This is a genomic window from Amycolatopsis sp. NPDC049688, assembly GCF_040674975.1.
Taxonomy (GTDB): Bacteria; Actinomycetota; Actinomycetes; order Mycobacteriales; family Pseudonocardiaceae; genus Amycolatopsis.
The window spans coordinates 1-55,430 of sequence record NZ_JBFANY010000007.1 but is presented as its reverse complement, the minus strand read 5'-3'; the positions used below and the strand labels follow the sequence as shown (position 1 = coordinate 55,430).

General features: G+C 71.3%; 57 protein-coding genes (1 of these 57 running past the window's edge). 27 read left to right on the top strand and 30 right to left on the bottom strand.

Annotated elements, in window-relative coordinates; all coding sequences use genetic code 11:
* Both AB0J55_RS23560 and AB0J55_RS23555 read left to right on the top strand, forming a co-directional pair.
* Positions 1-544, top strand: the 3' portion of a protein-coding gene (locus AB0J55_RS23560) for a lipid-transfer protein (protein WP_364252138.1). Its footprint begins 626 nt before the window's first position; 544 of the gene's 1,170 nt are visible here — the last part of the coding sequence; its start codon lies off the left edge, out of view; its stop codon occupies positions 542-544.
* Positions 545-625: 81 nt separating this feature from the next.
* Positions 626-1,162 (top strand): DUF5134 domain-containing protein, encoded by a 537-nt coding sequence (locus tag AB0J55_RS23555; RefSeq protein WP_364252135.1) that lies wholly within the window; start codon positions 626-628, stop codon positions 1,160-1,162.
* A gap of 2 nt (positions 1,163-1,164) precedes the next feature.
* Here AB0J55_RS23555 and AB0J55_RS23550 read toward each other — a convergent pair whose 3' ends face one another.
* Genes AB0J55_RS23550 through kstD form a run of 6 tightly spaced genes read right to left on the bottom strand, consistent with a single transcriptional unit; the run spans position 1,165 to position 6,591 of the window.
* Positions 1,165-1,617, bottom strand: coding sequence for a riboflavin kinase (locus AB0J55_RS23550; protein WP_364253060.1), 453 nt, complete (start codon positions 1,615-1,617; stop codon positions 1,165-1,167).
* Positions 1,618-1,657: 40 nt separating this feature from the next.
* On the bottom strand, positions 1,658-2,506 hold the full coding sequence (locus AB0J55_RS23545; protein ID WP_364252132.1) for a MaoC/PaaZ C-terminal domain-containing protein: 849 nt from the start codon (positions 2,504-2,506) through the stop codon (positions 1,658-1,660).
* Between the two features lie 9 nt (positions 2,507-2,515).
* Positions 2,516-3,547 (bottom strand): ferredoxin--NADP reductase, encoded by a 1,032-nt coding sequence (locus AB0J55_RS23540; protein WP_364252129.1) that lies wholly within the window; start codon positions 3,545-3,547, stop codon positions 2,516-2,518.
* Complete coding sequence (locus AB0J55_RS23535; RefSeq protein WP_310974809.1) at positions 3,540-3,797, bottom strand: hypothetical protein; 258 nt, start codon at positions 3,795-3,797, stop codon at positions 3,540-3,542. The genes AB0J55_RS23540 and AB0J55_RS23535 overlap by 8 nt, the downstream gene beginning before the upstream one ends.
* A complete protein-coding gene (locus tag AB0J55_RS23530; protein ID WP_364252125.1) occupies positions 3,794-4,930 on the bottom strand; it encodes a Rieske 2Fe-2S domain-containing protein in 1,137 nt (378 codons plus the stop codon). The genes AB0J55_RS23535 and AB0J55_RS23530 overlap by 4 nt, the downstream gene beginning before the upstream one ends.
* The gene (gene kstD / locus AB0J55_RS23525) at positions 4,927-6,591 is read right to left on the bottom strand and encodes a 3-oxosteroid 1-dehydrogenase (RefSeq protein ID WP_364252122.1); all 1,665 of its coding nucleotides are present in this window, start codon (positions 6,589-6,591) and stop codon (positions 4,927-4,929) included. Before kstD ends, AB0J55_RS23530 begins: the two co-directional genes overlap by 4 nt.
* 100 nt (positions 6,592-6,691) lie before the next feature.
* Between kstD and AB0J55_RS23520 the strand changes: the two genes are divergently transcribed.
* From AB0J55_RS23520 to AB0J55_RS23490, 7 genes are all read left to right on the top strand, one after another.
* The gene (locus AB0J55_RS23520; RefSeq protein WP_364252119.1) at positions 6,692-8,293 is read left to right on the top strand and encodes an FAD-binding protein; all 1,602 of its coding nucleotides are present in this window, start codon (positions 6,692-6,694) and stop codon (positions 8,291-8,293) included.
* A gap of 36 nt (positions 8,294-8,329) precedes the next feature.
* Complete coding sequence (hsaA, locus tag AB0J55_RS23515) at positions 8,330-9,493, top strand: 3-hydroxy-9,10-secoandrosta-1,3,5(10)-triene-9,17-dione monooxygenase oxygenase subunit (RefSeq protein ID WP_364252116.1); 1,164 nt, start codon at positions 8,330-8,332, stop codon at positions 9,491-9,493.
* A complete protein-coding gene (hsaD, locus tag AB0J55_RS23510) occupies positions 9,493-10,338 on the top strand; it encodes a 4,5:9,10-diseco-3-hydroxy-5,9,17-trioxoandrosta-1(10),2-diene-4-oate hydrolase (protein ID WP_364252113.1) in 846 nt (281 codons plus the stop codon). The genes hsaA and hsaD overlap by 1 nt, the downstream gene beginning before the upstream one ends.
* Positions 10,338-11,249 carry an iron-dependent extradiol dioxygenase HsaC gene (gene hsaC, locus AB0J55_RS23505; RefSeq protein WP_364252110.1) on the top strand — a complete coding sequence of 304 codons (912 nt, stop codon included), beginning with the start codon at positions 10,338-10,340 and terminating at the stop codon, positions 11,247-11,249. The genes hsaD and hsaC overlap by 1 nt, the downstream gene beginning before the upstream one ends.
* Positions 11,246-11,785 (top strand): 3-hydroxy-9,10-secoandrosta-1,3,5(10)-triene-9,17-dione monooxygenase reductase subunit, encoded by a 540-nt coding sequence (gene hsaB, locus AB0J55_RS23500; protein WP_364252107.1) that lies wholly within the window; start codon positions 11,246-11,248, stop codon positions 11,783-11,785. Before hsaC ends, hsaB begins: the two co-directional genes overlap by 4 nt.
* A gap of 130 nt (positions 11,786-11,915) precedes the next feature.
* Complete coding sequence (locus AB0J55_RS23495; RefSeq protein ID WP_364252104.1) at positions 11,916-12,506, top strand: hypothetical protein; 591 nt, start codon at positions 11,916-11,918, stop codon at positions 12,504-12,506.
* A gap of 81 nt (positions 12,507-12,587) precedes the next feature.
* Positions 12,588-13,340, top strand: a complete 753-nt coding sequence (locus AB0J55_RS23490) for a hypothetical protein (RefSeq protein ID WP_364252101.1) — start codon at positions 12,588-12,590, stop codon at positions 13,338-13,340.
* Between the two features lie 4 nt (positions 13,341-13,344).
* Here the strand turns inward: AB0J55_RS23490 and AB0J55_RS23485 are convergent, their stop codons facing one another.
* The 8 genes from AB0J55_RS23485 to AB0J55_RS23450 all read right to left on the bottom strand — a co-directional run bounded on the left by AB0J55_RS23485 (position 13,345) and on the right by AB0J55_RS23450 (position 20,392).
* Entirely contained in the window at positions 13,345-13,611 is a 267-nt protein-coding gene (locus AB0J55_RS23485) for a Smr/MutS family protein (protein ID WP_364252098.1), read from the bottom strand.
* Positions 13,596-14,657, bottom strand: coding sequence for an MBL fold metallo-hydrolase (locus AB0J55_RS23480; RefSeq protein ID WP_364252095.1), 1,062 nt, complete (start codon positions 14,655-14,657; stop codon positions 13,596-13,598). Before AB0J55_RS23480 ends, AB0J55_RS23485 begins: the two co-directional genes overlap by 16 nt.
* Positions 14,658-14,666: 9 nt before the next feature.
* Positions 14,667-15,683, bottom strand: coding sequence for an acyl-CoA desaturase (locus tag AB0J55_RS23475; RefSeq protein ID WP_364252092.1), 1,017 nt, complete (start codon positions 15,681-15,683; stop codon positions 14,667-14,669).
* 105 nt (positions 15,684-15,788) lie between these two features.
* Positions 15,789-18,158 carry an excinuclease ABC subunit UvrA gene (locus tag AB0J55_RS23470; protein ID WP_364252089.1) on the bottom strand — a complete coding sequence of 790 codons (2,370 nt, stop codon included), beginning with the start codon at positions 18,156-18,158 and terminating at the stop codon, positions 15,789-15,791.
* A gap of 34 nt (positions 18,159-18,192) precedes the next feature.
* Positions 18,193-18,450 (bottom strand): AraC family transcriptional regulator, encoded by a 258-nt coding sequence (locus AB0J55_RS23465; RefSeq protein ID WP_364252086.1) that lies wholly within the window; start codon positions 18,448-18,450, stop codon positions 18,193-18,195.
* Positions 18,451-18,484: 34 nt separating this feature from the next.
* The gene (locus tag AB0J55_RS23460) at positions 18,485-18,895 is read right to left on the bottom strand and encodes a VOC family protein (RefSeq protein ID WP_364252083.1); all 411 of its coding nucleotides are present in this window, start codon (positions 18,893-18,895) and stop codon (positions 18,485-18,487) included.
* Between the two features lie 10 nt (positions 18,896-18,905).
* The gene (locus AB0J55_RS23455) at positions 18,906-19,349 is read right to left on the bottom strand and encodes a helix-turn-helix transcriptional regulator (RefSeq protein WP_364252080.1); all 444 of its coding nucleotides are present in this window, start codon (positions 19,347-19,349) and stop codon (positions 18,906-18,908) included.
* A 152-nt stretch (positions 19,350-19,501) separates the two neighbouring features.
* Positions 19,502-20,392, bottom strand: a complete 891-nt coding sequence (locus tag AB0J55_RS23450) for a LysR family transcriptional regulator (protein WP_364252077.1) — start codon at positions 20,390-20,392, stop codon at positions 19,502-19,504.
* 132 nt (positions 20,393-20,524) lie between these two features.
* Between AB0J55_RS23450 and AB0J55_RS23445 the strand changes: the two genes are divergently transcribed.
* Entirely contained in the window at positions 20,525-21,931 is a 1,407-nt protein-coding gene (locus AB0J55_RS23445) for an MFS transporter (RefSeq protein ID WP_364253057.1), read from the top strand.
* 479 nt (positions 21,932-22,410) lie between these two features.
* On the opposite strand, the gene AB0J55_RS23440 is transcribed toward AB0J55_RS23445, so the two are convergent.
* From AB0J55_RS23440 to AB0J55_RS23420, 5 genes are read right to left on the bottom strand one after another with little or no spacing between them, the layout of a single operon-like run.
* Positions 22,411-23,853 carry an FAD-dependent oxidoreductase gene (locus AB0J55_RS23440; protein WP_364252074.1) on the bottom strand — a complete coding sequence of 481 codons (1,443 nt, stop codon included), beginning with the start codon at positions 23,851-23,853 and terminating at the stop codon, positions 22,411-22,413.
* Positions 23,846-24,076, bottom strand: coding sequence for a ferredoxin (locus tag AB0J55_RS23435; protein WP_093953060.1), 231 nt, complete (start codon positions 24,074-24,076; stop codon positions 23,846-23,848). The genes AB0J55_RS23440 and AB0J55_RS23435 overlap by 8 nt, the downstream gene beginning before the upstream one ends.
* A 1-nt stretch (position 24,077) precedes the next feature.
* A complete protein-coding gene (locus tag AB0J55_RS23430; protein WP_003054600.1) occupies positions 24,078-24,695 on the bottom strand; it encodes a ferric reductase-like transmembrane domain-containing protein in 618 nt (205 codons plus the stop codon).
* Positions 24,688-25,488 (bottom strand): DUF4142 domain-containing protein, encoded by an 801-nt coding sequence (locus AB0J55_RS23425; protein WP_364252069.1) that lies wholly within the window; start codon positions 25,486-25,488, stop codon positions 24,688-24,690. Before AB0J55_RS23425 ends, AB0J55_RS23430 begins: the two co-directional genes overlap by 8 nt.
* The gene (locus AB0J55_RS23420) at positions 25,472-26,068 is read right to left on the bottom strand and encodes a hypothetical protein (RefSeq protein ID WP_364252066.1); all 597 of its coding nucleotides are present in this window, start codon (positions 26,066-26,068) and stop codon (positions 25,472-25,474) included. The genes AB0J55_RS23425 and AB0J55_RS23420 overlap by 17 nt, the downstream gene beginning before the upstream one ends.
* A 239-nt stretch (positions 26,069-26,307) precedes the next feature.
* Here AB0J55_RS23420 and AB0J55_RS23415 point away from each other — a divergent pair, with 239 nt between their 5' ends.
* The 4 genes from AB0J55_RS23415 (at position 26,308) to AB0J55_RS23400 (ending at position 30,363) form a co-directional block, all read left to right on the top strand.
* Positions 26,308-26,868, top strand: coding sequence for a sigma-70 family RNA polymerase sigma factor (locus AB0J55_RS23415; RefSeq protein ID WP_364252063.1), 561 nt, complete (start codon positions 26,308-26,310; stop codon positions 26,866-26,868).
* A 7-nt stretch (positions 26,869-26,875) separates the two neighbouring features.
* Positions 26,876-27,664, top strand: a complete 789-nt coding sequence (locus AB0J55_RS23410) for a zf-HC2 domain-containing protein (protein ID WP_364252060.1) — start codon at positions 26,876-26,878, stop codon at positions 27,662-27,664.
* Between the two features lie 271 nt (positions 27,665-27,935).
* Entirely contained in the window at positions 27,936-29,378 is a 1,443-nt protein-coding gene (locus AB0J55_RS23405; RefSeq protein WP_364252057.1) for a DUF1996 domain-containing protein, read from the top strand.
* A gap of 46 nt (positions 29,379-29,424) precedes the next feature.
* Positions 29,425-30,363: a hypothetical protein gene (locus AB0J55_RS23400; protein ID WP_364252054.1), complete on the top strand. Its 939-nt coding sequence runs from the start codon at positions 29,425-29,427 to the stop codon at positions 30,361-30,363.
* Between the two features lie 772 nt (positions 30,364-31,135).
* Here the strand turns inward: AB0J55_RS23400 and AB0J55_RS23395 are convergent.
* Positions 31,136-32,200, bottom strand: a complete 1,065-nt coding sequence (locus AB0J55_RS23395; RefSeq protein WP_364252051.1) for an Lrp/AsnC family transcriptional regulator — start codon at positions 32,198-32,200, stop codon at positions 31,136-31,138.
* 68 nt (positions 32,201-32,268) lie between these two features.
* Between AB0J55_RS23395 and AB0J55_RS23390 the strand changes: the two genes are divergently transcribed.
* The 3 genes from AB0J55_RS23390 (at position 32,269) to AB0J55_RS23380 (ending at position 35,212) form a co-directional block, all read left to right on the top strand.
* Positions 32,269-33,462, top strand: a complete 1,194-nt coding sequence (locus AB0J55_RS23390; RefSeq protein WP_364252048.1) for a M20 family metallopeptidase — start codon at positions 32,269-32,271, stop codon at positions 33,460-33,462.
* A gap of 299 nt (positions 33,463-33,761) precedes the next feature.
* Positions 33,762-34,013, top strand: coding sequence for a hypothetical protein (locus AB0J55_RS23385; protein WP_364252045.1), 252 nt, complete (start codon positions 33,762-33,764; stop codon positions 34,011-34,013).
* Positions 34,010-35,212, top strand: coding sequence for an amidohydrolase family protein (locus AB0J55_RS23380; protein WP_364252042.1), 1,203 nt, complete (start codon positions 34,010-34,012; stop codon positions 35,210-35,212). Before AB0J55_RS23385 ends, AB0J55_RS23380 begins: the two co-directional genes overlap by 4 nt.
* Before the next feature lie 46 nt (positions 35,213-35,258).
* Here AB0J55_RS23380 and AB0J55_RS23375 read toward each other — a convergent pair whose 3' ends face one another.
* A complete protein-coding gene (locus tag AB0J55_RS23375; RefSeq protein ID WP_364252039.1) occupies positions 35,259-36,056 on the bottom strand; it encodes an alpha/beta hydrolase in 798 nt (265 codons plus the stop codon).
* 43 nt (positions 36,057-36,099) lie between these two features.
* Between AB0J55_RS23375 and AB0J55_RS23370 the strand changes: the two genes are divergently transcribed.
* On the top strand, positions 36,100-36,489 hold the full coding sequence (locus AB0J55_RS23370; RefSeq protein ID WP_364252036.1) for a RidA family protein: 390 nt from the start codon (positions 36,100-36,102) through the stop codon (positions 36,487-36,489).
* On the opposite strand, the gene AB0J55_RS23365 is transcribed toward AB0J55_RS23370, so the two are convergent.
* On the bottom strand, positions 36,473-37,630 hold the full coding sequence (locus tag AB0J55_RS23365) for a steroid 3-ketoacyl-CoA thiolase (protein WP_364252033.1): 1,158 nt from the start codon (positions 37,628-37,630) through the stop codon (positions 36,473-36,475). The genes AB0J55_RS23370 and AB0J55_RS23365 overlap by 17 nt on opposite strands.
* Positions 37,631-37,858: 228 nt before the next feature.
* Here AB0J55_RS23365 and AB0J55_RS23360 point away from each other — a divergent pair, with 228 nt between their 5' ends.
* Complete coding sequence (locus tag AB0J55_RS23360) at positions 37,859-39,085, top strand: cytochrome P450 (RefSeq protein WP_364252030.1); 1,227 nt, start codon at positions 37,859-37,861, stop codon at positions 39,083-39,085.
* Here the strand turns inward: AB0J55_RS23360 and AB0J55_RS23355 are convergent.
* Positions 39,057-39,638 carry a dienelactone hydrolase family protein gene (locus AB0J55_RS23355; protein WP_364252027.1) on the bottom strand — a complete coding sequence of 194 codons (582 nt, stop codon included), beginning with the start codon at positions 39,636-39,638 and terminating at the stop codon, positions 39,057-39,059. The genes AB0J55_RS23360 and AB0J55_RS23355 overlap by 29 nt on opposite strands.
* A 35-nt stretch (positions 39,639-39,673) precedes the next feature.
* Here AB0J55_RS23355 and AB0J55_RS23350 point away from each other — a divergent pair, with 35 nt between their 5' ends.
* Positions 39,674-40,465: a transglutaminase family protein gene (locus tag AB0J55_RS23350; protein WP_364252024.1), complete on the top strand. Its 792-nt coding sequence runs from the start codon at positions 39,674-39,676 to the stop codon at positions 40,463-40,465.
* 49 nt (positions 40,466-40,514) lie between these two features.
* The gene (locus AB0J55_RS23345; RefSeq protein ID WP_364252021.1) at positions 40,515-41,537 is read left to right on the top strand and encodes a YhjD/YihY/BrkB family envelope integrity protein; all 1,023 of its coding nucleotides are present in this window, start codon (positions 40,515-40,517) and stop codon (positions 41,535-41,537) included.
* A gap of 28 nt (positions 41,538-41,565) precedes the next feature.
* On the opposite strand, the gene AB0J55_RS23340 is transcribed toward AB0J55_RS23345, so the two are convergent.
* From AB0J55_RS23340 to AB0J55_RS23325, 4 genes are all read right to left on the bottom strand, one after another.
* Entirely contained in the window at positions 41,566-42,732 is a 1,167-nt protein-coding gene (locus AB0J55_RS23340) for a thiolase domain-containing protein (protein WP_364252018.1), read from the bottom strand.
* A complete protein-coding gene (locus tag AB0J55_RS23335) occupies positions 42,729-43,742 on the bottom strand; it encodes a thiolase domain-containing protein (RefSeq protein WP_364252015.1) in 1,014 nt (337 codons plus the stop codon). Before AB0J55_RS23335 ends, AB0J55_RS23340 begins: the two co-directional genes overlap by 4 nt.
* 7 nt (positions 43,743-43,749) lie before the next feature.
* Positions 43,750-44,727, bottom strand: a complete 978-nt coding sequence (locus AB0J55_RS23330; protein ID WP_364252012.1) for an OB-fold domain-containing protein — start codon at positions 44,725-44,727, stop codon at positions 43,750-43,752.
* Positions 44,728-44,810: 83 nt separating this feature from the next.
* Positions 44,811-45,599, bottom strand: a complete 789-nt coding sequence (locus AB0J55_RS23325) for a crotonase/enoyl-CoA hydratase family protein (protein WP_364252009.1) — start codon at positions 45,597-45,599, stop codon at positions 44,811-44,813.
* Between the two features lie 62 nt (positions 45,600-45,661).
* On the opposite strand from AB0J55_RS23325, the gene AB0J55_RS23320 reads away from it, so the two are divergent.
* Entirely contained in the window at positions 45,662-47,281 is a 1,620-nt protein-coding gene (locus tag AB0J55_RS23320) for an acyl-CoA synthetase (RefSeq protein ID WP_364252006.1), read from the top strand.
* A gap of 14 nt (positions 47,282-47,295) precedes the next feature.
* Positions 47,296-48,396, top strand: coding sequence for a nitronate monooxygenase family protein (locus AB0J55_RS23315; RefSeq protein ID WP_364252003.1), 1,101 nt, complete (start codon positions 47,296-47,298; stop codon positions 48,394-48,396).
* Positions 48,397-48,451: 55 nt separating this feature from the next.
* On the opposite strand, the gene AB0J55_RS23310 is transcribed toward AB0J55_RS23315, so the two are convergent.
* Together AB0J55_RS23310 and AB0J55_RS23305 are read right to left on the bottom strand one after the other, a co-directional pair.
* Positions 48,452-49,258 carry a serine protease gene (locus tag AB0J55_RS23310; RefSeq protein ID WP_364252000.1) on the bottom strand — a complete coding sequence of 269 codons (807 nt, stop codon included), beginning with the start codon at positions 49,256-49,258 and terminating at the stop codon, positions 48,452-48,454.
* 125 nt (positions 49,259-49,383) lie between these two features.
* Positions 49,384-50,595, bottom strand: a complete 1,212-nt coding sequence (locus AB0J55_RS23305) for an APC family permease (protein WP_364251997.1) — start codon at positions 50,593-50,595, stop codon at positions 49,384-49,386.
* An 81-nt stretch (positions 50,596-50,676) separates the two neighbouring features.
* Here AB0J55_RS23305 and AB0J55_RS23300 point away from each other — a divergent pair, with 81 nt between their 5' ends.
* The 4 genes from AB0J55_RS23300 to AB0J55_RS23285 all read left to right on the top strand — a co-directional run bounded on the left by AB0J55_RS23300 (position 50,677) and on the right by AB0J55_RS23285 (position 53,445).
* The gene (locus tag AB0J55_RS23300; protein WP_364251994.1) at positions 50,677-51,453 is read left to right on the top strand and encodes a GntR family transcriptional regulator; all 777 of its coding nucleotides are present in this window, start codon (positions 50,677-50,679) and stop codon (positions 51,451-51,453) included.
* 44 nt (positions 51,454-51,497) lie between these two features.
* On the top strand, positions 51,498-52,004 hold the full coding sequence (locus AB0J55_RS23295; protein WP_364251991.1) for a hypothetical protein: 507 nt from the start codon (positions 51,498-51,500) through the stop codon (positions 52,002-52,004).
* Positions 52,005-52,068: 64 nt separating this feature from the next.
* Positions 52,069-52,578, top strand: a complete 510-nt coding sequence (locus tag AB0J55_RS23290; RefSeq protein ID WP_364253054.1) for a hypothetical protein — start codon at positions 52,069-52,071, stop codon at positions 52,576-52,578.
* A gap of 189 nt (positions 52,579-52,767) precedes the next feature.
* The gene (locus AB0J55_RS23285; protein WP_364251988.1) at positions 52,768-53,445 is read left to right on the top strand and encodes a hypothetical protein; all 678 of its coding nucleotides are present in this window, start codon (positions 52,768-52,770) and stop codon (positions 53,443-53,445) included.
* Positions 53,446-53,500: 55 nt separating this feature from the next.
* Here the strand turns inward: AB0J55_RS23285 and AB0J55_RS23280 are convergent, their stop codons facing one another.
* Positions 53,501-55,153 (bottom strand): fumarate hydratase, encoded by a 1,653-nt coding sequence (locus tag AB0J55_RS23280; RefSeq protein ID WP_364251985.1) that lies wholly within the window; start codon positions 55,151-55,153, stop codon positions 53,501-53,503.
* Between the last annotated feature and the right edge of the window lie 277 nt (positions 55,154-55,430).

Genomic DNA, 55,430 nt, shown 5'->3' with positions numbered 1-55,430 from the left:
CCTGCTCGACTGCTGCCAGGAGAGCGACGGCGGGGTCGCGCTGGTCGTCACGAGTGTTTCGCGGGCTCGCGATCTCGCGCGGCCGCCGGCGGTGATCGCGGCGGCGGCGCAGGGCAGCGGGCCGGACCAGTACGTGATGACCAGCTACTACCGCGACGACCTGGCGGCGCTGCCGGAGATGGGCGTCGTCGGGCGGCAGCTGTGGGCGCAGTCGGGCCTCAGGCCGTCCGATGTGGACGTTGCCGTGCTGTATGACCACTTCACGCCATACGTGCTGATGCAGCTGGAGGAGCTGGGGTTCTGCGGCCGGGGAGAGGCGAAGGACTTCATCGCCGACGGGGCGCTGGAGCTGGACGGCGCGCTGCCGCTCAACCCGCACGGCGGCCAGCTGGGCGAGGCGTACATCCACGGCATGAACGGCATCGCGGAAGGGGTCCGCCAGCTCCGCGGCACGGCGGCCAACCAGGTCCCGGGCGCGGCGCGGGTGCTGGTCACGGCCGGTACCGGCGTGCCGACGAGCGGGCTCATCCTGACGGGTGACTGACCCGTCACCTCATTGACGGCTGGTGCGCGGCCGTCGTGGATGTCACGGTGGAGACACCATCCACGACGGAGAGTGAGGCCGATGGCGGTCGACTGGGCGCTCACGGCGGTGTTCGCGGCGCTGGCGCTGCCGTGCGTGCTGCGCCTGGTGCGCCTCGACTACGCACGCCTGGGCCACGGCGTCCGCCACGGCGACCTGGCGGAGCTGCTGCTGGTGGTGGCGATGGTGGCGATGTTCTCCCCGGTGGGCGGCCCGATCCCGGCCGCGGGCTGGCAGGCGGTGCTGGCGTTGACGACGGGCTGGTTCGCGGTGGCCTGGTGGCGCGGCCGCTCCTGCGCCCACCACACCCTGTCGGCGGCGGCGATGCTGTACATGGTGACGGCCATGCCCCACGGCGGAATGGACCACGGCCCGTGGCTGACGATGCCGGCCGTGGAGGCCCGGCTGGCGCTGCCGCTGGTGGCGGTGCTGGCCGCGGGCTACTTCGTGGCGGACGCGGCGTGGTCCGGGGTGCTCGCGGTGCGCGGTTCGCCGGTCGTGGGCCAGGCGTCGCGCGCGGTGTGCCGGATGGTCATGGGCGCCGGGATGGGCTACATGCTGCTGGCCTCGGCTTTGTGACCTCAGCCGGCGACCCGCCGCACCTCGCCCAGCGGGCTGTCTCCAGGCTCCGGAAGCGAAGCCGCCGGGTGCTCCGCCGTCCACTGGGCCGCCGCTGCGATGTCGCTCTTCAACGCCGTGATCAAGTCCTCCGCCGAGGCGTACTTCTCCTGGTCGCGCAGGTGGGAGCCCAGCCACACCACCAGCGTCTCGCCGTACAGATCGCCCGTGAAGTCCAGCACGTGGGCCTCCAGCAGCCGGTACCCGTCCGCGCCGTAGTACGTCGGGCGGCGGCCCACCGAGATCGCCGCGGGCAGCCGGGTGCCGTCCGGGCGGCCGATCCAGCCCGCCCACACCCCGTCGCCCAGTGAGCCGGACTGGTCGCCCAGTGCGATGTTGGCCGTCGGAAAGCCCAGCTCGCGGCCGCGCCGGTCGCCCGGCTCGACCGTTCCGCGCACCACGAAGTATTCCGGCATCGAAGTCACCCCACCACGGTAGCGGCTCGGACAACCCGGCTCAGGAAGTGGACACCAGCACCGTGTCCGCCAGCACCGGCGCGTCGTCCCGCTCCGCCGCCGACGTCGTCACCAGCAGCCGGTCGCCCTGGCGCCACACCCGGATCCGCAGCGTCTCGCCCGGGAACACCACGCCGGCGAACTTCGTCGCGAACGACGCCACCCGGGCCGGGTCGCCGTCGAGGAACTCGTTCACCAGGACCCGCGCGACGATCCCGTACGTGCACAGCCCGTGCAGGATCGGCCGGTCGAAACCCGCCGCGCGGGCGAACTCCGGGTCGGCGTGCAGCGGGTTCCGGTCGCCGCACAGCCGGTACAGCAGCGCCTGCTGCGGCAACGTCGGCGTCTCGAACACGAAATCAGGCGAACGCGTCGGCCAGGAAATCTTGTCCGACGGCCCCCGCGAACCGCCGAAACCACCCTCGCCGCGCGCGAAGATGCTCGACCGGGCCGTCCACAGTGGATCGCCCGACGACGACGTGACGGCGACCTCCTGGACCACCACCGCCGCCTTGCCCTTGTCGTACACGTCCGCGACCCGCGAGCTGGCCACGGCTTTGCCCGAAACCGGGATCGGCTGGTGCAGCGTGATCTCCTGCTTGCCGTGCAGCACCTTCGCCAGGTCGATCTCGACCCCGGGGAACGACACCGCCGGCGGGTCGAACACGCGCAGGTTCGCCGCCACCGTCGCGAACGTCGGCAGCACCACCAGGTCCCGCTCGTAGGTGTAGCGCAGCTCGTCCGGGCCGGCGCCCAGCGCCAGGTGGTACAGCAGCACGTCCGACGACGTCCAGGCGAAGCTCACCTCGCCGATTTCGGCACCGATGGCGACGTCGGGGTTGATGGGCACGAAGACTCCCTATTCGTAGCTGATCGAGACCTCGTCGGTGACCGGCAGCGACTGGCAGGCCAGCACGATGCCGTCCGCCATGTCCTCGGCGTCCAGGACCTCGTTGTGCAGCATCTTCACCTCGCCTGCCACGACCCGGCACGCGCACGCGCTGCACTGCCCCTCACGACACGAGTACGGCGCGTCCATCCCCGCGTCCAGCAGCCGGTCCAGGAGCTTCCGCTGCCGCGGCCAGGCCAGCGTCCGCGTGTCGCCGTCCAGCGACACCGTCAGCGACGCCGGGGCCTCGCCGGACTCGGGCTCGGGCTCGGGGGCACCGGACTCGAACGGGTTCCCGGTCAGCGACGTGAACTTCTCGACGTGCACCCGCTCCCGCGGGACTCCGAGCTGTCCCAGTGCCTCCCGCGCGGCCGCCATGAACGGCGCCGGACCACACAGGAAAGCCTCGTGCGACGTGTACGCCGAAGCGAGCCCGCGCAGCTGCGGGACGTCCGGCAGGCCCTGGACGCTCTCCAGCCAGTGGACGACGACGAGCCGGTCGCCGTAGCGCTTGGCCAGCGACGCCAGTTCGCCCGCGAAGATCACCGAGTGCTCGTCGCGGTTCGCGTAGACCAGCACGACCCGGCCGGAACCGGTCTCCAGGGCCGTCTTGAGGATCGCCATCACCGGCGTGATGCCGCTGCCGGCGGCGAACAGCAGGAAGTCCTCGTCCACCGACGCCGGGCAGAACACCCCGGCCGGGGCCAGCACTTCGATCTGCATTCCCGGCTGCAACGCCGAGCAGATCCAGCCGGACCCGTACCCGCCGTCGGTGCGCTTGACCGTCACCTGCACGCGGTTCTCGTGCGGCGCACTCGACAGGGAGTAGCACCGCGCCACCGAACCAGTCTGCTCGCTGGGGATCTTCAACGTCAGGAACTGCCCGGCGGAATAACGGAACGCGTCGGTGTGCTCCGGAGGGATCTCGAAGACCACCGACCGCGCGTCCGGGGTTTCGACGACGACGTCGGCGACGGTCAGCGTGTAGACCCGCTCAGCCATCGGCCACCGCCAGCGTGCCTTCGCGCACCGCGTCGCCGATGCTGTCGGCCAGCTTCGGGCACGTGTCGAGCAGCGCCGACGGGCCGTCGGCGTCCGCGAACACCGGGCAGGTGTCGGCGGGCCGGGACGTCCACTGGATGCTCGTGTGCTGGATGCTGTTCTTCTTCACCAGCACGCACGTCCCGCAGCTGCGGCACTCGTGCGGTCGCAGCCCGCCCGACAGGAACTCGGTCTGCTCGGCGGTCGTCACACTTCCGCCTCGGTCTTCTGCCGCGCCAGGTTCTCCGCGACCTCCGCCGCCCACGCCTCGTTCGCCTTCGTGGTGTCCACTTCGAACTCGAACCGCTGCGTCATGTCGTCGGTGACATCGGCGGCGTCGACGTAGAACTGCTGGTACCACCGGCGAAGCTGGTAGACCGGACCGTCCTCTTCGCACAGCAGCGGGTTGTCGATCTGTGTCTTGTGCTTCCAGATCTCGACGTCCTGCAGGAACCCGGCGCCGATCCCGCGAGCCAGCTTCGCGGCGATCTTGTCCGCGTGCTCGTCGGAGATCCCCGGCAGCTTCTTCACCTTCATGCCGTACTGCAGCACGAACGACGTCGGCGTCACGGGGTAGTGGCAGTTGATGAGCACGCTCTCGATTTCGTAGCCCTGGAACGAGTTCACCAGCTTGTTGATCATGTAGGACGGCCCGAAGTACGACGCCTCCGACCGCAGCAGGTTGTCCTCGCCGCCGTAGTTCGAGGCCATGCCCATGTCCGGGCGGCCCTTGGTGTTGAGGTACTGGGTGGCGATGTGGCCTTCGAAGACGTTCTTGAAGTATGTCGGGTAGGCGTAGTGGATGTAGAAGAAGTGCGCCATGTCCACGACGTTGTCGATGATCTCCCGGCAGTTGGAGCCGTCGATGAAGATCTCGTCCCAGGTCCAGTTGCTCCACTCGTCGCTGTGGGCGGCTTCGATCCGGGGGATGGCCACCTCCTCGGGCGGCGGGTTGCCCTCGGGGTCGTGCCACACCAGCAGCTGGCCGTTCTGCTCGGAAGCCGTCCACGACCGCGTCCGCGCGCGCAGCGGAACCCGCTTGGCGTAGGGGATCGAGACGCACTTGCCCTTGCCGTTCCAGCGCCAGTCGTGGAACGGGCAGGCCACCTCGTCGCCCTTGACGCTGCCCTGGGTGAGGTCGCCGCCCATGTGCCGGCAGTAGCCGTCGAGCACGTGCAGCTCGCCCGCCGAGTCCGCCCACACCACGAGCTTCGTGCCGAACGCGGTGATCGCGTGCGGCTTCCCGTCGCGGAAGTTCTCCGCCAGGCCCAGGCAGTGCCAGCCGCGGGCGAACCGGGTCGGCGGCTCGCCGGCGTAGATGGTGCGTACCGATTCCTGCGTCATCGCTGCCCTCCCGTGGTCCCCTGATCTTCGTTCGCCAGCCGCGTCGCCGCAAGGTAGCCGAACACCATGGCGGGGCCGATGGTCGCGCCCGGCCCGGCGTACGTCCGGCCCATCACGGCGGCGCTGGCGTTGCCCGCGGCGAACAGCCCCGGCACGGCCGAGCCGTCCTCGCGCAGCACCCGCGCGTGCTCGTCGGTGCGCAGCCCGCCCTTGGTGCCCAGGTCACCCGGCACGATCTTCACCGCGTAGAACGGCGCTTTGTCCAGCGGGCCGAGGCTGGGGTTGGGCTTGTTGCGCGGGTCGCCGTAGTAGTGGTCGTACTTGCTGACGCCGCGGTGGAAGTCCTCGTCGACGCCCTTGCGCGCGAAGCCGTTGAAGCGCTCGACGGTGGCTTCCAACGCGGACGCCGGGACGTCGATCTTCGCCGCCAGCCCGGCCAGCGTCGACGACTTCGCCGCGATCCCCGCCTTGAACCAGCGGCCGGGCAGCGGCTGGCGCGGCCCGATGCCGGTGAACATGTACCGGTCCTTGTAGCGCTGGTCGAACAGCAGCCAGGTCGGGATGTGCTGCCCCGGGCCGTCGCCGGGGCCGTACATCGCGTGCACGGCCTCGACGTAGGGCGCGGACTCGTTGACGAACCGTTCGCCGCGCGCGTCGACCATGATGCTGCGCGGCCGGGACCGTTCGGCGAGCGCGAACCACGGGCCGCCGGTGAGCGGCAGCGACGGCCCCCACCAGGCGTCGTCCATCAGGTCGAGGGCCGCGCCGAGCTTGAGGCCCGCGGTGATGCCGTCGCCCGTGTTCGCCTCCGCGCCGACGGTCCAGTCGACGCCGATCGGCGCGCGCTGGTACTTCTCGCGCATCTCGAGGTTCCGCTCGAACCCGCCGCTGGCGAGGATCACGCCCCGCCGGGCGCCGATGGCACCGGTCCCGGTGACGACGCCGGTGACGCGGTCGCCCTCGACCTGGAGATCGACCAGGGGGGTGTTCAGCCGGACCTCGACGCCGGCCCGGGCCAGTCCCACCCGAAGGCCGGCCGCAAGCGCTTGCCCCATGCTCAGCAGCCGCTGCCCGCGGAGCTTCCCGACGAGCCACTGCCGGCCCAGCGACAGCAACCGGACGGCCCCGCGGGGGTGCCGGGCCAGCAGGCTCAGCCAGCGGTAGTCGGCCTGGGTGATCGGGACGCCGAGCGGGGGAGCGCTGTACGGCGGTTCGAGGTGGGCCAGCTCGGGACCCAGGAGCTTGCCGTCGAAGGCCATCGGCTCGACCGAGCGGCCGCCGGGCCGCCCGCCCGGGGCTTCGGGGTGGTAGTCGCTGTAGTCGCGGACCCAGCGGAACTTCAGCGGGGTGTGGTCGCAGACGAACTTCAGCACCTCGGGGCCGTGCGCGAGGAACGTGTCGCGCCGGACGGCCGGGACGACGTCCCCGACGATCGAGGCGAGGTACTCGCGCGCCCGTTCGGGGGGTTCGTCGATCCCGGCGGCGCGCAGGGCGTGGTTGCCGGGGATCCACACGCCGCCGCCGGAGCGGGCGGTCGAGCCGCCGAAGCAGCCGGCCTTCTCCAAGACCACTACGCTCAGACCGTGGTGGGCCGCGGCCAGCGCGGCGGTCATCCCGGCGGCGCCACTGCCGACCACGACGACGTCGAACTGCTCCGTCATGCCACCTCTCCTGCAACGTGTTCCAGGTAACGAGTATCCAGTTGAGAGCGCCTTTCGGCCACGATAGACGAGAACGTGTTTCAGTTCTAGGGTAGCGACCATGGACGCACTCGTCGCGGACGTGGTCATCGTGGGATTCGGGGCGGCCGGCGCCTGCGCCGCCCTCGAAGCGGCCGACGCGGGCGCCGACGTCGTCATCGTCGAGCGCTTCGCCGGGGGAGGGGCCAGCGCGGTCAGCGGTGGCGTGGTCTACGCCGGCGGCGGCACCGGCCAGCAGCTCGACGCGGGGGTCGAGGACTCCGTCGACGCGATGTACGCCTACCTGCGCCGGGAAACCGGGGACGTCGTCTCCGAGGCGACGCTGCGGCGGTTCTGCGAAGGCAGCCGCGAGATGATCACCTGGCTGGAGGGCAACGGCGTGCCGTTCGAAGGCAGCCTGTGCCCGTACAAGACGTCGTACCCGAGCGACGCGCACTACCTCTACTACTCCGGCAGCGAGGCGGCCGGCGGGTTCCGCGACGCGGCGAAACCGGCGCCGCGCGGCCACCGCGTCAAGGGGCCCGGGACGTCGGGGAAGATGCTGATGGCGCGGCTCAAGGCGGCCGTGCGCGCCCGCGGCATCCGCGTGCTGACGCAGACGACCGCCCGCAGCCTGATCCGCGACGACGCGGGCCGCGTCACCGGGCTCGTCGCCGACACCCTGAGCGGCGCGCCCGCCGGGGTGCGGGCGCGGCACCAGCGCTTCGCGCAGTACGCCGCGAAGCCCGGGATCTACGTGCCTTCGCTGCGCAAGTCGCTGCACCGGCGGGTCGAGCGGTTCGAGCGCGCGCACGGCCGTGAGCTGCGGATTTCCGCCCGGCGCGGGGTCGTGCTCGCCGCGGGCGGGTTCATCGCGAACCGCGAGATGGTCCGCGAACACGCCCCGGCCTACCGCGGCGGCCTCCCGCTCGGCACGTCCGCCGACGACGGTTCGGGCATCCGCCTGGGCGTCGAGGCCGGCGGCGCGACCGGCGAGCTCGGCCGGATCTCCGCGTGGCGGTTCATCACGCCGCCGAGCGCGTTCCTCGGCGGGATCATCGTCGACGCCGCCGGGCGGCGGGTCATCGACGAGTCCCGGTACGGCGCCGCCGTCGGCGAACGGCTGATCGAGGGGCACGGGAGCAAGGGCTGGCTGCTCGTCGACGCGCCGATCGTCGCCGAAGCGCGGCGGGACACGAAGGCGCAGAGCCAGTGGTTCCAGGGGCTGCAGCTGCGGTACCTGCTGCGGCGCGGCCGCGTCACCGGGACGACGGTGGAAGAGGTGGCGCGCAAGGCCGGCGTCGACCCGCAGGGGCTGCGGGCGAGCGTCGAGGCGTACCACGGTGACCGGGATCCGGTGGGCAAGCCGGCCGAGTTCGCGCGGCGGCTGGACAACCCGCCGTACTCGCTCATCGACATCTCGGTGCGGCCGAACCTCGGGTACCCGACGCCGATGCTGACCCTCGGCGGCCTGGTCGTCGACGAGGACACGGGCGCGGTGCGGAGCACCGCGGGGCAGCCGATTCCCGGGCTGTACGCCGCCGGCCGTACCGCCGTGGGAATCTGTTCCAGGTCCTACGTGAGCGGCCTCTCCCTGGCCGACTGCGTGTTTTCCGGCCGTAGAGCGGGGATCAACAGTGCCCTGGCGCAGGGCGTTCTCGACAAAAACGAGAACGTGTTCTAGTCTCTCTGGTGAGTGGAAACGAGAGAGGAACTGCGCATGAGCGAGCAGGTGATCGCCGGGGTCCGGGACCTCCTGCCGGTCCTGCGGGAACGGGCCCAGGACGCCGAGGACGCGCGCCGCGTCCCCGAGGAGTCCGTCAAGGCCCTGCAGGAGACCGGGTTCTTCAAGCTGCTTCAGCCGACGCTCCACGGGGGCTTCGAAGCCGACCCGGTGAGCTTCTACACCGCGGTCAAGCTGATCGCGAGCGCGTGCGGGTCCACCGGCTGGGTCGCCTCCATCCTCGGCGTCCACCCGTGGCACGTGGCGCTGTTCGACGCCCAGGCCCAGCAGGAGGTCTGGGGCGAGGACCAGGACGTGCGGATCTCGTCGTCGTACGCGCCGATGGGCAAGGCCGAGGTCGTCGAGGGCGGCTACCGGCTGTCGGGCCGGTGGAGCTTCTCCTCCGGCAGCGACCACTGCACGTGGGTGCTGCTCGGGGGACCTGCCTTCAAGGACGGCAAGCCGGTCGACTTCTGCACCTACCTGCTGCCGATCGCCGACTACTCCATTGTGGACGTCTGGGACACGATCGGCCTGCGCGGCACCGGCTCGAACGACATCGTCGTCGAGGACGTCTTCGTGCCGCAGCACCGGGCGCTGAGCTTCATCGCGACGTCGAAGTGCAAGGTGCCGGGCCAGGCCGTCAACCCCGGCCCGCTGTACCGCCTCCCGTACGGTTCGGTGCACCCGACCACGATCACCGCGCCGATCATCGGCATGGCCCAGGGCGCCTACGACGCCCACGTCGAGCACCAGCGCAAGCGTGTCCGGGCCGCGTACGCCGGTGAACAGTCCAAAGAGGACCCGTTCGCCAAGGTGCGGATCGCCGAGGCGGCCAGCGAAATCGACGCGGCGTGGCTGCAGCTGACCCGCAACATCGAGGAACTGTACGAGCTCGCCAAGCGCGAGGAACGCCTGCCCGTGGACCTGCGGCTGCGCGTCCGCCGCGACCAGGTACGCGGCACCGAACGCGCGATCGCCGCGATCGACCGGCTCTTCGAGAACTCCGGCGGCCGCGCGATCCAGCGCGGGACGCCGATCCAGCGCTTCTGGCGCGACGCGCACGCGGGCCGCGTCCACGCGGCCAACGACGCCGAGCGCGCGTACGTCATGTACGGCACCGGCGCCTTCGGGCTCCCCGTCGAGAACGCGATGTACTGATGGCCGCTCCCGAAGGCAAGTACGTCCAGGCCGGCGGGCTTCGCCTGCATTACCACGAGGCCGGCGCGGAACACGCCGAGACGGTGATCCTGCTGCACGGCGGCGGGCCCGGCGCGTCGGCGTGGAGCAACTTCGGGCGCAACCTGCCGGAGTTCGCCAAGCAGTACCGGACGATCGCCGTCGACCAGCCCGGCTTCGGCCGCTCGGACAAGCCGACCGAGCACCCGCAGTACTTCCGGCACAGCGCCGACGCCGTCGTCGGCCTGATGGATGCCCTCGGCGTCGAACGCGCGCACTTCGTCGGCAACTCCCTGGGCGGGGGAGCGGCGGTCCGGCTGGCGCTGAACCACGGCAAGCGGGCCGGGCGGCTGGTGCTGATGGGGCCGGGCGGGCTGAGCGTCAACCTGTTCGCGCCCGACCCGACCGAAGGGGTCAAGAACCTCGGGCGGTTCGCCGGGAAGCCGTCGCGCGAGCGCATGGAAGCGTTCCTGCGGATCATGGTCCACGACCAGAACCTGATCACCGACGAGCTGATCGACGAACGCTTCGCCGCCGCGAACACGCCGGAGTCCCTCGCCGCGATGCGCGCGATGGGGATGTCGTTCGCGCAGCCCGACACTTACGAAGAGGGCATGCTCTGGCGCGAAGCCCACCGCCTGCGCCAGCGCGTACTCTTGGTCTGGGGACGCGAGGACCGCGTCAACCCGCTGGACGGCGCTTTGGTGGCGCTCAAGACGATTCCGCGCGCGCAGCTGCACGTGTTCGGCGGCTGCGGGCACTGGGCCCAGCTGGAGAAGTTCGACGAGTTCAACCGGCTGGCCCTCGACTTCCTCGGGAGTTCCTGATGGGCATCCGGTCACTGGGCTACCTCCGCATCGAAGCCACCGACATGGCCGCGTGGCGCGAGTACGGCCTCAAGGTGCTCGGCATGGTCGAAGGCAGCGGCACCAATCCGGACGCGCTCTACCTGCGCATGGACGACTTCCCGGCGCGGCTGGTCATCTCGCCGGGCTCCTCGGATCGCCTGGCGGTCACCGGCTGGGAGGCGGCCAACGCCGGCGAGCTCGCCGAGATCCGGTCGCGTTTGGACAGTGCTTCGGTGCCGTACAAGGAGGGCACGCCGGAGGAGCTGGCCGACCGCCGCGTCGACGAGCTGATCAGCTTCGACGACCCGTCCGGCAACACCCAGGAGGTGTTCCACGGCGTCGCACTGCAGCACCGGCGGGTGGTGAGCCCGTACGGCCACAAGTTCGTCACCGGCGAGCAGGGTCTCGGCCACGTGGTTTTGTCCACAAAGGACGATGAGGCGTCGCTGCGGTTCTACCGGGACGTCCTCGGCTTCCGGCTGCGCGACTCGATGCGCCTGCCGCCGCAGCTGGTCGGGCGCCCGGCCGACGGACCACCGGCGTGGCTGCGGTTCTTCGGCTGCAACCCGCGCCACCACAGCCTGGCGTTCCTGCCGATGCCGACGCCGTCCGGGATCGTGCACCTGATGGTCGAGGTGGAGAACACCGACGACGTCGGCCTGTGCCTCGACCGCGCGATCCGGCGGAAGGTGCCGATGTCGGCCACCCTCGGCCGGCACGTCAACGACCTGATGCTGTCGTTCTACATGAAGACCCCGGGCGGCTTCGACGTCGAGTTCGGCTGCGAAGGCCGTCAGGTCGACGACGACAACTGGATCGCCCGCGAGAGCACCGCAGTGTCGCTGTGGGGCCACGACTTCTCGGTCGGCGCGCGGCCCCCGGGCGCATGACGTCCGTGGCGGTCGACCAGACCGAGTTCCGCAGCGTGCTCGGGCACTTCTGCACCGGCGTCACGGTCGTCACCGGCCGTGACGGCGACACCCTGGCGGGGTTCGCCTGTCAGTCGTTCGCGGCGCTGTCGCTGGACCCGCCGCTGGTGCTGTTCTGCCCGGCCCGGACGTCGCGGACCTGGCCGGTGCTCGCCGCGGCCGGCCGGTTCGCGGTCAACGTCCTGGCCGAGGACCAGCAGGAGGTCAGCGCGGTGTTCGGCGCGCGCGGCGAGGACAAGTTCGCCCGCGTCGGCTGGACGCCCGCGCCGTCCGGCGCGCCCCTGCTCGACGGCGCCCTGACCTGGATCGACTGTGCCCTGGAAGCCGTGCACGAGGCCGGCGACCACTACGTCGTGATCGGCCGGGTCACCGCGCTCGGCGGTCCGTCGGACGCGCGTCCGCTGCTGTTCCACCGCGGCCGGTACGCCGTCACCGAACCGGCCCGGGACGCGCTCGCGGCCATGCTGCCCTGGCCCCGCCCCGACGACTGGCTGTGACCGCGTTGGCTCCACCGGGTGGTTGTGGAGGGTTTCACAGGTGGGCCGCATCCCATTCGCGAGAGAAAGTCGAGCCCCGGCGCGCACACTGTTACCGAGAAGACACCTTCCCGGGAGGAGTGAGTCGCGCATGCGCGGACGGATCGCCCGCTTCCGGCGCCGGTTGCTGCCGGGCCGCAACCCGCTCGCGCGCGCGGGCGACCGCGTCGAGGCCCTCCTGCTGCTCCTGGTGATCGCCGGCGCGGTCCTGGTGGTGCCGTTCGCGGCGGCGTTCGGCTCGGAGACGTACGCGGCCCAGACGGCCCGAGCCGCGGAGGAACGCGCCACCCGCCACCCGGCCACGGCCGTGTCCCTCGCCGCGGCGGCCGGCCAGCCGTACAGCACGGACGGCGCCGGCGCCCCGGCGGACCAGACAACGGTCCCGGCGGCCTGGTTCGACACCCGCGGCGCCCGCCACACGGGCGAGGTACTGGCCGACGCGGGCAGCCCGGCGGGCACGAAGGTATCAGTGTGGCTGGACCAGCACGGCGACCTGACGAGCGAGCCTTTGTCCCCGTCGACATCGGCGGCCGACGGGGTGTTCGCGGCCGTCCTGCTGTGGGCAGCGGTGACCGGAGCACTGGCGGGGCTGTACGGTTTCGGCAGGTTCGTCTTGGGCCGCCTCCACGCGGCGGCGTGGGACCGGGCGTGGTCGGAAGCCCGCCACGACAGCCGGTTCTGAGTCACTTCCAGCTCGAAGTAACGCCGCGAAGACGCCCGACGACTTCGTCTGTCGTATCGGTTTCTTCGGGAGGGCGCGGTTGTGTCGAGACTGGCCACCGAAATCGAGCACCGGGCCAGGCAAGGAATTCTGCTGTTGCTGCAGGCGGCGCTCGGCGGGCTGACCGTCTTCTACGTCGTCGCGATCTTCGTCAACCGCGAGCTGGGGCTGGCCGAAAAACTCGAACGGCCGCTGACACTGACGGCGCTGTTGTTTCTCTTGACCATTCTCGCCCGGATCGAGCGGCGCCTGGCGGAGCGATCCGACGCGACGATCAAGGTGTATTCCGACCGCGCCGAGCTCTACCAGGCCACGCGCAAGGCTGTCGAAAAGGCCCAGCGGCGGGTTTACGTCACCTACTTCCGTGCGACCAGCCCGACCGAATGGGACGCTGCGGTCGAACAGCACTTCAAGGCGTGCCGTAGGTGGGCCGCCGGCTCGCCCAGGCACATCTTCCGGCGGGTCGTGCTCGGTGCGGACAGTCCTTCGATGCTCAACCACCTGCGGCAGGAACTGGCGGCGGTCACCCGGGCCCAGGCGGCCAAAAGGCACTACAGCGTCAGCGTGCTGAACGACATGGCCCGCGACGTCGGGGCGATGAGCATCGGCCTCTACGACGACGACCAGGTCTTCATTTCTTACTGCAGCGGCCGCGACCGGATCGTCGGCATCGGTATCCGCAGCCGTGAGGTGGTCCGCGACTGCTTCGATCATTACTACGATCACCTGTGGTCGAAAGCGACGCCGATCGAGAAGTACCTGGACGGCGAGGCGCCGGCGCCGGCGCCGATCTGACGTCTCACTTCCAGCGGAAGTGCACGAAGACCCGGCCGAAGTTGTCCTTGTCCTTCTCGACCCGGTGGTAGAGCGCCTTGACGTCCTTGCGCTCGAGAAACCGCAGGACGTGCTTCTTCAGCTGACCGGACCCCTTGCCGGGGATGATCTCGACGAGCGGCGCCTTCTTGGCGACGGCCTCGTCGATGATCGCGCGCAGGGCTCGGTCGATCTCGCCGCCGCGGTTGTAGATGTCGTGCAGGTCCAGCTTCAGCTTCACAGCGCCTGCCACCACCCGTCCACGGCCGGGGGTGCCGCCGCGTCGATGCGCTCGCCCGGGCGGGGGATCGCCAGCGGGAGGTCCGCCGCCTTCGCTTCGCGCCACACGCGGTCCGCCGGCTCGCCCCACGGGTGCATCGCCAGCTGGAACGTCGCCCAGTGCACCGGGACCAGCAGTTTCGCCCGGACGTCCAGGCCCGCGGCGACACCCTCCTCCGGCGTCATGTGGATGTCCGGCCACTGCGGGGCGTACGCGCCGATCTGGATCAGGGCCGCGTCGAACGGGCCGTGTGCCTTCCCGATCGCGGCGAACCCGTCGAAATAGCCCGTGTCGCCGCTGTAGAACACCCGGTGCGACGGCCCCAGCAGCGCCCACGACGTCCACAGCGTGTCGTCGTTCGTGATGCCGCGGCCGGAGAAGTGCTGGGCCGGCGTCGCCACGAACCGGACGCCCGCCACCGTGGCCTCTTCGTGCCAGTCCAGTTCGATGATGCGCGAAGCCGGGACGCGCCAGCGCTCCAGGTGCGCGCCCACCCCGAGCGGCACCAGGAACGGCGCTTCGGAGGACGTCACCAGCGCGCGGACCGTGGCCAGGTCCAGGTGGTCGTAGTGGTCGTGCGAGATCACCACCGCGTCGATCCGGCCGAGCCCGGACAGCGGCACCGGCGGCTCGTGCAGCCGTCGGGGGCCGGCGAACGCCGCCGGGGAGACCCGGTCGCTCCACACCGGGTCGAGCAGCACGCGGGCGCCGTCGAGCTCCACCAGCGTCGACGCGTGGCCGTACCACGTCAGGTGCAGGCCGTCGGCCGAGTCGACCGGTTCCGCCGCGACCAGCGGCACCGGGTTGCCCGGTTTGCGTAGTTCGCGGTGCTCGCCGAAGAACATCTCGCGGAAGATGGTCCGCATCGACGCCGCGGTCATCGGGAGCCGCGGCGCCGCGTTGCGGAACACCTTGCCGTCGAACTGCGGCGACGAGCGGACCCGCTCGGCCCGCGCACCGGTGGCCTTCGCGCCGAACGCCGCCGGCAGGTCCCGGAGAGCCGCGATCGTCTTTCTCATGACCCGAGTCTACGAACGGTTCCTGAGAGGGGCCCCAGCTTCGTGCAGGTGGGTGAGCGCCTGCCGGTAGGACTCGACGAGGCCCGTCTCCAGGTAGGGGAGGCCCAGCTCGGCGCAGTAGGCCCGGACGATCGGCTGCGCCCGCCGCAGGTGCGGCGACGGCATGCTCGGGAACAGGTGGTGCTCGATCTGGTAGTTGAGCCCGCCGAGGGCGACGTCGGTGACGAGCCCGCCGCGGACGTTGCGCGAGGTCAGCACCTGCTTGCGGAGGAAGTCGAGCGCGGGACGCCCGGTCAGCGTCGGCATGCCCTTGTGGTTGGGCGCGAAGATCGATCCCATGTAGACGCCCCACAGTCCCTGGTGGACGGCGAAGAACAGCAGCGCCATACCGGGGGAGAGAACCGTGAACAGCGCGCCGAGGTAGAGGACGAAGTGCGCGGCGAGCAGCGCGGCTTCGAGGCCCCGGCGGCGCAGTCCCGGCTGGCGGACCGCGCGGATCCCGGACCAGTGCAGGTTCAGGCCCTCCAGGGTGAGCAGCGGGAAGAACAGGAACGCCTGGTACCGCCCGATGAACCGCGGCACACCGCGGCTGGCGCGGGCCTGGTCCTTCGACCAGACGAGGATGTCCGGGTCGACGTCCGGGTCGAGCTCCTCGTGGTTCGGGTTGGCGTGGTGGCGGGTGTGCTTGTCCATCCACCAGCCGTAGCTCATCCCGATCCCGAGGTTCCCGGCGAGCAGCCCGGCGACCTCGGTGGGCCGTCGCCGCCGGAACACCTGCTTGTGCGCGAGATCGTGGGACAGCAACGCGATCTGCCCGAACATGACGGCCATGAAGACGGCGACGGCGAGCTGCCACCACGAGTTCCCGAGCAGCGCGAAGGCCACCCACCCGGCGGCGAACAACCCGCCGACGACGAGGATCCGGGCGGTGTAGTAGCCGGGACGGCGCGCCATCAGGCCGGCGGCGGAGATGCGGTGGCTCAGCCGGGCGAAGTCGCTGCCGACGCTGTTCTCGGTGGTGGTCACCCACCCGAGTCTTCGCGCCGGGGGACCGCGCCGGAATGCGGTGCGCTCGAAGGACTTTCCGGGGGCCAGCCCTACCGCCCTCGCTGGTATGCTCGGGGCCGGACGTCAGGCGATGTACTCGGCGAGGTGCTTGCCCGTCAACGTCTTCTTCCGCGCCTTCACCAAGGCCTGCGGCGTGCCCTCGAACACGATCCGGCCGCCGTCGTGACCCGCGCCCGGGCCGAGGTCGATGATCCAGTCCGCGTGGGCCATCACCGCCTGGTGGTGCTCGATGACGATCACCGACTTGCCCGCGTCCACCAGCCGGTCCAGCAGGCCCAGCAGCTGCTCGACGTCCGCCAGGTGCAGGCCCGCCGTCGGCTCGTCGAGGACGTACACCCCGCCCTGCTCCGCCATGTGCGTGGCCAGCTTGATCCGCTGGCGCTCGCCGCCGGACAGCGTCGTCAGAGGCTGGCCCAGGGTCAGGTAGCCGAGGCCGACGTCGGACAGGTGCGTCAGGATCTTGTGCGCCGCCGGCAGGGCGGCGTCGCCGGACGAGAAGAACTCCGACGCCGAAGCCACCGACATGCCCAGGACCTCGCTGATGTCGCGGCCGCCGAAGGTGTACTCCAGCACGTCCGCGTTGAACCGCTTGCCCTCGCACACCTCGCACGGGGTCGCGGTGCCGGCCATGATGCCCAGGTCCGTGTAGACCACGCCGGCGCCGTTGCAGTTCGGGCACGCGCCTTCCGAGTTGGCGCTGAACAGCGCCGGCTTCACGCCGTTGGCCTTGGCGAACGCCTTGCGGATCGGCTCCAGCAGGCCGGTGTAGGTCGCCGGGTTGCTCCGGCGCGAGCCGCGGATCCCGGTCTGGTCGACCGTCACCACGCCTTCGCCGCCGGACACCGAACCGTGGATCAGCGAGCTCTTGCCCGAGCCCGCCACGCCGGTCACGACGACCAGCACGCCGAGCGGGATGTCGACGTCGACGTCCTGCAGGTTGTGCGTCGACGCCCCGCGCACCTCCAGGAAGCCCGACGGCTCACGCACCGACGGCTTCAGCGACGCGCGGTCGTCGAGGTGCCGCCCGGTCAGCGTGCCACTCGACCGCAGACCGTCCACAGTGCCCTGGAACACGATCTCGCCGCCTTCGGTGCCGGCGCGCGGGCCGAGGTCGACGACGTGGTCGGCGATCGCGATCGCCTCCGGCTTGTGCTCGACGACCAGCACCGTGTTTCCCTTGTCGCGCAACTGCAGCAGCAGCTCGTTCATACGCCGGATGTCGTGCGGGTGCAGGCCGATCGTCGGCTCGTCGAAGACGTAGGTGACGTCGGTGAGCGACGACCCGAGGTGGCGGATCATCTTGGTGCGCTGGGCTTCGCCGCCGGACAGCGTCCCGGATGGACGGTCGAGCGAGAGGTAGCCGAGGCCGATCTCGACGAACGAGTCGAGCGTGTGCTTCAGTGCGTCCAGCAGCGGCGCGACGGACGGCTCGGACAGTTTCCCGACCCACGCGGCGAGGTCGCTGATCTGCATCGCGCAGGCGTCGGCGATGCTGATCCCGTCGATCTTCGACGACCGCGCCTCCGCCGACAGCCGCGTGCCGTCGCAGTCCGGGCAGGTCGTGAAGGTGGCCGCCCGCTCGACGAACGCGCGGATGTGCGGCTGCAGCGAGTCGATGTCCTTGGAGAGCATGGACTTCTGGATCGCCGGCACCAGGCCCGTGTAGGTCAGGTTGATGCCTTCGACCTTGATCTTCGTCGGTTCCTTGTAGACGAGGTCGTTGAACTGCTTCTTGGTGAACTTCTTGATCGGCTTGTCCGGGTCGAAGAAGCCGGAGCCGCGGAAGATGCGGCCGTACCAGCCTTCCATGCTGTAGCCGGGGATGGTGATGGCGCCTTCGTTGAGCGACTTGTTCTCGTCGAAGAGCGCGGTCAGGTCGATGTCGTTGACGCGGCCGCGGCCCTCGCAGCGCGGGCACATGCCGCCGGTGATGCTGAAGCTGCGGCGCTCCTTGATCTGGCGGCCGGCCTTCTCGATGGTGACCGCGCCCGCACCGCTGATCGAGGCGACGTTGAACGAAAACGCCTGCGGCGAACCGATGTGCGGCGTCCCGAGCCGGCTGAAGAGGATGCGCAGCATCGCGTTCGCGTCGGTCGCCGTGCCGACGGTGGAGTGCGCGTTGGCGCCCATCCGCTCCTGGTCGACGATGATCGCGGTGGTGATCCCGTCGAGCACGTCGACGTCGGGTCGCGCCAGCGTCGGCATGAAGCCCTGCACGAAGGTGCTGTAGGTCTCGTTGATCAGCCGCTGCGACTCGGCCGCGATCGTGCTGAACACCAGCGAGCTCTTGCCGGAGCCGGAGACGCCGGTGAACACCGTCAGCCGCCGCTTGGGCAGCTCGACGCTGACGTCCTTGAGGTTGTTCACCCGGGCGCCGTGCACGCGGATCAGGTCGTGGCTGTCGGCGGCGTGCTTCGTCGTGGGCTTGCTCATCGGGCTCTCCAGCATTCGGGTCGGGCGGTGGCGATCAAGCTACGGCGGAATCGGCGGCCGGCGCTTCTCGATTCCTGACGGCTTCGGCGGCCCGCCGGTAATCGTGCGGGGAAAGGCCGTAGGCGTCGCGGAACCGGCGGAGGAACTGCGCGACGGGCAGATCCACTGTGGTCGCGAGCGATTCGATGTCCAGGGGCGACGCGGATTCGCGGTCGATGCGGTCGCGAACGCGCCGCAACAGCGCGAGCTCGCGGAAGTGCTGCTGCGCGGCGGCTTTCAGGCTGAGGCACATGGCGGATTCCCTCCATTGCGAGAGCCGGGCATGGTCAGCGCAGTTCCTGGATGCGGAGCAGGTTGCCCGCGGGGTCGCGGAACGAGCAGTCGCGGATGCCGTAGGGCTGTTCGACCGGCTCCTGGACGACCTCGGCGTTGCCGGCCTCGAGCTTCGCGAACAGGGCGTCGAGGTCCTCGGTCGCGAGGTTGACGCTGGCGTAGGTGCCCTTGGCCATCATCTCGTTGATCATGCGGCGTTCGTCGTCGGTGAGGCCGGGCGTCGCGGCCACCGGGGACAGCACGATCGAGGTGTCCGGCTGGTTCGGCGGGCCGACGGTGATCCACTGCATGTCGCCGTACTTGACGTTCTGGCGGACCTCGAAGCCGAGCAGGTCGCGGTAGAAGGCGAGCGAGGCTTCCGGGTCGGTGTGCGGGAGGAAGCTCGAGTGAATGGTGACGTCCATGGTCGTCACCCTAGGTGGCCGCCGAGGGCCGCGCTTCTCGATTCCTGATCGGTCTGGTGACCTGTTTGGCCACGCACGGCGGCATCCCGACGGTGGCCGCGGCCTGCTGCTCGCGGTAGACGCTCGGGGGCATGCCGACCAGTTCGGCGAACCGGGTGCTGAAGGTGCCCAGCGACGAGAAGCCGACGGTGAAGCAGACCTCCGTGACGCTCAGTTCGCCCGTGCGCAGCAGCGCCATCGCCCGTTCGATCCGCCGCGTCATCAGGTACGAATACGGTGACTCACCGTAGGCGCGCCGGAACTGCCGGCTGAGGTGCCCGGCCGACATGTTCACGCCACGGGCGAGCGCCTCGACGTCGAGGGGCTGCGCGTACTCCCGGTCGATCCGGTCCCGGACGCGCCGCAGCAGCGCGAGGTCGCGCAGGTACTGCGCCGAGGCGCCTGAGCCGGTCACCCTTGGATCCTGCCACAAGGAACCAGCCTGGCGGAGCAGTTTCGTGTCGACCCTCGAATCACGCGTGTCGACCCTCCAGTCACGCGTGTCGACCGTTCGCGCACGGCATCCCGCGTGATCGGAGGGTCGACTCGCGTACCTGCAAGGCCGGGTCAGGGGAGGGCCTCGCGGAGGGTGGTGCGGAGCCACTGCTGGGCCGGGTCCGCGTCCAGGCGGGCGTGCCAGGACAGGCGGACCTCCAGCTCCGGCAGGTCCGCCGGAACCGGGAACCAGCGCAGGCCGAGCGGGCCGGCGTACTGCTCGGCGAGGCGCTGCGGCAGCAGCCCCACGTACGGGCTCGACGCGATCACCAGGACGGCGACCGCGGCCGTCGGCACGACGGCGGCGACGTGGCGGTGCAGGCCCGCCGCCGACAGCACGTCGTCCAGCGGCCCCCGGGCGAGGCCGCGGCGGGAGGCCGAGACGTGCGGGTGCTGGCACAGCTGCGCCAGGGTCGGCCGCCGGTGCCGGCCCAGCGGGCTGTCCGCGCGCACCGCGGCCACCAGGCGTTCGCGGTACAGCACGGCGCTGCGGATGTCGGCCGCCGGGTGGGCGCCGACGCCGATGTCCAGGTCGATCGAGCCGTCGCGCAGGGCGTCGGCGCTCTCGCTGCCCTCGGCCACGAACCGCAGGGTGACCGCCGGGGCGGCGGCCGCGGTGGCTTCGGCCGCCGCCGTCGCCAGGGTCGCGGCCACGCCGTCGTTGATCCGGATCGTGAACGTCCGGTCGAGGGCGGCGAGCGAGAAATCCGTGTTGACCAGCGCCGCCGCTTCCTCCAGCAGCGAGCGCACCCGGGGCGCGGTGCGCAGCGCGAACGGCGTCGGCGCCAGCCCGCGGCCGGCGCGGACCAGGATCGGGTCGCCCATCGCCCGGCGCAGCCTGCCCAGCGCGCGGCTGGTCGCCGGGATGGACAGGTGGAGGCGCTCGGCCGCCGCCGTCACGCTCCCGTCCCGCAGGAGCGCGTCGAACACGCGCAGGAGGTTCAGGTCGAGCTGCTCGGGCACAGTTGCAGCATACGCAAATCACCCTTGCCTAAGTTGCGTCGCGCGCAGTAGCCGATCATCCCTAGCGTCGGCGGCATGTCCACTTCCGTTTCGCTTCGCGCACCGGCGTCCCACCGCGGGCTGCTCACGCTCATGTGCGCCGCGGTGGTCCTCGTCGTCGGGATGGTCGCCGCGATCAACCTCGCCGTCCCGCCGCTCGCCGCGAGCGCACTGCACCCGTCCGCGCCGGCGCTGGTCTGGATCGTCGACACCTACGTGATCGTGTTCGCCTGCCTGGTGATCCCGGCCGGTGCCGCCGGCGACCGGTTCGGCCGCAAGGGCGTCCTGCTGACCGGCCTCGGGCTGTTCGCCGCGGGCACGCTGCTTTCCGCCGCCGCGCCGGACGTCGCCGTGCTGCTCGCGGGCCGGGCGCTCACCGGGGTCGGCGCGGCCGCGGTGCTGCCCAACTCGCTCGCCGTCCTGCTGCACGCCGTCCCCGCCGGCCGCCGGGCGGGCACGATCGCCACCTGGGCGTCGATGACCGGCATCGGCGGCGTCGCCGGCAACGTCGGCGGCGGCCTGGTCCTGACGGCCGGCTCGTGGCGCTGGCTGTTCGCGGCCGCCGCGGGCGTCTCGCTGGGGCTGGCCGCCCTGGCCGCCCGGTACGCGCCGGTGTCGTCCCGTCACGACCGGCCGCTCGGGGCCGGGTCCGCGGCGCTGCTGACCGGCGCGTCGGTGGCGCTGCTGCTCGCGATCGTCCAGGGCCCGGAGGCGGGCTGGGACAGCGTGGTCGTCGTGGGCGGCTTCGCCACGGCCGCCGTGCTGTTCGCGGCCTGGGTGTTCGCCGGGCTGCGGTCCGCGCACCCGCTGCTGGACCCCCGGCTGTTCCGGGACCCGCGCCTGCGCAGCGCGTGCCTCGGGCTGACCGCGCTCTTCTTCGGCATGTTCGCGCTGTTCTACGTCAACGCGTCGTTCCTGCAGTACGCCAAGGGGTTCGGCGTGCTGGCGACGGGGCTCGGGATCGTCCCGCTGACCGTGCCGGTCATCCTCGGCGGGCCGCACGTGGGCCGGCTGACCGGGCGGATCGGCCTCGACGCGACCGTCGCGGCCGCGTTCGCGTTCGTCGGCGGTGGCCTGCTCGGACTGTCCACAAGCGACGCGGGGACGCCGTACGCCGCCTACGCGGCTTGGCTCGTGGTGGCCGGGATCGGGGTGGCACTGGCGTTGCCGGCCCTGTCTGGGGTGATCGCGGGGGCCCTGCCGCCGGCGCAGGCGGGCGTCGGCACCGGGCTGCAGGCCACGACCCGGGAGTTCGGCAGCGCGCTCGGCGTCGCCGTGATCGGCACGGTGTCCACCGCGCGGTTCGCCGCCGCGCTGCCGCCGGACGCCCGCGGGGCGCACACCGTGGCCGAAGCCCTCGCCCGGACGCCCCGCGCGGCCGACGTCGTCACGGCGTTCGTCTCGGGAACGGCCGCCGGGCTGCGCGTCACCGGGGTGGCGGTGCTCGTCCTCGGCGGGCTCGTCGTGGGGGAGTCGTGGTGGTCGCGGCACCGCCGGTGACCGGGGGCATCTCGCGTGATCAGAGGGGCATCACTCGTGATTGGGGGGTCGACTCGCGTGATTGGGGGGTCGACTCGCGTGCCTGGGGGTCGGCTTGCGTACCTGGGGGGCGGGTGGAGGCCGTCCCGGGGGTTCCCGTGCCCCCGGGACGGCCGTGCACCGGTGCTGCAAGACCGTGGTGCCCTTGCCGGCGGCATACCCTTCCGCCGGAAGACCGCCACGGCCCGTGCGCCCCGGCGGAGAACCGCCGCGGCGCTCGGCCCCGTGCCCCCGCCCGGTGCGCCGGAAGAAGGTCACCCCGGGGGCGTCGGGTTCCCTCGGGATGACCTTCTCCTGGCCCGCCGGGCGCTCGTGTGGCACAACCGCGAGGTGGGCTGGGGGACGCTTGGGGCCGGTCACCACACCACCCAGCCGCGGAGGGGGTGTGGTGACCGGCAGGGGACGGGGGCCGCCGCGCGCAGCCCCGCCCCGGCTTTTCTCTACCTCCCCATCGGGATGGCCATGGTCGGCAGCGCCGCCCCCGGCTGCGCGGCGAACGCCGTGGTCGGCGGGGCCGGCAGGGACTGCGCGGGGAACGCCGTCGTCGGGATGTCGTTGGCGAACTCGCTCTCGAACTCGCGCTCGAAGGCCTGGTGGTCGAAGCCGCTGTCGAACTCGGCCGGCACGTCGGCCGCCAGTGCGGCGAGCGACGGTTCGACCGTCGGCACCTCGGGGACCTCCGCGACGGGCGCGGGTTCCGGCTCCGGCACGTAGTCGGGCGCGGGGAGCCGGCGGTCCAGCTCCAGCATCCAGTCGAGCATCGCCCGCGGCTTGTCCCACGCGGAGATGCCGACCAGCCGCCCGTCGCGGATGAAGCCGGTGATGCCGTCGGCCAGGGACACGGTGTCCTCGGCCAGCGACGGCATCCCGCACATCTGCAGCCGGGTGTCGTACAGCGTCGACCAGGCGCGGGGGAGCGGGGTGAACGGGATGGCGCTCGAGTGGCCCAGCAGCAGGTTGTCCGCCGCGTGCCGGGCCGACTCGACGGCGTTGATCCAGTGCTCGACCCGCCGCGGGGTCTCGTCGAAGCGCAGGTTCGGCCAGCGCGCGATGTCGCCGGCGATGACGACGTCGGAGGCGCCCTCGGCGAACAGCTTCGAGTCGCAGAGGACGCCGTCGCTGATGTCCAGGCCGGAACCGCGCATCCAGTCCACCGACGGGACGCTGCCGATGGCGAGCACGACGACGCTGGCGACCAGCAGCTGGTTGTTCGTCAGGTGCAGCCCGACGGTGTCCTTGGTGCTGATCCAGTGCCGGACTTCGCTGCGCATCGCCAGCTTCGCCCGGTGCTCGTGGTGCGCCTCGACGATGCCGCTGGAGACGCGGTCGCCGAAGCGGTGCAGCGGCGCCTTCGCGTGCCCGATCAGGGTGACGTCCCGGCCGATGTGCCGCATGCTCGCGGCGAACTCGTTGCCGATCAGGCCGGCGCCGATCACGACGGCCGGCTTCTTGCTGGCGTTGAGGCAGCGCCGCACCGCCATCGAGTCCTCGACCGTGCGCAGGATCCGCACCCGCGGGTCGTGCCGCGGCGCCCCGGGCAGGTGCCGCGGGTAGACGCCGGTCGCGGCGATCAGGCCGTCGTACCAGAGGGATTCCCCGCCCGGCAGGTGCACGACCCGCTCGGTGGTGTCCAGGTGCGTCACGCGCGCGCCGAGGCGCCAGTGCACGTCGAGGTCCGGCAGGTAGTGCGAAAGGCCCACGTCGCTGGGCCGTTCGGTCCCCATCACCAGCGCCTTGGAGACCATCGGCCGGTGGTAGGGTCGCCGGGCCTCGTCGCCGATCAGGACGATCTCGCCGTCGAACTTCTGTTCCCGGAGGCGTTCCGCGGCACGCAGCCCGGCGACGCCCGCACCGACGATGACGATCCGGTCGCCGTCAGCCATCGAGGTCCCCTCTCATCACGACCGCCTGCATCGGGCAGCAGCGGGCGGCCATCTTCGCCTGTTCCATGGTGGTTTCGTCCAGCAGCCGCGTGTGGAAGCGCAGGCGGCCGTCCTGGCCGAGGTCGAACACGTCGGGCGCCTCCATGGCGCAGATGCCGTAGAGCTCGCACCGGTCGTTGTCGACGCTGATCCGGGGCCCGCTGCCGGGCAGTCGGAGCGGCATGTCAGGCCACCTGCTCTTCCACGAGTCCGATGCGTTCCAGGGTGCGGGCCGGCATGAACCGCAGCATCGACACCGTCACGGCCGGGACGAGCAGCGTGATGCCGCCCAGCCAGGTGACCGAGAGGTGGCCGTTGGCGATGGCGCCGAACCAGGAGTGGATCGCGATCAGGGCCACCGCCGGGTACGCGCAGCGGTGCAGCCACAGCCAGCGCCGGTAGGACGTGAAGCGCTGCAGGCCGGCGGTGAGGAAGATGGCGAACATGACCTCGAAGCCGATGATGCCCGCGATGTGGCGCGCTTCCTGGCCGGAGCCGAACGGGACGAACATGTAGGCGAAGCTGTACGGCGCGACCGTCAGGTAGGTGAACCCCAGTGCGTGGACGGCGCCGAAGATGATCGTCGCGGTGGCCAGCACCATGTGGGTGCTGCGCAGGCCCTTCCGGCCGGTGACCGAGCGGATCCAGCCGGTCGCGGTGAGCACGCCCCAGGTGAGTGTCAGCATCGTCGCCGCGTAGGACGTCCGGGCGGCGAAGGCCGCGAGGCCGCGGGCCGCCGGGTCGGTCTTCGGCTGGAACTGCTGGGTCAGGAAGATCGTTGCGTCGTGCCAGGTCTCAACCATGGCTACCCCCGGTTCTCGCGGTGGCCGGCCGGGAAGCCCTGGCGCGGCCACGGTTGCCCTTGATCTGGCGCAGCACGTAGAACAGACCGCCGCCGACCAGCAGGAACAGCGCCCCCACCACGGCCATCTGGGACGTGTCGAGGCCGAGCTGGATGCCGGTGGGCGCCGCCGTGGTCGAGACCACCGGCGCGGGCAGCGCGGTGTAGTCGACCATCCCGGTGCTTTCGAGCATCGTCATGTGCCGCATCACGGCCTGGTTGCCGACGGTGGCGAAGGCGCGCACGTCGTCGTTGCGGGTACCGGCCCGCAGCTGCGCGAGGATGGCGAACACCTGCCCGTGCGCGGCCCGCAGCCGGTTGGCGAAGACGCGGTCGAACTCGGGGCCGGGGGAGGCGGCCATCTCTTCGGCGAGCCAGCCGCGCTGCTCGTCGGAGGGCTGGTCGGGGACCGGCGAGTTCAGCTTCTGCGAGAGCGCGCGGGTCGCCACGTCGAGGCGGCCGTGGTCCATCATGATCGCGAAGCCGACCTTCTGGACCAGTGGGCTGCCCTTTTCCATGGCCATCATGCCCGAGGGCATCTCCCACAGGCCGGCCTGGCGGACCTTGGTCAGCAGCACCGCGTCGGTGTCGGACACCGAGTTCACGGCGCCGGTCTGGGCGAGCGAGGTCGAGCCCGGCGCGAGCAGGGCCAGCACCAGCGCCGCGACGAACAGGATCCGGACCAGCGGCCGGGTACGTTCGAGAACGGTCGCGGGTTCGAAGTCGAACCCGGCCAGCTCAGACGCCGAACGCATTCTGCCTCCACTCGTCCTGGGTCAACGTGATCTTCTTGCCGTCCGGCGCGATCGGGTACCACGCCTGGTCGGCGCCCTGGCCCGAGGTGTCGGCCGGTTCCTGGTCGCCGGTGAAGTGGTACAGCGGCCAGCCGGCGAGGGTCTGCTGGGTGCTGCCGTCGTCGCGGGTGATCTGGCCGATCAGCGACTGGTCGACGTCGACCGGGGCCAGGGTGCCGGGCTTGACCGGGATCCACTTGGCCGCGCACGCGTCCGTGCAGTTCGACCGCGACGGCCGGGGGGTGTCGCGGTCGTAGCGGTAGATCGTGTAACCGGTTCCGTCGACGAGCAGGAGGCCGAGGTCGAACGTCTTCGCCGCCCTGAGCTGGCTCTTCGCCGGGTTGTTCGGGTCGGCGGTGATGCCCTGGGGCATCGGCAGGACGACCTGCCCCTGCTGCATCCCGGGCATCTGCATCCCGGCGCCGCCGGCGGCGTACCCGCCACCCGGGTTGGTGGCGGCGCCGGCGGTACAGGCAGTGAGCAAGGCGAGTGCGGAGAGGCACGCGGCGGCGGGGACCACCGGGCGGGGAATGCGGATCACTGCTCCTCCGTGGGGCATGACTACGCGCTGTTGCCGGTAGTGCAACGGAAAAGGGCGCGAAAGATCCACAGTGGACATTCGGTCCGGAGTGGATGCGGAGCGTTGCGGGGGACAACGCCTGGTCGGGGTCTTCGGTAGGGGATACGGACACGGTCCGGAAACGGTTCAAAAAAGTTTTGGGCCGGTTCGGGGGGCCGAAGTACTGGACGTAGGCCGTCCGGCCCACCAGGATGTCCCGCGTGGGACGGCACACCCGAGCGCTGAGATCCGTCGGCGACCCCGAAGCCGTCGCCGGTCCCGGCGATGGTTCCGACGATCTGGCGAAGGCGCTCTACCAGGAGTTCGGCGGGTCCCTCATGGCGTTCGCCCTGCGGCTGACCGGCCACGACCGGCAGTGGGCCGAGGACGTCGTGCAGGAGACCCTGATCAAGGCGTGGCGGAACGCCGACAAGCTCGACCGCCAGCCGGAGATGCTGCGTGCCTGGTTGTTCACGGTGGCCCGGCGTATCGTCATCGACGGCTGGCGCAGCCGCAGCGTCCGGCCCCAGGAGCTCGAGGAGATCGAATCCGACGCGATCGCGGTGTCCGACGAATCGGACCGGACGCTCGCCGCGATGATCGTTTACGAGGCACTGCAGGGGCTTTCACCCGAGCAGCGGGAGGCCATCCAGCAGACCTACCTGCGCGATCGCACCGTGAACGAGGTCGCGGCGACCCTCGGCGTGCCGCCGGGCACCGTCAAGTCCCGCATCCACCACGCCGTCCGCGCGCTGCGCCGGGCCCTGCGCGAGCGGGGGTGAACTGAGCGTGGCCGGTTCCGCACACACCGATGTCGCCGCGTACGTGCTCGGCGTCCTCAGCGAGGCCGAGAACACCCAGTTCGAAGCCCACCTGATGAACTGCCCGCACTGCCAGCTCGACCTGATCGAGCTCTACCAGCTGCCGGACGTCCTCGACCTGGTGAAGCGCAGCTGGCCGGAGCCCCCGATGCCCGCGCCCGGCCCGCGCACCCTCTCGCCGGGACCCCGGGTGCTGCGCGGCCTCATGGAAGAGGCCGCGGTGAAGCGCCGCCGCCGTCGCCGGCTCGGCATCCTCGCCGGGGCCGCGGCCGCCGCGCTCGTCGTGGCCGGCCCGCTGGTGACCCTCGCGGTCCGGCCGGCCGACGCCGTCCCGCCCGCCTCGCTCGCCGCCCCGAGCGGCAAGCAACCGCCTCCGGCGACGAGCGTCGCCGGGACGTCCACCCCGCCGCCGTCCGCTCCGGCCGGTCAGCCCGGCGGCGGCCAGACCTACGGCCGTGGCAGCGGCGGGTCCGCCGTCAGCGCCCTGGTCACCGTGTCCCCGGTGGAGTGGGGCAGCCGCGTGGACCTCGAGCTGCGCGGGATCGTCGGGCCGGTGAAGTGCCAGCTGGTCGCCATCCCGGCGACCGGCGACGAGCGTGTGGTGTCCAGCTGGTCGGTGCCGCCCAAGGGGTTCGGCATCCCCGGCTCGCCCGAACCGTTGCGGCTGCAGGGTTCGGTCTCCCTGGCGATGGACCAGATCAGCCGGTTCGAGGTCCGCGGCGACGACGGCACCGTCCTCGTCGTCGTGCAGCGCTGAACTCCTTTTTTCCTTCCGAAGCCGTGACCTGGGTGAATGGCGTCCGGTTGCGTTTCCGATGATAACGAACAGATAACGGGCCGGTCGCTTTTGAACCTCGGGGCGCTCGGGTCCGTATCCCCCAATGCATCCCCCGATGCATCCCGACAGCCGGAACCGCAAGCATCCCCCGACCGGTTCCGTGCGATCTCGACCTCAATTGACGGTAGTTCTTGCCCGGGCTGCCGCGCTGTTCGGCGCGCCCGGAAAAACGAACGAGGTGAACTAGTCCATGCCCCGGAATTCTCGGCCCCCCGTGACGGGCAAGCATCGTGTAGCCCGCCGAACCAAGATCGCGATGGGCGCGATCGGCCTGGCCATCGCCGTCGGCGCACTCGCCGTCGCGGTCACCACGGGCCGCACGGGCGAAGCCAGCGCGGACCCCGCTGACCCGTCGTTCTTCATCGACATCAACAAGGTTCCCGCCGGCAACAACGTCAACGCAGCCTTGAAGAAGAAGGGTGCGCAAGGGTCCTTCACCGTCAACTGTGGAACCAACGCCGACGGCGCGCACCAGAACCCGGACAACTTCATCGCCCAGCCCGGGATCAAGAACGGTGCCCAGCACCTGCACGACTACGTCGGCAACCTGACCACCGACGCCGACTCGAGCCTCAAGAGCCTGCTCGCCGGCGGCACCACCTGCAAGAACGGTGACAAGTCCGCCTACTTCTGGCCCGTCATCCGCATCGACCGCGAGGACAAGGCCCAGAACGAGCAGAAGAACCAGCAGGCCCAGCAGCAGCAGAAGGGCAAGACGGGCGACGTCCAGCAGGACAAGAGCGCCCAGGACGCCAAGGACGCCCAGGAACAGCGCAACAGCCAGGGTCAGGGCGGCGGCCGGTCGGGCAAGAGCGCGCAGCAGCAGGGTGACCAGAACCAGAACCAGGACGGTCAGCAGCAGCGCCGCCAGCGCAACCAGGACCAGAACAACCAGCAGGACCAGGACAACCAGCAGCAGGACCAGAACAACCAGCAGCAGAACCAGGACAACCAGCAGAACAAGCAGGACCAGAACAAGAACCAGCAGCAGAACCAGAACCAGAACCAGAACAACAACCAGGACAAGGCCGGCCAGAACCAGGGCCAGCAGCAGGAAGAGCTCGGCGGCATCCAGGGCGCGAACAAGGAGGTCGGCGACAACGACGGCACGATCATCGAGCCGGAGTCGGCGACGTTGAAGTTCATCGGCGGCGGCGCGCAGGACGTCGTCGCGATGCCCCTCGGCCTGAAGATCCTCTACGGTGACGCCAAGCAGAGCACCAACGGCCCGAAGAACGCCCGGCCGAGCTGGACCTGCACCGGGTTCGAGGACCGGCTGACCGACCTCTACCCGATCTGCCCGGCGGGCAGCAAGGTGGAGCGCATCCACAACTTCCCGAACTGCTGGGACGGCAAGAACACCGACAGCAAGGACCACCGCAGCCACATCGTGTTCGCCGACCAGCAGGGCAAGTGCCCGCAGGGCTTCAAGAACGTGCCGCAGCTGCAGGTCACCCTGGTGTACGACGTCCCGCAGGACGTCCAGCAGAACGGCGAGTACAAAGTGGACGCGTTCGCCCAGGAGAAGCACAACCCGCGGTCCGACCACGACGACTTCGCGAACGTGATGAGCAAGCAGATCATGGGCCGCCTCGTCAACTGCATCAACTCCGGCAAGACCTGCGCCGAATAGCCACCGCGCTCCCGGCCCTCCGACAAGCCAGGAAGGAGAACCTCCGATGTACCGTGCTCGCCCGGTTGCCGCTCTGCCGCTCGCCTTCGCCGGACTCGCGCTGGTCGCGGCCTGCGGGACCAACCCGTACGCCACCTCCGGTGCCGGTCAGCAGTTGACGCTCGGCGCGCAGCAGCAGCAACCGGCGAGCGCGGTCCCGGCCGGTTCCACGGCCGCACGGGCCCAGCTGATCTCGTCCACTGTGGACGGACTGGGCGAAGTGCTGGCCGACGGTGAAGGACACACGCTCTACCGCTACGCGAAGGACACCACCGAGCCGTCGAAGGCGACCTGCGCCGGCCCGTGCGCGATGACGTGGCCCCCGCTGCTCTCCGACGCGCCGGCGCTCGCCGCCGGGGTGGACGCCGGCCTGGTCGGCCAGGTCGCCCGGCCGGACGGCACCATGCAGGTGACGGTCGGCGGCTCGCCGGTCTACCGGTACGCCAAGGACACCGGCCCGGGCGTGGCGCTCGGCCGGAACATCAGCGCGGACTGGACCGCGATCACGCCGGTGGGGAAGCCGGCGGGCGCGGGGCCGGCCACCGTCGGGACCACCGACGTCGGCGGGCTCGGCCCGGTCCTCACGGACTCGGCCGGCCGCACGCTCTACCTCTTCACGAAGGACACCAAGGGCTCCGGAAAGTCCACTTGCGACGGCGCCTGCGCGCGGAAGTGGCCACCGCTGCCCGCCGACGGCCGGATCACCGTCGCCGCCGGCATCGACTCCGGTCTCGTCGGCCGCATCCGCCGGCCGGACGGCACCAGCCAGGTGACGGTCGGCGGCTGGCCGGTGTACACCTACGCCCAGGACGCCGCGCCCGGCGAGGCGAGCGGCCACGGCGCGGGCGGCACGTGGTTCGCGGTGGAGCCCAACGGCTGCAAGGCGAACCCGGCGAGCCGCCCCGAAGTCCGGCAGGCGGTCGCGACCTCTCCCGGCGGGTACTGACCCGCCCCACGAACCCCGGCCCGGCGGACACTTCCCTCCACCTCACCCCCCAGTCCGCCGGGCCGGTTGCTTCACCCCGAGAAGAAGGCGGGATTCGTCCCGCACCCCGAGCCCCGGTCCGGTGGACACTTCCCTCCACCTCACCCCCCCCGTCCGCCGGGCCGGGATTCTTCACCCCCCACCGACCCGGCCGAGCCGGGTCAGCGAAGGAGGAAACGGCGGGACTCCCTCCCGCCCGCGAGTTCCGGCCCGGTGGACGCTTCCCTCCACCTCACCCCCCCGTCCACCGGCCGGAACCCCTCATCACCCGCCCCACCCCATCCGACCCTCCAGGCACACAAGCCGACCCTCCAGCTACGCGAGCCGACCCTCCAGGCACGCGAACCGATCCTCCAGCTACGCGAGTCGACCCTCCAATCACGCGTCTCGACCCTTCAATCACGCGAGTCGACCCTCCAGTCACGCGAGATGCCCCTTCAATCACGCGAGATGCCTCCCCGATCACGCGAGATGCCCCTCCAATCACGGGAGATGCCCCGCCCAAGCACCCGATTCACCCGCCCCAGCACGCGAGTTCCGCCCCGGATCACGGGAATTCCGTTTTCGTTCACTCCGGCTCCGCCCCTGATCACGCGAGCCGCGCCCCAAGCACGCGAGACCCAGGCTTCGCCGGTGGCCGCCCCTCGGTCACCGGGCCCGCTCTCCCCAGTCCGCCTTCCGCGGCACCACCGGACCCCGGTCCCGGGGGATGCTTCCCTCCACCTCACCCCCCTCATCCCCCGGACCGGTCAACGCTGCGGTCCCCGTGCTCCGGCACGGGGACCGCGGCCCAGAAGTCCAGCGGCACCCGCCCGGCACCGCGCCCGGCCGAGTCGAGGAGACGGCCCATCAGCTTGACGCTCCGCAGCGTCACCGCCCGGTCGACGACCTCCAGCCACGGCAGCTTCGCCGCCAGCCCCGCCTCCAGCGCCAGGACGTCGTGCGAAGCCGGCAGCCAGACCACCAGCATCAGGTTCGCCGACCCGGACAGCGCCGCGCACATGCGGACCTCCGGCACCATCGCGAGCGACCGGGCCGTCGTCTCCAGCTTGTCCGGCGGGACGCGCAGCCACAGCGTCACCGTGACCGGCGCCGGCGAAACCGACCGCGCGATTTCGCACCGGAGGCGGATCGCGCCGCGGCCGAGCAGCGCGTCGAGCCGGCGCCGGACCGTCATCGCCCCGACGCCGAGTTCGGCCGCCAAAGCCGCCGCCGACGCGCGGGCGTCCACGCCGAGCGCCAGGATCAGGGCCCGGTCCGCCGCGCCGAACCGCACCGGCGCGCGGTTGCGGGCCGGCTTCGCGGACAGGGCTTCGCGTTGCCCCGGCGAAATCGCCCGGACCCGCCAGCGGCTGCCCTCGGTGAACATCCGCGGGGACACCGCCGTCCGCGCCCGCGTCACGCCCGGCACCGCCGCCACCCGGCCCGCGACGTGCGCACCCAGTTCCCGCAGGGACGGCGCCACGACGTGCACGAGCAGATCGCACGGCCCGGCCACGTACTCGACCGTGGCCACGTGGACGTCCGCGGCCAGCGCGGAAGCGACGTCGAGCACCGCGCCCGGTTCGCAGTCGATCGCGACGAACGCCAGGGCCAGCTGCGTGGTCAGCTCCCCGCCGGCGTAGGCGGTGAGCCAGGCGTCGCCCCGCTCGACGAGCGCGTCCCAGCGCCGGGCCGCGGTCACCGCGCCCAAGCCCAGCGCGTGGCCGAGCGTCGACCACGACGCCCGCGGCGCCGCCTGCAGCGCGTCGACCAGTTTGAGGTCCTGCTCGGCCAACATGGTGGATTCTTCGCTCATCGGACCCCGGATCGGTGGTTTCAGCGATTTTCCCCGGTCATTGTGCTCGACTCTCGCATGATCGGCGGATGACCCTGCGATCCGACGCCGCCGCCCTGCTCGACGACCTGGTCGCCCTCCGCCGCGACCTGCACCGCATCCCCGAAATCGGCCTGCACCTGCCGCGCACCCAGGAACGGGTCCTCACCGCCCTCGACGGTCTGCCGCTCGAAGTCACCCTCGGCAAGAACCTGTCCTCGATCACCGCGGTCCTCCGGGGCGGCCAACCCGGCGGCACCGTCCTGCTGCGCGGCGACATGGACGCCCTCCCGGTCACCGAGGCCAGCGGCGAGGAGTTCACCTCGACCCTCGACGGTGCCATGCACGCCTGCGGCCACGACCTGCACACCGCGGGCCTGGTCGGCGCGGCCCGCCTGCTCGCCGCCCGCCGGCAGGACCTGCCCGGCGACGTCGTGTTCATGTTCCAGCCCGGCGAAGAGGGCTGGGACGGCGCCGGCCACATGATCGACGAAGGCGTTCTGACCGCGTCCGGCAAGCACGTCGACGCCGCCTACGGCCTGCACGTCTCCGCCGCCAGCTACGCCAAGGGCCAGTTCACCGCCCGGCCCGGCACGCTGATGGCGGCCTCGGGCGCCCTCGAAGTCCGCGTCCTCGGCGACGGCGGCCACGGTTCGTCCCCGCACGACGCCCGCGACCCGATCCCGGCGGCCTGCGAGATGGTGACCGCGCTGCAGACGATGGTCACGCGCACCTTCGACGTCTTCGACCCGGTCGTGATCACCGTCGGCTCGTTCCACGCGGGCACCCGGCGCAACATCATTCCCGACGACGCGGTGTTCGAGGCGACGCTGCGGTCGTTCTCCCCGGAGGTCGCCGCGAAGGTCGGGGAGCGCGCGGTGCAGGTCTGCCGCGGCATCGCCCAGGCGCACGGGCTCGACATCGACGTCACCTACGAACCGGAGTACCCCGCGACGGTCAACGACGCCGAGGCGTACGGCTTCGTCGCCGACACGATCCGCGACGTCTTCGGCGAGGAACGCTTCACCGAGATGGCCGATCCGATCACCGGTTCGGAGGACTTTTCCCGGGTCCTGGAACGGGTTCCGGGCGCGTACCTCTTCCTCGGCGCCTGTCCGGGAGACCCGGCGACCGCACCGGACAACCACTCGCCGCGGGCCCGGTTCGACGACAGCGTGCTCGGCGACGGCGCCGCGCTGCTGGCCGAACTCGCCGTCCGCCGCCTCGCGCTCCTGGCCGGGTGAGGCCGGTGCGCAGCTGCCACTGGCCCCCGTTGCGGCCCGTCGTCACCCCGGCCCTGCTGCTGTCGGAACGTCCACAGTGGATCGAACGACCACGTCTGGTTCGTGATGAGCATGCTGGTCAGCGCGATCGGCGTCGGGCTGATGACGCTGCCGCACTCGTGGCCGGCGCTGATGTCCGCGTGCGACCCGAACGGCGTATTGCTGACGCTGTCGAAGGACGCCTTGCCCGGCTGGGTGACGGGGATCGTCGTGGTCGCCGCGACCACGGCACGGTTGTGCTCGCGAGTACTCTTGCCCTCGTGCTCGGCATCTTCCGGCCGGATCTGCCGGCCAACCTGCTGGGGTTCCTGCGGCGCGTGCCGGTCGGCAAGGGCCCGGTGCTGGCCGGGCTGGTCGCCGGCGAGCTCGTGGTGCTCTGGCTGACCTTTGTGGACATTCACCTCGCCGGCACGGTGAACGTCGGACTGGCCGGGCTCGGCGCGAACGTCGCCGTGCTCGTGCCGGCCGCGGTGGTGGCGCCGCGGCGGACTGCTCTCGTGGAGGCGGCGTGACGCGCACGGTGTTCACCGGCGGCTCGGTGTTCGACGGCACCGGCGCGGACCCGGCCCCGGCCGACGTCGTCGTCGAGCACGGCCGGATCGTCGACGTCGGGACGGACCTCGACGGCGACGAAGGCGTCGACTGCCGCGGCACGGTCCTGCTGCCCGGGCTGTTCGACTGCCACGTGCACGTGACGATCTCGGACATCGGGCTCCTGGCCCGGGTGCAGAAGCCGTTTTCCTACCAGTTCTACGAAGCCGCCCGGAACCTGTGGGCGACGCTGGGGCTGGGCATCACGACGGTCCGCGACGCCGCGGGCGCCGACCTCGGCATCAAGCAGGCGGTGGACGACGGGCTGATCCCCGGGCCGCGGCTGCAGATCTCGGTCGGGCTGATCAGCCCGACCGGCGGCCACGGCGACTCGTGGCACCCGTCCGGGCTGTGCGTGCCGCTGCTGCTGCCGCACCCGGGCCGCCCCGACGCCACGGCCGACGGCCCGGACGAGGTGCGCCGGGTGGCCCGCACGCTGCTGCGCGCGGGCGCCGACGTGCTGAAGGTGTGCACGACGGGCGGCGTGCTGTCCCCGCGTGACGACCCGCGGCACGCGCAGTTCACGCCGGAGGAGCTGGACGTCCTGGTCACGGAGGCGGCGATGCAGGGCCGTCCGGTGATGGCGCACGCCCAGGGCGCGGCGGGCATCAAGAACGCGGTCCGCGCGGGGGTGCGCTCGATCGAGCACGGCATCCACCTCGACGACGAGGCGATCGAGCTGATGCTCGGCCACGGAACGTGGCTGGTCCCGACGCTGATCGCCCCGGTCAACGTGGTCCGCGCGGCGGACGCGGGCGTCGACCTCCCGGCGGCGGTGGTGGCGAAGGCGCGGGAAGTGGTGGAGGCGCACCGGGACTCGGTCCGCCGCGCGTACGCGGCGGGGGTGCGCATCGCGATGGGCACGGACAGCGGAGTGGGCCCGCACGGCACGAACCTCGAGGAACTGGCCCTGATGGCGGCGTGCGGAATGACCCCGGGAGACGTCCTGGAGGCGACGACGTCGTCGGCGGCCCGGTTGATGGGGCTGGACGGGGAGCTGGGTCGGCTGGAGCCCGGGTTGCGGGCGGATGTCGTGGTGGTGGACGGGAATCCGTACGACTTCCCGGCGCTGGCGTCGAACATCCGGGAGGTCTGGAAGGACGGCATCCGGGTCGTCTGACGCCGTGTCGTCCATCCGGGCACGCGTGTCATCCGCCCAGGCACGGTCAGAGCTCCGGGCTCAGCAGTTCCTTCAGCGCCGCAGCGAACTTCGCCGGGTTCCGTTGCGGCGCCAGGTGGGACCCCGGCAGCTCCGTGAACGGCAACCCCAGCTCCAAAGCCAGGATCTTCGCCGGCTGGTAGTGGTACCGCCCGCGGCTGCCCTCGCCCGCCACCGGGAAGATCTCCGTGCTCGCCTTCCGCAGCGCCCGCAGGTCCGGCAGGTAGTCGAAGAACTCCGTCAGCTCGCGGTCGAACAACCGGATCCAGTCCGCCTCGTGCGGGAGGCGCAAGTTGGGCAGGTTCGGCAGCGCCGCGCCCGCGATCGCGTCCGCGAAGCGGGTCACCGCGGCCATCAGCTCGCCCGAGCGGGCCAGCCGGACCTGTTCCGCCGCCGCTTCGAGCCAGCCGCCCGCGTCCGGCATCAGGTGGACCGCCGGGGGTTCGTGCGCGACCAGCGTCGTCACCCTGTCCGGGTACCGGGCGACGAGGTCCAGGCCGATCAGGGCGCCCGCGCTCGAGCCGAACACCAGCGCCGGGCCGTCCGCCGCGTGGTCCAGGACCGCCAGGGCGTCGTCGGCCTGCAGGGACACCGGGACCGGGCCCGTCGTCGTGTCCGTGCTGCCGAAGTGGCCGCGCCGGTCGTAGGTGATCACGGTGTAGTCCGCGGCCAGCTGCTTCGCCAGCGCGCGGTAGGAGTCACCCGATCCGGTGCCGCCGGCGATCAGCAGCAGCGCCGGGCCCTCGCCGCCGCGGCGGACGAGGAGCTCACCGTCCTCCACCGGGCAGCGGCTCTCCGAGATCATGCATCGAAGTGAAGCACAAGGGCCGCAAGCTAATGTGCCCGGTATGACGGAACGGCGAGCGATCCTGAGCGGGTCCACGTTCGAGGAGCAGATCGGCTACGCCCGCGCTGTGGTGCACGGCGATCGCGTGTACGTCTCGGGCACCACCGGCTTCGACTACGCGGCGATGACCATCTCCGGCGACGTCGTCGAGCAGGCCGCCCAGTGCCTGCGCAACATCGAGGCCGCGCTGGCGGAGGCGGGCTGCACGTTCGCGGACGTGGTCCGCGTCCGCTACCTGCTGCCCTCGCGCGCGGACTTCGAGCCGTGCTGGCCGGTGCTGCGCAAGGCGTTCGCGGAGGTCCGCCCGGCCGCGACGATGCTGGAGTGCGGCCTGGCGGACCCGCGGATGAAGATCGAGATCGAGGTGGACGCGGTCAAAGCCGTTCGATGATCGACGCGGTGGCCAGCGCGCCGCCCGCGCACATCGTCACCAGGGCCGTCGACGCGTCGCGGCGTTCCAGCTCGTGCAACGCCGTCGTCAGCAGCCGGGCACCCGTGCTGCCCACCGGGTGGCCCAGTGCGATCGCGCCGCCGTTCACGTTGACCCGGGACGGGTCCGGCGCCAGCACCTGCTGCCACGACAACGCCACCGACGCGAACGCCTCGTTCACCTCGAACAGGTCCACGTCACTCACCGTCATCCCGGTCCGGGCGAGCACGCGTTCGGTGGCGCGGATCGGGCCGTCCAGGTGGTAGTACGGTTCCGCGCCGACCAGTGCCTGCGCGACGATCCGGGCGCGCGGGCGCAGGCCCAGCGCCGCCGCCCGGTCCGCGTCCAGCAGGAGCAGGGCCGCCGCGCCGTCGGAAATCTGGGACGACGTGCCCGCCGTGTGGATCCCGTCTTCGACCACCGGCTTGAGGCGGGCCAGCCCCTCGGCCGTCGTCTCGCGCAGGCCCTGGTCGCGGGAGACCAGGCGGGTTTCGCCGGTCGGGGCACCGTCCGGGGCGAGGACCGGCGCCTTCACCGGCACCACCTCGCGGTCGAAGTGGCCCGCCGCCCAGGCGGCCGCCGCCTTGTGCTGGGAGGCTGCGCCGAACCGGTCGACGTCCTCGCGCGTCAGCCCGCGGCGGACCGCGATCCGCTCGGCCGCGCCGTACTGGTTGGGCAGGTCGATCGACCACGACGACGGCCGCGGGGACGCGCCGGCGCGGTTCGTGCCCAGCGGGACCCGGCTCATCGCCTCCACCCCGCAGGCGACGCCGGCCTCGATCGCGTCCGCCGCGATCAGGCCGGCGATGAGGTGGGTGGCCTGCTGCGCCGAGCCGCACTGGGCGTCGATCGTCGTCGCGCCCGCCGTCTCGGGCAGGCCCGCGTGCAGCCACGCCGTGCGCGTGACGTTGTTCGACTGCTCACCGGCCTGCGTGACGCAGCCGCCGATGAGCTGCTCGACCAGCGCCGGGTCGATCCCGGCCCGGTCCAGCAGGGCGAGCTGCGCGGCGCCCAGCAGTTCGGCCGCGTGCAGGCCGGCCAGCAGCCCGCCCCGCTTGCCGATCGGGGTTCGCACGGCTTCGACGATGACCGGCACGCCCATGTCGTCCCCTTCGTCGGGAAACACTGTCCACGCCGAAAACTAGAACAAGTTATTGTTTAGCGCAAGTATGCCCAGGATCGGCCCATTCTTGATCTTTACCGGGTGAGCGCACACTCACCTGGTCTCCTCGGTTGAGTAAACGGGTTTCACTGAGGCTCTTCCCATGGTTAACACCGTATGCTTCAATCCAACTTAGAACGTGTTCCAAGCCGAACCGTGGGAGGCAACGTGGCCGCTCCGCTCATCCCCGCCGGTTTCGACTTCACCGATCCCGATCTCCTCGCAGAACGGCTGCCGGTCGCCGAGTTCGCGGAACTCCGGCGGACTGCCCCGGTGTGGTGGAACCCCCAGAAGCACAACACCGCGGGCTACCGCGACGACGGCTACTGGGTCGTCTCGCGCCACGCGGACGTCAAGGAGGTCTCCCGCGACAGCACGCTCTACTCGTCGCGGGAAAAGACCGCCATCATCCGCTTCGACGAGAACATGACCGAGGACAACCTCGAGGCGAACCGCCTGGTGCTGCTCAACATGGACGCCCCGCAGCACACGAAGCTGCGGCGGATCGTGTCGAAGGGCTTCACCCCGCGGTCCATCGCGAAGCTGGAGGACACCCTGCGCGACCGCGCCGAGCGGATCGTGCACGGGGCGCGGAAGAAGGGGTCGGGCGACTTCGTCACCGACGTCGCGTGCGAGCTGCCGCTGCAGGCGATCGCGGAGCTGATCGGCATCCCGCAGGACGACCGGCTCAAGATCTTCGACTGGTCCAACCAGATGGTCGCCTACGACGACCCCGAGTACGAGGTCGCGCCCCTGGAGGCGTCCGCGCAGCTCGTCGGGTACGCCTGGAACATGGCCGAGGACCGGCGCAAGTGCCCGATGGACGACATCGCCACCAAACTCATCCAGGCCGACGTCGACGGGGAGTCACTGGGCTCCGACGAGTTCGGGTTCTTCGTCATCCTGCTCGCCGTGGCCGGCAACGAGACGACTCGCAACGCCATCACCCACGGCATGAAGGCGTTCCTGGACCATCCGGACGAATGGGCGCTGTTCAAGGAACAGCGGCCGAAGACCGCCCCCGACGAGATCGTCCGCTGGGCCACCCCGATCGTCGCCTTCCAGCGCACCGCCACCCGCGACACCGAACTCGGCGGCGCGCAGATCCGCAAGGGCGACCGCGTCGGCATGTTCTACAGCTCGGCCAACTTCGACCACGAAGTCTTCGAGGACCCGGAGAAGTTCGACATCCTCCGCGAGGACAACCCGCACGTGGGCTTCGGCGGCACGGGTTCGCACTACTGCATCGGCGCGAACCTGGCCCGCCTGGAGATCGACCTGATCTTCAACGCCATCGCCGACGTGATGCCGGGCATCACCGAGGCCGCACCCCCCGTGCGGCTGCGGTCGAGCTGGATCAACGGCATCAAGCACTACCCGGTGAAGTACGCCTGAGGAACTCCAGGACGCGGTCCCAGGTGAGCCCGGCCGCGGCCGGGTCGTGTTCGGGGCCGTTCGCGTCGGTGTAGAAGTGGCCGACGCCCGGGTAGGTGTACACCCGGGCGTCGGCCCCCGCCGAGATCGCCCCTTCGCGCCACGCCACGACCTGGGCCGGGGGCGCGATGGGATCCGGGTCGGCGACGTGCACCTGCACCGGCAGACCGGCACGGATCCCGGCCGGCAGCGCCCCCACGGCGTGCAGCAGCAGGACGCCGGCGGTGCCGAGCCGGCGCGGCAGCACCTCCTGGACGACGCCGGCGCCCATCGACACGCCCACGAGCACGGTCTCCGCGGGCAGGTCACGCACGGCGTCGAAGGCTCGCCGCGTGACGGTTTCCCAGCCGACGGCGTCCTTCAGCGCGAAGCCTTCGTCCAGGCTCGACGCCGTCCGGCCGCCGTAGAGGTCCGGGGTGGCCACGCGGTGCCCGGCCGCCCGGAGCCGGTCGGCGAAGCCCAGTTCGACGGGCCGGAGCCCCAGTACGGAGTGGAACACCACGACATCGGTCATCCGGCGATTCTGCCCGCAGGTGGCATCATGGGGCGATGGCCCCGCGAGCGACCGTGGACGTCGAGTTCGCCGTCCGCGTCACCCGGCCCGGGCCCGCGGCGATCTCGGTCGCCGCGGCGCACGCCGACACCGAGGAACTCACCGTGTCCTGGCACGGCGAAAGCGAGCCCGTCGAATTCGAGCACGGGACCCGGGCGGAGGTCTTCGCCCTGCCCGCCGGCGAACACCGCGTCACCTACCACGCCGAGCGGGCGCTGACCGAGCCCGAACCCGAGCCGGTCACCCTCGCCGACGTCGCCGTGTTCACCCGGCCGAGCCGGTACTGCCCGTCCGATCGCGTGGCCGGGCTCGTCCCGCCCGAGCTGCTCAAGCTCAAGAGCGCCGGAAAGCAGGTCCAGGCCATCGTCCGGCACGTCAGCGACCGGCTGTCCTATGTGGCCGGTGCGAGCCGGCCCACCGACGACGCCGTCGACACCCTCCTGGCCGGCGAGGGCGTCTGCCGCGACTTCGCGCACGTCTGCATCACCCTGTGCCGGTTCCTCGACATCCCCGCCCGCTACGCCGGCGTCTACGCGCCCGGGCTGGCGCCGATGGACTTCCACGCCGTCTTCGAGGCCGCCGTCGACGGCCACTGGTACGTCTTCGACGCCACCCGCCTCGCGCCGCGCCAGACCATGCTCCGGATCGCCACCGGCCGCGACGCCGCCGACACCGCGTTCCTCGCCACCCTCGGCTGCGAGCTCGACTTCCTCGGCAGCACCGTCTTCGCCACGACGGACGCCGCACTCCCGGCCGACGACGGGTCCGGATTGGTCGTTCTGGGCTGATCCGCGTGTTGGCCGCGCAAGGACGGCCCCGGCTGGGTAGACAGTCTTCGTGAAGAGTTCCCCGAAGGCCCCGAGCCCCTGGGCCCGGGCGCGTGCCCGGTACCGGTGGCTGGACCACATCGCCCGCGCGACCAACCGCTACATCGACACCGGCGGCTACCACTACGTCGCCTCGATCACCTACTTCAGCCTGCTGTCGCTGGTGCCGCTGCTGATGGTGGCCTCGTCGGTCGCCGGGTTCGTGCTGGCCACCCAGCCGCACCTGCGCAACACCCTGGGGCACGCGATCGTCACCACGCTGCCCGGCGACCTCGGCAGCGAGGTCACCAAGCTGCTCACCGGCTTCGTCGACCAGCGGACCAGCGTCGGGGTGCTCGGGCTGGCCATCGGCCTCTACTCCGGCTGGAACTGGATGAACGCCCTGAGGGACTCGCTGACGGCGCTGTGGGGACAGAACCGGTCGGACCAGTCGCTGCCGCGGCTGATCCTCGTCGACCTGCTCGCGCTGCTCGGCCTGAGCGCGGCGATGCTGGTGTCGTTCACGCTCACCATCTCCGGCACCGCGCTCGGCAGCTACCTGCTCCGGCTGGTCGGCCTCGACGACACGAGCTGGGGGCACCGGCTCGTCTCCGCGTCTTCGGTGCCGCTGTCGCTGGCCGCCGACTGGCTGGTGTTCCTGTGGGTGCTGACCCGGCTGCCGCGGCAGAAGGTCGGCGTGCGCAGCGCGGTCCGCGGCGCGGTCGCCCTCGCCATCGGGTTCGAGGCGCTGAAGCTGGCCGGCGGGTTCTACCTCCGGTTCATCAGCGACTCGCCGACCGGGATCGCGTTCGGCTGGATCATCGGCCTGATCTTCTTCATCTCGCTCGTCGCCCGGCTGCTCGTGTTCGTCACGGCGTGGACCGCGACCGGCTCGGACGCGCCCCCGAAACCGGTCCAGCCACCGGCGCCGGTGGTGCTCAAACCGGTGGTCGTGGTGGACCCGCCGATGGCCGTGCCCGCCACGGTCGGCGTGGTCACCGGCGTCCTCGGCACCCTGCTCGCACTCCGCTGGCGCCGCACCCGTCGTGAGTGAGAAGCAGTGTTCTAACGCTGTTTCTCACTCACGAGCCGGGCTTCTCCGAGCCGACCAGCCACATCGAGAAGTACTGGGAGCCGCCGCCGTAGGCGTGGCCGAGCGCGCGGCGCGCGCCGTCCACCTGGTAGTCCCCGGCCCGGCCCATGACCTGCTTCGCGGCCTCGGAGAACCGCAGCATGCCGGACGCGCCGATCGGGTTGGACGAGAGCACCCCGCCGGAGGGGTTGCACGGCAGGCGCCCGCCGATCGCCGTCTCGCCCGCCTCGGTGACCTTCCACCCTTCGCCTTCCGGCGCGAAACCCAGGTTTTCCAGCCACATCGGCTCGAACCACGAGAACGGCACGTAGATCTCCGCAACGTCCACTTCGGACATCGGGTCGGTGATCCCCGCCTCGGCCCACAGCGCGGCCGCCGCCTCCTGCCCGGCCCGCGGGTTGACCTGGTCGCGGCCGGCGAACGTGGTCGGCTCGGTGCGCATCGCCGTGGCGTGCACCCAGGCCGCGCCGCCTTCGACGGCGTCCCCGGCGGCCTCGTCGCCGAGCACCATCGCGCACGCGCCGTCGGACGACGGGCACGTCTCGTCGTAGCGGATCGGGTCCCACAGCATCTGCGACTTCTGCACCGACTCGACGGTGATGTCGGCCTGCTGCAGGTGGGCGTACGGGTTGAGCGCGCCGTTGCGCCGGTCCTTCGCCGCGACGATCGCGCCGACGTGCTCGGGTGCGCCCGAACGGCGGATGTAGGACCGCACGTGCGGCGCGAAGTAGCCGCCCGCACCGGCCCCGACCGGCATCTGGAACGGCGGCAGGATCGACAGGCCCCACATCGCGTTCGATTCCGACTGCTTCTCGTACGCCACCGTGAGCACCCGGCGGTGCACGCCCGCCTGGATGAGCGACGCCGCGACCAGGGCCGTCGAGCCGCCCACCGACCCGGCGGTGTGCACGCGCAGCAGCGGTTTGCCGGTCGCGCCGAGGGAGTCGGCGAGGAACAGCTCGGGCATCATCACGCCCTCGAACAGGTCGGGGGCCTTGCCGAGCACCACGGCGTCGATGTCGGCCCACTCCACCTGGGCGTCGGTCATCGCGCGGTCGATCGCCTCGCGCAGCAGGCCCGGCATCGAGACGTCCTGGCGCTTGGCGCGGTGGTGCGTCTGGCCGGTGCCGAGCACGGCGGTGAGCTGCTTGGTCATCGGGCCTCCAGCACGGTCACCAGGTTCTGTTGCAGCGCGGGGCCGCTCGTCGCGTGCGCCACGGCCTTGCGGGATTCGCCGCGGTGGATCCGGGCCGCGGCCTCGCCGATGCGGGCGAGGCCGGCGGAGAACATCGGGTTCGCGGCCAGCGCCCCGCCGGACGGGTTGATCTTCACGCCGTCGCCGAGCCCGAGCGCGCTGCGCAGGATGAGCTCCTGGTGCGTGAAGGGCGCGTGCAGCTCGGCGAGGTCCACGCCGTCGAGGTCGAGCGCCTTGGCCGCGGCCTCGGTGGACGGCGAACGCGTCAGGTCGCGGGCGCCGAGCACGGGGGAGTCGACGCGGTGCTCGATGCCGGTGATCACCGCCGGGTGCTCCACGATGTCCCGCACGCGTTCCACAGTGGACAGCACGATCACGGCCGCGCCGTCGGTGATCGGCGCGATGTCGTGCCGGCGCAGCGGATCGGCGTAGTACGGCGTGTCGAGCAGTTCTGCCACGTCCTTGCCGGTCCCGCGCGCGGCCACCTCGGCGAGGTCCTTTTCGGACCACAGCCCGGCCTCCAGGCCCAGCCGCGCCTGGATCCCGGCGATCGAGACCGAGTCCGGCCACAGCGGGGTGACGACGTACGGGTCGAGCTGCAGGGCGAGCACCCGGCGCAGCTGCCCGGCGCTGGACTTGCCGAAGCCGTAGACGAGCGCGGTCTCGACCTCGCCTGTCTTGATCTTCAGCCAGGCTTCGTAGAGCGCCCAGGCGGCGTCCATCTCGACGTGGGACTCGTGGATCGGCGGGAACGCGCCGATCGCGTCGACCGCGGCGATGAAGGAGAACGCCCGCCCGGCCAGGTAGTCCGACGAGCCGGAGCACCAGAACCCGATGTCCTGTTTGGACAGACCGGTCTGCGAGAAGACCTCGGCGAAGATCGGGACGAGCATCTCCACGCCGTTGGTGGTGCCCGGGGTTTCGCGGACGTTCGGGGCCTTCGCGAAGCCCGCGATCGCGACGTCTGGCATCAGGACCTCACAGGTGGTGGGCGAAGGTTTCGTAAGCCGCGTCCGGCTCGCCGGTCGGCTCGAAGTGGCTGATGTTCTCCAGCGACGTCCACCATTCCTCGCGTGGCTTCCACGCGGCGCGCACGCGCATGCCCATCTTGACGTCCTCGGCGGCGCAGCCGAGGACGAGGTGGAGGAAGGCGATGTCGGCGCCGTCGAGCAGGATGTACGCGGCGACGTACGGCGGCTTGATCCGCTGGCCGAGGAACGGGACGTTGACGATGCAGAACGTCGTCACGATGCCGGTGTCGGGCAGTTCGACCTCGTCGGTGGTCGGCACGCCGTCGGTCGGGCAGGCCCCGCGCGGCGGGATGTAGACCTTGCCGCAGGCGGGGCAGCGCTGCCCGATCAGCTTCCCTTCGGCGAGCCCGCGCAGGTACGTGCTCTCCTCGGGGGAAGCGGAGTGCATGTACTTCAGGTGCACCGGCGTGATGACGACGCTGATCGGTGCGCCTTCCTCGCGTTCGGCGACCGGGGGAGCGGGCTCGGTGGGCGTGGTGTCTTCGGCGTCCACCGGGAGGAAGTAGGCGATGTCCCGGATGTGCCCGACGGTCTCCTCCGCCCAGCGGACGCGCACCCGCTGTCCACTGTGGATGTTCGACGGCGAGCCGGCGTCGACGGCGTGCAGCATCGGCGTGTCGGCCCCGTCGAGCTTGACGAGCGCCCAGGCGAACGGCCGGTTCAGCGGCTGCCCGTCCAGCGGCTCGGGGCACCACGACCAGGAGACGACGGTGCCTTCTTCGCCCACGGGGACGAACTCGCCGAGCTGTTCGGCGGTCACGGGGTCGTACTCGACCGGCGGAACGTGCACCCGGCCGTCGCTGCCGCGGACGCCTTCGATGCGGTGGTCACGCAGCGCGGTGACGAACCGGCCGAGGACGGGCCCGGTGGAGCGGGTGTAGTCGAAGCCGACGTTCAGGGGTGCCGCCAGGGGTGTCTCGGTCACATCCCTGAGTGAAACATGTTCTCGATTCGGCGGCAAGATTCCCTCGCGGACTGGTCCGGCAAAAAGTGAAACATGTTCTAGGTTCAGCGGCCGTTGAAGTCCGGCTTCCGCTTCTCCGAGAACGCCCGCGGCCCCTCCTTGGCGTCCTCGGAAGCGAAGACCTCGATCCCGTACTGCGAGTCCAGCTTGAAGGCCTCCTCTTCGTGGAGGCCTTCCGTGTCCCGGATCGTCCGCAGGATCGCCCGCACGGCCAGCGGCCCGTTCGCGTTCACCAGCGAAGCCAGCTCCAAAGCCTTCGAGAGCGCGGTCCCGTCCGGCACCACGTGCCCGATCAGCCCGATCGCCAGAGCTTCGGAAGCGGACAGATGACGTCCGGTCAGCAGGATGTCCGCGGCCACCGTGTACGGGATCTGCCGCGGCAGCCGCACGGCCGACCCGCCCATCGGGAACAGCCCCCACCGCGCCTCCGACACCCCGAAGCGCGCCGACTCGCCCGCCACCCGGATGTCCGTGCCCTGGAGGATCTCCGTCCCGCCCGCGATCGCCGGGCCCTCGACCGCCGCGATCAGCGGCTTCGTCAGGCGCCGCCCCTTCAGCAGGCCCGGGATGCGCGAAGGGTCGAACTTGCCCGAGGCGAACGACTCCGACGGCGAGTTGCGGGACATCGACTTCAGGTCCGCGCCCGCGCAGAACGCGCCGCCCGCGCCGGTCAGGATGCAGCTGCGGATCGAGTCGTCGGAGTCCACGCGGTCCCAGGCCTCGACCATGATCGCCATCATCTCGCCGGTGATCGCGTTGCGCGCCTCGGGCCGGTTCATCGTGACGACGAGGGTCTGCCCCTCCTGCGTCACCAGCGCGTGCGGTTCACCCACGGAAGACCTCCTGAAGGAGCAGTGCCATTGCCCGGAACGATAACATGTTCTACTTTGAGGGCGTGGCACTCAACATCGCGGATCTTCTGGAGCACGCCGTCGACGCCGTGCCGGAGCGCGTCGCGGTCGTGTGCGGCGACCGGCAGGTCACCTTCGCCGAACTGGATGCGCGGGCCAACCGGCTCGCCCACCACCTCGCCGCGCACGGCGTGGGACGCGGATCCCACATCGGGGTCTACTCCCGCAACTCGATCGAGGCCCTCGAGGCGATGATCGCCGCGTACAAGCTGCGCGCGATCGCCGTCAACGTCAACTACCGCTACGTGCACGGCGAGCTCGTCTACCTCTTCAACGACGCCGAGCTCGTCGCCCTCGTGCACGAACGCAGCTACGCGGACAAGGTCGCCGCCGTGCTGCCCGAGGCGCCGAAACTGAAACACGTTGTCGTGATCGACGACGGCAGCGGCGGCGACTACGAGAGCTACGGCGGCGTCGACTACGAGGCCGCCCTCGCCGCCCAGAGCCCCGAGCGGGACTTCGAGGAGCGCAGCGGCGACGACCTCTACATCCTCTACACCGGCGGCACGACGGGCTACCCGAAGGGCGTCCTCTGGCGGCAGGAGGACGTCTGGCGCGCGCTCGGCGGCGGGATCAACTTCGTCACCGGCGAGTACGTCCCGGACGAATGGACCCTCGCCGAGCAGGGCAAGGCCGGCAGCCTGAGCCGGCTGCCCGCCGCGCCGCTCATCCACGGCGCCGCGCAGTGGGCCGCGTTCGGCGCGCTGTTCACCGGCAGCCCGGTGATCTTCGTGCCCCGCTTCGACGCCCACGAGATCTGGAAGGCCGTGCAGAAGCACAAGGTCCAGGTCCTCACGATCGTCGGCGACGCGATGGCCCGGCCGCTCATCGAGGCCTACTACGAGGGTGGCTACGACGCTTCGTCGATCGTCGCGGTGTCGAGCCACGCCGCGCTGTTCTCGCAGTCGGTGAAGCAGCAGTTCGTCGAGCTCGTGCCGCCCCACGCGCTGGTCACCGACGCGATCGGCGCGTCGGAAAGCGGCTTCACCGGCATCGGCGCGGTGGCCAAGGGCGCCGACCACAGCGCCGGCCCGCGGGTGACTTTCGGCCAGGACGCCGTCCTGCTGGACGAAGACGGCAACATCGTCGAGAAGAAGCCCGGCGCGACCGGGCTGATCGGCCGCCGCGGGCACGTCCCGCTCGGCTACTACAACGATCCCGAGAAGAGCAAGAAGATCTTCGTCGAGGTCGACGGCGTCCGGTACGTCGTCCCGGGCGACTACGCCCGTTACGAAGAGGACGGCACGGTCACGCTGCTCGGCCGCGGCTCGCAGTGTGTCAACACCGGCGGCGAGAAGGTGTACCCGGAGGAGGTCGAAGGGGCGCTCAAGTCGCACCCCGACGTCTTCGACGCGCTCGTCGTCGGCGTCCCGGACGAGCGGCTCGGCCAGCGCGTCGGCGCCGTCGTCCAGCTCCGCGAGGGTGCCACCCCGGACCTCGCCGCGCTCGAAGAGCACGTCCGCGGCGAAATCGCCGGCTACAAGGTGCCGCGCACGATCTGGCTGGCCGGTGAGATCGGCCGCTCGCCCAGTGGCAAGCCGGACTACCCGTGGGCCCAGCGCTACGCCGCCGAGCACGAACCGGCCACGGCCCAGCCCGTCTGAGGAGGATCACGAGAGTGCGGACACCCCTGTGCGACCGGCTCGGCATCGACCTGCCGATCATCGGGTTCACCCCGTCGGAGCACGTCGCCGCGGCGCTCAGCCGCGCCGGTGGGCTCGGCGTGCTCGGCTGCGTGCGGTTCAACGACGCCGCCGAGCTCGACCGGGTGCTCACCTGGATGGACGAGAACACCGGCGGGAAACCGTACGGCGTCGACATCGTCATGCCGGCGAAGGTGCCCGCCGAGGGCACCCAGGTCGACCTGGCGAAGATGATCCCGGACGGGCACCGCGCGTTCGTCGACCGCGTCCTGAAGGAGCTGTCGGTGCCGCCGCTGCCGGACGACACCGACGAACGCGCGGGCGTGCTCGGCTGGCTGCACTCGGTCGCCCGGTCGCACGTCGAGGTGGCGCTGAACCACCCGATCAAGCTGATCGCCAACGCGCTCGGCTCGCCGCCGGCGGACGTGATCGGCCAGTGCCACGACAAGGGCGTGCCGGTCGCGGCGCTCGCGGGGAAGGCCGAGCACGCGGTCCGGCACGTCGAAAACGGCGTCGACTTCGTGGTGGCGCAGGGCTACGAAGCCGGCGGGCACACCGGCGAAATCGCGTCCATGGTGCTGGTGCCGGAGATCGCCGACGCCGTCGACGTGCCGGTGCTCGCCGCGGGCGGGATCGGTTCCGGCCGCCAGGTGGCCGCGGCGCTCGCGCTCGGCGCGTCCGGCGTCTGGATGGGCTCGATGTGGCTGGCCACCGAGGAGTACCTGCAGACGATGGGGGAATCGGTGGCGATGCAGCAGGCGCTCGTCGCGGCGTCGTCGTCGGACACCGTGCGGACGCGGATCTACACCGGCAAGCCGGCCCGGCTGCTCAAGACCCGCTGGACCGAGGCGTGGGCGGCGGCCGACGCGCCCGAGCCGTTGCCGATGCCGCTGCAGAACCTGCTGGTTTCCCACGCCCACAACCGGATCCACGCGGCGAACGACCCGAGCGTGGTGTCCATGCCGGTCGGTCAGATCGTCGGCCGGATGAACACGGTCCGCCGGGTCGCCGACGTCGTCGCCGAGCTCGTCACCGGCTACGAGGAAGCACTGTCCCGATTGGACAAGACCCGCTGAAGACGAGCGAAGGGGCCTCCGCCGCGGCGGAGGCCCCTTCGTCGTGCGGAAGCGGTTACAGCGTGGCGGCCGCGGCGGCGATCTTCGACGCGAACGTGCTCACCTCGGTGTAGACGCCGGGGGCGTGCGCCCGGGCGCAGCCGTCACCCCAGGACACGATGCCCACCTGGATCCAGGCGTTGTTGTCGTCCCGGCGGAACATCGGGCCGCCGGAGTCGCCCTGGCAGGTGTCGACGCCGCCGGAGGCGAGGTTGCCCGCGCAGATCTCCGCGCTCGGGATCAGGTCGGGGTAGCTGCCGCCCTGGGCGGCGCAGGTGGCGTCGTCGACGAACGGGACGGTCGCCTTGAGCAGGTACCGCTGCTGCGCGCCGCCTTCGCGGGCCGCACCCCAGCCGGCCACGGTGAACGTGCCGTTGTTGTACGCACTCGTCGTCGCGATCGGCATCGTCGACAGCCCGCTGACCGGGCTGGCCAGCTTGATCAGCGCCCAGTCGCCGCCGGTCGAGGTGCCGTAGGTGGGGGACTGGTAGACGTAGGTCGAGCGGATCTTCTGCGCGCTGGAGCTCTGCAGGTCGACCACGCCGACGGTCGCCGTGATCGAGGTGTTCGAACCCGTCCGGCTGACGCAGTGCGCCGCGGTCAGGACGATCTGCTTGGTGTAGAGCGCGCCGCCGCAGCCCATGGAAAGCCGGACCATGAACGGGAATTCGCCCTGGGCGGCCCGGGTGCCGCCGACGACGTCGGTGGACGGCGGCTGGGCGGCGGTGGCGACCGCGGGCGTGGCGAACGACGCGGCCGCGGCGACCGCGGCCAGTGCGGTGGTGGCGTTTCTGAGCAGGGTGAACCAGCGCTTGGGAGCCAAGGGGATCAGTCCTTCCAGTGTCCACAGTGGAGACCGTTGCCGACGGTGGCCTTCATGACTACACCAGGTGATCAAGACCGGGACAACCGACTTTCTTCGGATCTTTCGGGCGGTTGGGTGATTTCTCACCGGCGGATCCGGCGAACGCCGTAGGCCGAAGCGCCGAGCAACAACGCGGCGCAGCCCGCCAGCACCGACGGCAGCGGCAGGCTGAACGCCAGCACCACGCACCCGGCCAGCCCCAGGGCGGCCCGCGCCTTGCCCGGCAACGTGAGCGCGGCGGCGTTGGCGATGGCGTAGTAGGTCAGCACGGCGAAGGACGAGAAGCCGATCGCCGACCGCAGGTCGATCGACGCGGCGAGCACGGCGACGACGGCCCCGACGGCGAGCTCGGCCCGGTGCGGCACCTGGTAGCGCGGGTGGACGGCGGCGAGGAACCGGGGGAGGTGGCCGTCGCGGCTCATCGCCAGCGTCGTGCGCGAGACGCCGAGGATGAGCGCGAGCAGCGAACCGAGGGCGGCGACGGCCGCGCCGGCCCGGACGACCGGGCCGAGCCACCCCGGGACGGCCGCGGCGATCGGGTCCGGGCTGGCGGCGAGCGCGGCCGGGCCGAGCCGGACGAGCAGCAGCACCGCCAGTGCCGCGTAGACGACCAGGGTGATGCCCAGGGCCAGCGGGATGGCGCGCGGGATGGTCCGGGCCGGGTCGCGGACCTCCTCGCCGAGCGTCGCCAGCCGCGCGTACCCGGCAAAGGCGAAGAAGAGCAGCCCGGCCGCCTCCAGGACGCCCCCGCCACCCGGCCAGGCGACGAGCGGGCCGCCGCCGGACGGCCCGGCGGCCATCGCCACCCCCGCCGCGGTGAGCACGAGCAGGGTGCACGAGACGATCACCCGGGTCGCCAGCGCCGAGCGGTGCACGCCGAAGTAGTTGACGGCGGTGAGGGCGGCGACCACCGCGACGGCGAGCGCGCTCCGCCACGGCTGCCCGAGCCCGGGGGCGGCGTAGGCGACGACGGTCAGCGTCATCGCGGCACAGCTGGCCGTCTTCCCGGTGACGAATCCCCAGCCCGCCAGATATCCCCAGAATTCACCGAGTCTTTCCCGGCCGTACACGTAGGTTCCACCGGATTCGGGGTGGATCGCGGCCAGCCGCGCCGACGACATCGCATTGCAGTAGGCGACGACGGCCGCCACGACCAGGGCGATGAGCAAGCCGGCCCCGGCGGCCCGGGCCGCCGGCGCGAACGCGGCGAACACGCCGGCCCCGATCATCGAGCCGAGGCCGAGGAAAACGGCGTCGGCGAGGCCGAGCCGGCGAGCCAGCGGGGCGGGACGCATCCGGGTGATCCTCCAGGTATCGGGTCGTGTTGCGCGCCACAGCGAACCACGGCGCGCGGGGAACCGAATAGGGTCGGTCGCGTGCCCGCCCCTTCGCGTCATGACCGCCTGTCCGCCGACGGCCCCGTGCTCGACGGGATTCCCGAACACGGCCGTGTCCCGCGGTACTACGCGGTCAAGGTCGAGCTGCTGGCGGTGATCGCGGAACTCGGCGAAGGTGCGGCGCTGCCGACGGAACGGGAACTGTGCGAACGGTTCGAAGTGTCGAGGGCGACCGTACGGCAGGCGGTCGGCGAGCTGGTGCTCGAGGGCAAGCTCAGCCGCCGCCAGGGGAGCGGCACCTACGTCGCCGGCCCGAAGCTCGTGCAGCCGCTGGCCCTGGTCGGCTACACCGAGGGGCTCCGGCGCCAGGGCATCCGCCCCGGCCGCAGCGTCATCACGCTGGAGCGGCGGGTGGCCGGCCGCGCACTGGCGGCCGACCTCCAGGTGACGTCGGACGCCGAGGTGTTCCACCTCGAGCGGGTGCTGCTGGCCGACGAGGAACGCGTGGGACTGGAGTCGACATACCTCCTCGTCGACCGGTTCCCCCGGCTGCTGGAGGTGTTCGACCCCGGGCAGTCGTTGTACGCGTGCCTGAGCGAGCAGCTCGGCGTGGTGTTCGACGGCGCCGAGGAGCGGGTCGAGACGGTGCTGGCGACACCGCGGGAGGCGTTGCTGATCGGGACGAACCCGGCGCTGCCGATGCTGCTGATGCACCGGATCTCGTGGGGTCCGGACGGCGTGCCGTTCGAGCGGGTGCGGTCGCTCTACCGCGGCGACCGGCTCAGCTTCACGACCCGCCTCGGCCGGGCGGACTGAGGCCGGCGATGCAACCCGGCGGCGGTCCGTTCCGTCTGGCAGGTATGCGTACCACGGTGAAACTGCTGGGCACGAGCCTGCTGCTGCTCACGGTGACGGCCTGCGCGGCGAATTCCGGTGCCGGGGCCCCGGCGGCGGGCGGCCCCGCCCCCGACTCGCCCACGACGTCGGCGAGCGTGCCCACGCCGGGAACGCCGACCCCGGCCTCGCCGCCGTCGCAGACCGCCGGGCGGCCGACCCAGGGCATCGCGCCGGGCGACGACGTCGTCGCCGAGACGCAGGTCGACGCGCGCGGGCTGCCCGAAGGGTACCCGCGCAGCCTCACCCGCAGCCTCGACGGCAAGACCCTGGTGCTGCAGGCCGAGGAGGGCGGCTGCCGCCGCATCTCGGCCCGCGTCGGCGACCAGACGGCCCAGCAGGTGGTCGTGCTGGTCGCCGTGACGTCGGCGCCCAAGGGCCAGCTGTGCCCGGACTACATCCGGGAGATCAAGCTCCCCCTGGTGCTCGCCGCGCCGCTCGGCTCGCGCACGGTCGTCCTCCGCCAGGGCTGACCCCTCCCGGTGCAACCCCGCGGCACCCCCGTTCCGTCTTCGGGACATGAGGTACTTAGCGAAGGTGGTCGGGACAGGCGCGCTCCTGCTGATGGCTACGGCCTGTGCCGGCCAGGACATGCCCACCAGCCAGCCCGCGGGCGGCCTTTCCACGGCGCCCACGGGCAGCGTGTCGACGTCTCCGTCGGCTTCGCCGTCGCCGAGTGACCCGGTGGTGCCGCAGCCGACGCCCAACCCGCCGGGCAAGCCCCGGCTCACCGTGCCCGAGGGCAGCACCCCGGTGCCGGCGGCCAGGATCGACGCCTCCGCGCTGCCCGCCGGGTTCCCGCGCGAGGTGTGGACGTCCAACGGCGGCACGATCCTCGACATCCGCGCCCAGGAGGGCGGCTGCGGCCACGCGCTCGGCGAGGCCGCCGAACAGACCGCCGACCACGTCGTCGTCAACCTGAGCGAGACGAAGGCGCAGACCGGGCAGATGTGCACGATGGACATCCGCTACCCGGTGATCTCGGTCGCCCTGGCCGCGCCGCTGGACCAGCGCACGGTGGTGCTGAAGACCACGCCGCCGAAGTGAGCCGGGGGTCGTGACCCCGGATCCGCCGCCGGGGTCACGACCGGTCCGGAGTGGACACTCGGCGTCCAGTGGTCCGGACCATGAAAGCGCCGCCGTCGAAGTTGTCGAAAATTGTCAGGGCTCCCGCTGAACCGCCGCCGTGACCGGGCCGTGTCCCCGGGTGAGGTGGCGATCAGAGAGGAGGGGCCCATGCCCCGGTTGAGCAGTGGCAGGCACCGCAAGCAGGCGACCGTCGGACTGGCCGCGTTGCTGGGCGTCGCCGGCGTCACCGCGACCGCCATCGCGCTGAGCAGTCCCGCGGGCAACGCGGCCGAAGCGCCCAAGGAGAACTGCGCGGGACTCGACACCGCGCTGCAGAACAACCTGAACTTCATCGCGGGCCAGCAGGCGGCCCCGGACGCGCAGTCGGCCGCCCGGATCGCCAACCGGCAGGCCGTGGTCGACCTGATCCAGCAGCGGCGGCAGGTGGCGGGCTGCACGGCGAACGTGGCGGCGAACAACGGACAGGCCGCCGCGCCGGGCAACTCCGGCAACGCGCCGGGCAAGGCGCAGGCGCCGGGCCAGCAGAAGAAGCAGGACGCGGCCGCGGGCGACCAGGCCGCCGCCGGTGGCGCGGCCGGTCAGGTCGTGTGCCCCGGATCGACCGTGACGCTCTCGGGCGAAGGCGGCGCGCCGGCCGCGTCGAGCAACCAGTTCCCGGCCGGGACGAAGCTGAAAGTGACCAATCTGGACAACTCGAAGTCCACGACGGTCGAGGTGACTTCGGTTTCGGGCAGCTGCACGCTGCTGAACAACGCGGCCTTCGAACAGGTCCGGGAGCCCGGCAAGTTCCTCATCCGGCGCGCGCGGATCGAGCGCGTCGGCTGAGCGAGGAAGAAAAGGGGGACACCGGCGGCGGGCCGGTGTCCCCCTTTTTCCGCGGTCAGCGGAAGCTGATCTGCAGCACCGGGTCCCCGGTGCTGGCGAAGAAGTCGTTGCCCTTGTCGTCGATGACGACGAACGCCGGGAAGTCCTCGACCTCGATCTTCCAGACGGCCTCCATGCCGAGTTCGGCGTACTCGAGCACGTCGACCTGCTTGATGCAGTCCTGCGCCAGCCGCGCGGCCGGGCCGCCGATGGAGCCGAGGTAGAACCCGCCGTGCGCCTGGCAGGCGTCGGTCACCTGCTTCGAGCGGTTCCCCTTGGCCAGCATGACGAGCGAGCCGCCGGCGGCCTGGAACTGCTCGACGTAGGAGTCCATCCGCCCGGCCGTCGTGGGCCCGAACGAACCCGACGCGTAGCCCTCGGGCGTCTTCGCCGGGCCGGCGTAGTAGACCGGGTGGTTCTTGAGGTAGTCCGGCATCTCCTCACCGGCGTCGAGGCGTTCGGCGATCTTCGCGTGCGCGATGTCCCGGGCGACGACCAGCGGCCCGGTGAGCGAAAGCCGCGTCTTGACGGGCAGCTGCGAGAGCTGCGCCCGGATCTCGGCCATCGGCCGGTTGAGGTCGACGGCGACGACGTCGTCGGAGAGGTCCTCCTCGGTGACGTCGGGCAGGAAGCGGGCGGGGTCGCGCTCGAGCTGTTCGATGAAGACGCCGTCGGCGGTGATCTTGGCCTTGGCCTGCCGGTCGGCCGAGCAGGAGACGGCGATGCCGACCGGGCAGCTGGCGCCGTGCCGGGGCAGCCGGATGACGCGGACGTCGTGGCAGAAGTACTTCCCGCCGAACTGGGCGCCGATCCCGAACTGCCGGGTCATCTCCAGGACCTGCTGCTCCAGATCGGTGTCGCGGAACGCGTGCCCGAGTTCGGAGCCTTCCTGCGGCAGGTTGTCGAGGTACCGCGCGGAGGCGAGCTTGGCGACCTTGAGGTTGAACTCGGCGGACATCCCGCCGACGACGATCGCGAGGTGGTACGGCGGGCAGGCCGCGGTGCCGAGGCTGCGCAGCTTCTCGTCGAGGAAGCGCGCGAGCCGCTTCGGGTTCAGGACGGCCTTGGTCTCCTGGTAGAGGAAGGTCTTGTTGGCGCTGCCGCCGCCCTTGGCCATGAAGAGGAACTCGTAGGTCGGGTCCCCTTCCTTGTGGTAGAGCTCGATCTGCGCCGGCAGGTTGGTGCCGGTGTTGCGCTCGTCCCAGAAGGTGACCGGGGCCATCTGCGAGTACCGCAGGTTCAGCTGCTGGTATGCGTCGAAGATGCCCTGCGAGAGGGCGCGCTCGTCGTCACCGCCGGTGAGGACGCCTTCGCCGCGCTTGCCGATGACGATGGCGGTTCCGGTGTCCTGGCACATCGGGAGGACCCCGCCGGCCGAGATGGCGGCGTTGCGCAGGAGGTCCATGGCGACGAACCGGTCGTTCCCGGACGCTTCGGGGTCGTCGACGATCGCCTTGAGCTGCTGCAGGTGTGAGGTGCGCAACAGGTGCTGGATGTCGGTGATCGCGGTGCGGGCGAGGGTGGTGAGGGCTTCCGGGGCGATCTTCAGGAACTTGTGCCCGGCGGCTTCGACGGTCTCGACGCCTTCGTCGGTCACCAGGCGGTATTCGGTGGTGGTGTCCTTGCCCAGCGGGAGGACTTCGGTGTGCTGAAACGTGGTGGACGGCACTGCCAGGCTCCTTTGCCAGCTCCGGGATCGGTCCACCTTATGCGGCGGGGACGGCCACCCCGAAGAGGCATCCGGTCACTGTGGGCCACCCCACGCTGGCAGAGCTTGGACGCCACCACGCCGAAGTCGGGACGGCTTACTGGACCCACCACCCCGAAGCCCGATTGTGACGACGGACGGTGGTGCCGTGTCAAGGCGCCACGAGGTTGTGACCGCACGCGCCGCGGCAGCCCTTGACGTGCTGTCCGAGTTCATCCGGCAACACCTCGTTCCGGAC

What these genes read in the sequence shown, in the direction of transcription:
- AB0J55_RS23520 (WP_364252119.1), top strand. Translation starts at nt 6,692, where the DNA reads ATGGACGCACTCGTCGCGGACGTGGTCATCGTGGGATTCGGGGCGGCC.
- AB0J55_RS23555 (WP_364252135.1), top strand. Translation starts at nt 626, where the DNA reads ATGGCGGTCGACTGGGCGCTCACGGCGGTGTTCGCGGCGCTGGCGCTG.
- AB0J55_RS23400 (WP_364252054.1), top strand. Translation starts at nt 29,425, where the DNA reads ATGTACCGTGCTCGCCCGGTTGCCGCTCTGCCGCTCGCCTTCGCCGGA.
- AB0J55_RS23350 (WP_364252024.1), top strand. Translation starts at nt 39,674, where the DNA reads ATGGCCCCGCGAGCGACCGTGGACGTCGAGTTCGCCGTCCGCGTCACC.
- AB0J55_RS23430 (WP_003054600.1), bottom strand. Translation starts at nt 24,695, where the DNA reads ATGGTTGAGACCTGGCACGACGCAACGATCTTCCTGACCCAGCAGTTC.
- AB0J55_RS23435 (WP_093953060.1), bottom strand. Translation starts at nt 24,076, where the DNA reads ATGCCGCTCCGACTGCCCGGCAGCGGGCCCCGGATCAGCGTCGACAAC.
- AB0J55_RS23540 (WP_364252129.1), bottom strand. Translation starts at nt 3,547, where the DNA reads ATGGCTGAGCGGGTCTACACGCTGACCGTCGCCGACGTCGTCGTCGAA.
- AB0J55_RS23340 (WP_364252018.1), bottom strand. Translation starts at nt 42,732, where the DNA reads ATGACCAAGCAGCTCACCGCCGTGCTCGGCACCGGCCAGACGCACCAC.
- AB0J55_RS23470 (WP_364252089.1), bottom strand. Translation starts at nt 18,158, where the DNA reads ATGAGCAAGCCCACGACGAAGCACGCCGCCGACAGCCACGACCTGATC.
- AB0J55_RS23295 (WP_364251991.1), top strand. Translation starts at nt 51,498, where the DNA reads ATGCGTACCACGGTGAAACTGCTGGGCACGAGCCTGCTGCTGCTCACG.
- AB0J55_RS23355 (WP_364252027.1), bottom strand. Translation starts at nt 39,638, where the DNA reads ATGACCGATGTCGTGGTGTTCCACTCCGTACTGGGGCTCCGGCCCGTC.
- AB0J55_RS23365 (WP_364252033.1), bottom strand. Translation starts at nt 37,630, where the DNA reads ATGGGCGTGCCGGTCATCGTCGAAGCCGTGCGAACCCCGATCGGCAAG.
- AB0J55_RS23285 (WP_364251988.1), top strand. Translation starts at nt 52,768, where the DNA reads ATGCCCCGGTTGAGCAGTGGCAGGCACCGCAAGCAGGCGACCGTCGGA.
- AB0J55_RS23550 (WP_364253060.1), bottom strand. Translation starts at nt 1,617, where the DNA reads ATGCCGGAATACTTCGTGGTGCGCGGAACGGTCGAGCCGGGCGACCGG.
- AB0J55_RS23370 (WP_364252036.1), top strand. Translation starts at nt 36,100, where the DNA reads ATGACGGAACGGCGAGCGATCCTGAGCGGGTCCACGTTCGAGGAGCAG.
- AB0J55_RS23445 (WP_364253057.1), top strand. Translation starts at nt 20,525, where the DNA reads ATGTGCGCCGCGGTGGTCCTCGTCGTCGGGATGGTCGCCGCGATCAAC.
- AB0J55_RS23465 (WP_364252086.1), bottom strand. Translation starts at nt 18,450, where the DNA reads ATGTGCCTCAGCCTGAAAGCCGCCGCGCAGCAGCACTTCCGCGAGCTC.
- AB0J55_RS23395 (WP_364252051.1), bottom strand. Translation starts at nt 32,200, where the DNA reads ATGAGCGAAGAATCCACCATGTTGGCCGAGCAGGACCTCAAACTGGTC.
- AB0J55_RS23530 (WP_364252125.1), bottom strand. Translation starts at nt 4,930, where the DNA reads ATGACGCAGGAATCGGTACGCACCATCTACGCCGGCGAGCCGCCGACC.
- hsaC (WP_364252110.1), top strand. Translation starts at nt 10,338, where the DNA reads ATGGGCATCCGGTCACTGGGCTACCTCCGCATCGAAGCCACCGACATG.
- hsaD (WP_364252113.1), top strand. Translation starts at nt 9,493, where the DNA reads ATGGCCGCTCCCGAAGGCAAGTACGTCCAGGCCGGCGGGCTTCGCCTG.
- AB0J55_RS23335 (WP_364252015.1), bottom strand. Translation starts at nt 43,742, where the DNA reads ATGCCAGACGTCGCGATCGCGGGCTTCGCGAAGGCCCCGAACGTCCGC.
- hsaB (WP_364252107.1), top strand. Translation starts at nt 11,246, where the DNA reads ATGACGTCCGTGGCGGTCGACCAGACCGAGTTCCGCAGCGTGCTCGGG.
- AB0J55_RS23405 (WP_364252057.1), top strand. Translation starts at nt 27,936, where the DNA reads ATGCCCCGGAATTCTCGGCCCCCCGTGACGGGCAAGCATCGTGTAGCC.
- AB0J55_RS23480 (WP_364252095.1), bottom strand. Translation starts at nt 14,657, where the DNA reads ATGAGAAAGACGATCGCGGCTCTCCGGGACCTGCCGGCGGCGTTCGGC.
- AB0J55_RS23495 (WP_364252104.1), top strand. Translation starts at nt 11,916, where the DNA reads ATGCGCGGACGGATCGCCCGCTTCCGGCGCCGGTTGCTGCCGGGCCGC.
- kstD (WP_364252122.1), bottom strand. Translation starts at nt 6,591, where the DNA reads ATGACGGAGCAGTTCGACGTCGTCGTGGTCGGCAGTGGCGCCGCCGGG.
- AB0J55_RS23375 (WP_364252039.1), bottom strand. Translation starts at nt 36,056, where the DNA reads ATGATCTCGGAGAGCCGCTGCCCGGTGGAGGACGGTGAGCTCCTCGTC.
- hsaA (WP_364252116.1), top strand. Translation starts at nt 8,330, where the DNA reads ATGAGCGAGCAGGTGATCGCCGGGGTCCGGGACCTCCTGCCGGTCCTG.
- AB0J55_RS23425 (WP_364252069.1), bottom strand. Translation starts at nt 25,488, where the DNA reads ATGCGTTCGGCGTCTGAGCTGGCCGGGTTCGACTTCGAACCCGCGACC.
- AB0J55_RS23460 (WP_364252083.1), bottom strand. Translation starts at nt 18,895, where the DNA reads ATGGACGTCACCATTCACTCGAGCTTCCTCCCGCACACCGACCCGGAA.
- AB0J55_RS23440 (WP_364252074.1), bottom strand. Translation starts at nt 23,853, where the DNA reads ATGGCTGACGGCGACCGGATCGTCATCGTCGGTGCGGGCGTCGCCGGG.
- AB0J55_RS23390 (WP_364252048.1), top strand. Translation starts at nt 32,269, where the DNA reads ATGACCCTGCGATCCGACGCCGCCGCCCTGCTCGACGACCTGGTCGCC.
- AB0J55_RS23305 (WP_364251997.1), bottom strand. Translation starts at nt 50,595, where the DNA reads ATGCGTCCCGCCCCGCTGGCTCGCCGGCTCGGCCTCGCCGACGCCGTT.